Source organism: Deltaproteobacteria bacterium, from assembly GCA_019308905.1.
GTDB lineage: Bacteria > Desulfobacterota > BSN033 > WVXP01 > WVXP01 > JAFDHF01.
On sequence record JAFDHF010000024.1, the window covers coordinates 1 to 47,904 of the forward strand.

At 56.6% G+C, this 47,904-nt stretch carries 40 protein-coding genes; 31 read left to right on the forward strand and 9 right to left on the reverse strand.

What is annotated here, in order from left to right; genetic code table 11:
* Nucleotides 1-203: 203 nt before the first annotated feature.
* Nucleotides 204-1,172 carry a transposase gene (locus JRJ26_09530; protein MBW2057720.1) on the reverse strand — a complete coding sequence of 323 codons (969 nt, stop codon included), beginning with the start codon at nucleotides 1,170-1,172 and terminating at the stop codon, nucleotides 204-206.
* 279 nt (nucleotides 1,173-1,451) lie between these two features.
* Here JRJ26_09530 and JRJ26_09535 point away from each other — a divergent pair, with 279 nt between their 5' ends.
* The 7 genes from JRJ26_09535 (at nucleotide 1,452) to JRJ26_09565 (ending at nucleotide 10,900) form a co-directional block, all read left to right on the forward strand.
* Nucleotides 1,452-1,988, forward strand: a complete 537-nt coding sequence (locus JRJ26_09535) for a GNAT family N-acetyltransferase (protein ID MBW2057721.1) — start codon at nucleotides 1,452-1,454, stop codon at nucleotides 1,986-1,988.
* Entirely contained in the window at nucleotides 1,985-2,575 is a 591-nt protein-coding gene (locus JRJ26_09540) for a GNAT family N-acetyltransferase (GenBank protein MBW2057722.1), read from the forward strand. Before JRJ26_09535 ends, JRJ26_09540 begins: the two co-directional genes overlap by 4 nt.
* 100 nt (nucleotides 2,576-2,675) lie before the next feature.
* Nucleotides 2,676-6,179: a radical SAM protein gene (locus JRJ26_09545; protein ID MBW2057723.1), complete on the forward strand. Its 3,504-nt coding sequence runs from the start codon at nucleotides 2,676-2,678 to the stop codon at nucleotides 6,177-6,179.
* A 199-nt stretch (nucleotides 6,180-6,378) separates the two neighbouring features.
* Nucleotides 6,379-6,696 (forward strand): hypothetical protein, encoded by a 318-nt coding sequence (locus JRJ26_09550; protein ID MBW2057724.1) that lies wholly within the window; start codon nucleotides 6,379-6,381, stop codon nucleotides 6,694-6,696.
* Between the two features lie 174 nt (nucleotides 6,697-6,870).
* Nucleotides 6,871-7,587: a CPBP family intramembrane metalloprotease gene (locus JRJ26_09555; protein ID MBW2057725.1), complete on the forward strand. Its 717-nt coding sequence runs from the start codon at nucleotides 6,871-6,873 to the stop codon at nucleotides 7,585-7,587.
* A gap of 125 nt (nucleotides 7,588-7,712) precedes the next feature.
* The gene (locus tag JRJ26_09560) at nucleotides 7,713-9,479 is read left to right on the forward strand and encodes an ABC transporter ATP-binding protein (GenBank protein MBW2057726.1); all 1,767 of its coding nucleotides are present in this window, start codon (nucleotides 7,713-7,715) and stop codon (nucleotides 9,477-9,479) included.
* Between the two features lie 68 nt (nucleotides 9,480-9,547).
* Nucleotides 9,548-10,900 carry an HlyD family efflux transporter periplasmic adaptor subunit gene (locus JRJ26_09565; protein ID MBW2057727.1) on the forward strand — a complete coding sequence of 451 codons (1,353 nt, stop codon included), beginning with the start codon at nucleotides 9,548-9,550 and terminating at the stop codon, nucleotides 10,898-10,900.
* A gap of 37 nt (nucleotides 10,901-10,937) precedes the next feature.
* On the opposite strand, the gene JRJ26_09570 is transcribed toward JRJ26_09565, so the two are convergent.
* On the reverse strand, nucleotides 10,938-11,081 hold the full coding sequence (locus JRJ26_09570; protein ID MBW2057728.1) for a helix-turn-helix domain-containing protein: 144 nt from the start codon (nucleotides 11,079-11,081) through the stop codon (nucleotides 10,938-10,940).
* A 295-nt stretch (nucleotides 11,082-11,376) separates the two neighbouring features.
* Here JRJ26_09570 and JRJ26_09575 point away from each other — a divergent pair, with 295 nt between their 5' ends.
* The 4 genes from JRJ26_09575 (at nucleotide 11,377) to JRJ26_09590 (ending at nucleotide 15,573) form a co-directional block, all read left to right on the forward strand.
* On the forward strand, nucleotides 11,377-12,174 hold the full coding sequence (locus JRJ26_09575) for an alpha/beta fold hydrolase (GenBank protein ID MBW2057729.1): 798 nt from the start codon (nucleotides 11,377-11,379) through the stop codon (nucleotides 12,172-12,174).
* Between the two features lie 182 nt (nucleotides 12,175-12,356).
* Nucleotides 12,357-13,688, forward strand: coding sequence for a sugar ABC transporter substrate-binding protein (locus tag JRJ26_09580; protein ID MBW2057730.1), 1,332 nt, complete (start codon nucleotides 12,357-12,359; stop codon nucleotides 13,686-13,688).
* A 68-nt stretch (nucleotides 13,689-13,756) separates the two neighbouring features.
* Nucleotides 13,757-14,743 carry a sugar ABC transporter permease gene (locus tag JRJ26_09585; GenBank protein MBW2057731.1) on the forward strand — a complete coding sequence of 329 codons (987 nt, stop codon included), beginning with the start codon at nucleotides 13,757-13,759 and terminating at the stop codon, nucleotides 14,741-14,743.
* Entirely contained in the window at nucleotides 14,740-15,573 is an 834-nt protein-coding gene (locus JRJ26_09590) for a carbohydrate ABC transporter permease (GenBank protein MBW2057732.1), read from the forward strand. Before JRJ26_09585 ends, JRJ26_09590 begins: the two co-directional genes overlap by 4 nt.
* A gap of 62 nt (nucleotides 15,574-15,635) precedes the next feature.
* Here the strand turns inward: JRJ26_09590 and JRJ26_09595 are convergent, their stop codons facing one another.
* From JRJ26_09595 to JRJ26_09605, 3 genes are all read right to left on the reverse strand, one after another.
* Nucleotides 15,636-16,436 (reverse strand): hypothetical protein, encoded by an 801-nt coding sequence (locus JRJ26_09595; protein MBW2057733.1) that lies wholly within the window; start codon nucleotides 16,434-16,436, stop codon nucleotides 15,636-15,638.
* A gap of 140 nt (nucleotides 16,437-16,576) precedes the next feature.
* The gene (locus tag JRJ26_09600) at nucleotides 16,577-18,304 is read right to left on the reverse strand and encodes a hydantoinase B/oxoprolinase family protein (GenBank protein MBW2057734.1); all 1,728 of its coding nucleotides are present in this window, start codon (nucleotides 18,302-18,304) and stop codon (nucleotides 16,577-16,579) included.
* A 32-nt stretch (nucleotides 18,305-18,336) separates the two neighbouring features.
* The gene (locus JRJ26_09605) at nucleotides 18,337-20,397 is read right to left on the reverse strand and encodes a hydantoinase/oxoprolinase family protein (GenBank protein MBW2057735.1); all 2,061 of its coding nucleotides are present in this window, start codon (nucleotides 20,395-20,397) and stop codon (nucleotides 18,337-18,339) included.
* Nucleotides 20,398-20,637: 240 nt separating this feature from the next.
* On the opposite strand from JRJ26_09605, the gene JRJ26_09610 reads away from it, so the two are divergent.
* The 17 genes from JRJ26_09610 to JRJ26_09690 all read left to right on the forward strand — a co-directional run bounded on the left by JRJ26_09610 (nucleotide 20,638) and on the right by JRJ26_09690 (nucleotide 39,977).
* Entirely contained in the window at nucleotides 20,638-22,089 is a 1,452-nt protein-coding gene (locus JRJ26_09610; protein MBW2057736.1) for a trimethylamine methyltransferase family protein, read from the forward strand.
* Nucleotides 22,090-22,301: 212 nt separating this feature from the next.
* Nucleotides 22,302-22,547 (forward strand): hypothetical protein, encoded by a 246-nt coding sequence (locus JRJ26_09615; protein ID MBW2057737.1) that lies wholly within the window; start codon nucleotides 22,302-22,304, stop codon nucleotides 22,545-22,547.
* A 113-nt stretch (nucleotides 22,548-22,660) separates the two neighbouring features.
* Complete coding sequence (thpR, locus tag JRJ26_09620; protein MBW2057738.1) at nucleotides 22,661-23,233, forward strand: RNA 2',3'-cyclic phosphodiesterase; 573 nt, start codon at nucleotides 22,661-22,663, stop codon at nucleotides 23,231-23,233.
* A 2-nt stretch (nucleotides 23,234-23,235) separates the two neighbouring features.
* Nucleotides 23,236-24,255 carry a recombinase RecA gene (gene recA / locus JRJ26_09625; GenBank protein MBW2057739.1) on the forward strand — a complete coding sequence of 340 codons (1,020 nt, stop codon included), beginning with the start codon at nucleotides 23,236-23,238 and terminating at the stop codon, nucleotides 24,253-24,255.
* A 1-nt stretch (nucleotide 24,256) separates the two neighbouring features.
* Nucleotides 24,257-25,426 (forward strand): type IV pilus twitching motility protein PilT, encoded by a 1,170-nt coding sequence (locus JRJ26_09630; protein MBW2057740.1) that lies wholly within the window; start codon nucleotides 24,257-24,259, stop codon nucleotides 25,424-25,426.
* Nucleotides 25,427-25,615: 189 nt separating this feature from the next.
* Nucleotides 25,616-28,303: an alanine--tRNA ligase gene (gene alaS / locus JRJ26_09635; protein MBW2057741.1), complete on the forward strand. Its 2,688-nt coding sequence runs from the start codon at nucleotides 25,616-25,618 to the stop codon at nucleotides 28,301-28,303.
* Between the two features lie 308 nt (nucleotides 28,304-28,611).
* Entirely contained in the window at nucleotides 28,612-29,310 is a 699-nt protein-coding gene (locus tag JRJ26_09640; GenBank protein MBW2057742.1) for an acetate--CoA ligase family protein, read from the forward strand.
* A gap of 75 nt (nucleotides 29,311-29,385) precedes the next feature.
* Nucleotides 29,386-30,783, forward strand: coding sequence for a CoA-binding protein (locus JRJ26_09645; GenBank protein MBW2057743.1), 1,398 nt, complete (start codon nucleotides 29,386-29,388; stop codon nucleotides 30,781-30,783).
* A 331-nt stretch (nucleotides 30,784-31,114) separates the two neighbouring features.
* Nucleotides 31,115-32,137: a galactitol-1-phosphate 5-dehydrogenase gene (locus tag JRJ26_09650; protein ID MBW2057744.1), complete on the forward strand. Its 1,023-nt coding sequence runs from the start codon at nucleotides 31,115-31,117 to the stop codon at nucleotides 32,135-32,137.
* Nucleotides 32,138-32,169: 32 nt separating this feature from the next.
* On the forward strand, nucleotides 32,170-33,318 hold the full coding sequence (locus tag JRJ26_09655) for an iron-containing alcohol dehydrogenase (GenBank protein ID MBW2057745.1): 1,149 nt from the start codon (nucleotides 32,170-32,172) through the stop codon (nucleotides 33,316-33,318).
* Nucleotides 33,319-33,329: 11 nt separating this feature from the next.
* Nucleotides 33,330-34,121: a glucose 1-dehydrogenase gene (locus JRJ26_09660; GenBank protein MBW2057746.1), complete on the forward strand. Its 792-nt coding sequence runs from the start codon at nucleotides 33,330-33,332 to the stop codon at nucleotides 34,119-34,121.
* Between the two features lie 153 nt (nucleotides 34,122-34,274).
* Nucleotides 34,275-35,510, forward strand: a complete 1,236-nt coding sequence (locus JRJ26_09665; GenBank protein MBW2057747.1) for an ABC transporter substrate-binding protein — start codon at nucleotides 34,275-34,277, stop codon at nucleotides 35,508-35,510.
* A 64-nt stretch (nucleotides 35,511-35,574) separates the two neighbouring features.
* Nucleotides 35,575-36,435 (forward strand): branched-chain amino acid ABC transporter permease, encoded by an 861-nt coding sequence (locus tag JRJ26_09670; protein MBW2057748.1) that lies wholly within the window; start codon nucleotides 35,575-35,577, stop codon nucleotides 36,433-36,435.
* A gap of 1 nt (nucleotide 36,436) precedes the next feature.
* On the forward strand, nucleotides 36,437-37,420 hold the full coding sequence (locus JRJ26_09675) for a branched-chain amino acid ABC transporter permease (protein ID MBW2057749.1): 984 nt from the start codon (nucleotides 36,437-36,439) through the stop codon (nucleotides 37,418-37,420).
* A gap of 10 nt (nucleotides 37,421-37,430) precedes the next feature.
* Nucleotides 37,431-38,174 carry an ABC transporter ATP-binding protein gene (locus JRJ26_09680; GenBank protein ID MBW2057750.1) on the forward strand — a complete coding sequence of 248 codons (744 nt, stop codon included), beginning with the start codon at nucleotides 37,431-37,433 and terminating at the stop codon, nucleotides 38,172-38,174.
* The gene (locus JRJ26_09685) at nucleotides 38,174-38,869 is read left to right on the forward strand and encodes an ABC transporter ATP-binding protein (protein MBW2057751.1); all 696 of its coding nucleotides are present in this window, start codon (nucleotides 38,174-38,176) and stop codon (nucleotides 38,867-38,869) included. The genes JRJ26_09680 and JRJ26_09685 overlap by 1 nt, the downstream gene beginning before the upstream one ends.
* A 181-nt stretch (nucleotides 38,870-39,050) precedes the next feature.
* Nucleotides 39,051-39,977 (forward strand): 3-keto-5-aminohexanoate cleavage protein, encoded by a 927-nt coding sequence (locus JRJ26_09690; protein MBW2057752.1) that lies wholly within the window; start codon nucleotides 39,051-39,053, stop codon nucleotides 39,975-39,977.
* On the opposite strand, the gene hemG is transcribed toward JRJ26_09690, so the two are convergent.
* From hemG to lgt, 4 genes are read right to left on the reverse strand one after another with little or no spacing between them, the layout of a single operon-like run.
* Nucleotides 39,974-41,458, reverse strand: coding sequence for a protoporphyrinogen oxidase (gene hemG, locus JRJ26_09695; GenBank protein ID MBW2057753.1), 1,485 nt, complete (start codon nucleotides 41,456-41,458; stop codon nucleotides 39,974-39,976). The two genes, JRJ26_09690 and hemG, sit on opposite strands and share 4 nt — an antisense overlap.
* Nucleotides 41,455-42,435: a ferrochelatase gene (gene hemH / locus JRJ26_09700; protein ID MBW2057754.1), complete on the reverse strand. Its 981-nt coding sequence runs from the start codon at nucleotides 42,433-42,435 to the stop codon at nucleotides 41,455-41,457. The genes hemG and hemH overlap by 4 nt, the downstream gene beginning before the upstream one ends.
* Entirely contained in the window at nucleotides 42,432-43,469 is a 1,038-nt protein-coding gene (gene hemE / locus JRJ26_09705; GenBank protein ID MBW2057755.1) for a uroporphyrinogen decarboxylase, read from the reverse strand. Before hemE ends, hemH begins: the two co-directional genes overlap by 4 nt.
* 14 nt (nucleotides 43,470-43,483) lie before the next feature.
* Nucleotides 43,484-44,248: a prolipoprotein diacylglyceryl transferase gene (gene lgt / locus JRJ26_09710; protein MBW2057756.1), complete on the reverse strand. Its 765-nt coding sequence runs from the start codon at nucleotides 44,246-44,248 to the stop codon at nucleotides 43,484-43,486.
* A gap of 296 nt (nucleotides 44,249-44,544) precedes the next feature.
* On the opposite strand from lgt, the gene JRJ26_09715 reads away from it, so the two are divergent.
* The 3 genes from JRJ26_09715 to JRJ26_09725 are packed head-to-tail and all read left to right on the forward strand — an operon-like array spanning nucleotide 44,545 to nucleotide 47,765.
* A complete protein-coding gene (locus JRJ26_09715; GenBank protein MBW2057757.1) occupies nucleotides 44,545-45,069 on the forward strand; it encodes an NUDIX hydrolase in 525 nt (174 codons plus the stop codon).
* 14 nt (nucleotides 45,070-45,083) lie between these two features.
* Nucleotides 45,084-46,505, forward strand: a complete 1,422-nt coding sequence (locus tag JRJ26_09720) for a trimethylamine methyltransferase family protein (GenBank protein MBW2057758.1) — start codon at nucleotides 45,084-45,086, stop codon at nucleotides 46,503-46,505.
* A gap of 42 nt (nucleotides 46,506-46,547) precedes the next feature.
* Complete coding sequence (locus JRJ26_09725; GenBank protein MBW2057759.1) at nucleotides 46,548-47,765, forward strand: Gfo/Idh/MocA family oxidoreductase; 1,218 nt, start codon at nucleotides 46,548-46,550, stop codon at nucleotides 47,763-47,765.
* Nucleotides 47,766-47,904: the final 139 nt, after the last annotated feature.

Here is a 47,904-nt window from a genome sequence, read left to right on the forward strand (position 1 = left end):
AATGAAGCCGGAAGAAAACGGGTTTCCAAAATTGATTGATAGGAAAGGTAACGCTCCGCCACAATATGGAGTATTTGAGGAGTAGCAGCGTCTATAATATGGCATGACAAAAAATGGAGCTGACCACAAAAGCCGCAAAAGCCGAGCCGATTTTTTGGAGTAAGAGAAGAATAGGGGAGAAAGAATAGAGAAAGAATAGGGGGTCAGCCCTTGACATTGGACAGATTGGTCTTAATCGCCTTGATCCGTTTTCTCAATGGCTCGTCCCTTGCTAACTTTGTCGAGAACCTCTGGTGAACCTTGGCCACACCTGAATAACTGAGACCGCCAAGGAGCTGTCCGATTTGGCTGTTGGTCATGCCTGTCAATCTTTTCATCAAGTAGATGGCGATGTCTCTCGACTCGCCGCCAGCGGTCACGAGATCGTCCCGGGATACCTCGAAATCAGAACAGACCGCATCGATGATCTCATCAAATCCGTAAGAGGCTTGCAACACCCTTCTGTGTGAGACCTCTCGTCTCTGAAGAATCCCATCCCTTAATTTGCTCAGGGTCTCCCTGATAAATGTCTGACCGCCTAGAATCGCCCCACCATATATGTTTCCCAGCGGATTGTCAGGCTCTTGCTTGAGGGCCTTCTCGACAAAATTTCTGTACATTCTTCGGGCTTTCTTGTGGTCCTTGGAGACCATCCCCAAAACAAGATCACAATGGACAATATTATCGTTCCCACCGAAAGCGTATGACCGATAGCTACTGTGAGGGTAGTCCTCTGGCTTTGCCACGACCCCTGCCCGGACCGGATTGAGATGCACATAACGACTTAATTCAAGAAGATATCGGTCCCGATCAACAAGAATCGCCCTGTATCTGCCCTGGAAAAGATGACCACGCCGTTTTCTTTTGATGTTGAGATAGACGGTGTAGGAACCATTGATATAGTGCATCACCCTACTCAGATTGGCCATCGGGGTCTCTATGATCAGATGGTAATGATTGCTCATAAGGACATAACAGTGTAGCAGATAACCAAATTTCTGCTGTGCCTCTTGCAAATAATCCTTGAATTTTTCGTAATCGGATCTCACATGATATATTCTTCTTTGTTCATTCCCCCTAGCTGTTACATGGTAAAAAGCTCCTTCGTATTCAATCCGCAGTGGTCTGGCCATGAGACTGTTCCCCTCCGCATTAGTTGGGAAAGGATCTTACCTGCCAGAATGTCCAATGTCAAGGGCTGACCCCCAGTGTCGCTCGGGGATAAGGGCGTTCTCCAAAGATCAGCAAACCCCGGCGGTTTTTCCTTGACAACAACGGGGGTTCTGTGCTACACACGGGACCGTGATTCGCTGTCCTTTCTTCTTGGGGCCGCCGATACAGCACTGCCTGGCTTCCTGCAGTCATCGAGCTATCAATTGAAGCACCATCTAAGCTCTGGGAATACACAAGATATGCTTGCCGGCAGAAGGGTAAATCTGAGACGGATTGAAAAGGCGGATCTCTGGCAGCTCTGGAGTTGGCATGAGGAACGGGATCTGTATCTTTTTCTCAAGATCCGGCCCTTTGTCTCATACGACCAGCTGAACGAGAGATTTGCGGAGTATTTCGCCTGGAAAGGGGATTTCCTTATCGAGAACGATGCAGGCAGAGCCTTGGGTGTATGTTCGTATCAGCCTGTTGCGTGGAAAAACCGGTTCTGTGAACTGGGACTGCAAATCTGCGAAAGCGATCCTGACCAGGTCTATGCACTGGACACCCTTTCGACGCTCCTCGGGTTCTTATTCGGCGAGATGAATCTGTCTCGGGTCCAGGCCTTTGTGGCAGAATTCGCGTGTCATGAGATCTCTGCGTTCGAAAAGGCCGGGTTCCTTCTGGAAGGGAGACTACGGGAACACCTCTTTCGGGAAGGGATGTACAGAGATCTGCTGATCTACGCCATGCTCAGGGAGGATTTTGGCAATACACCGGCCGGAAGGTGGCAGGTTTGATCAAGGGACGACGGGTCAATCTGAGAAGGTTGAGGCTGAGCGATCTACCCTGTCTTCTCAAGTGGTGGGCGGATGGAGAGCTCATGCGCTACTACGATCGACTCCCCGTGAACAGTCCTGTCGAGGTAGAGGAGGAGATCAGGAGGAACATAGGCTCGCCCAACCGCCTCGATTTCATGGTTGAGACCAAGAGGGGCGAACCCGTAGGTCTCATGTATTTGCAGAAGATCGACTGGAGAAACAGGCACTGTGAACTCCACATCATGGTAGGGGAACAGGCCAGGAGAAATGGGCTTTTCGGGGTGGAAGCGGCATTCCTCCTCTCCCGGTATTCCTTCCACCAGCTTAACATGCACAAGATCTACGGCCGGGTTTTCGAGTATGCCTCCACAGTACAGACCCTGACCGAGCATCTCGGTTTTAGAAGGGAGGCCGTTCTCAGGAACTCGGTTTACCAGGGCGGACGCTATTGGGATCTTTACATATACGGGCTTCTCAAACGAGAATTTGAGGCGTATTTGAAAACCTCAAAGGGCCGGAGAGGACAGAGGTACCTGGCCGCTTCGCAGCCGGGATCCAGGGACTAGTGGAGGCGATAAGGGGGTTCCTCCCCACGGAGACAACAGGGTTATAACCTTTCGTCACCTTGCCAAACCGGATGTGACGACCGAGGACGGGTTGCCGGAGATGATCGAGGAGAAAGCTGCTCAGGCCGGGAAAGGAGGGAGGTTCACAGAAACAGCCTTCAACCAAGACCCTGTAGGCCGGAGGATCTATAGTCTCCGGCTCCAGTGCTCCAACCTCTGTAACCAACGTTGCACCTATTGTCATGTCTTCAAAGATGGAAGAGTGTCGGGCAAGAGGAGCCCCGGGCTGATGGATCTGGGGGTGGCCACCGCTGCTCTTGACGCTTTCGCACGTTTGACCAGGATCCAGGGCAACGCCCACGTGAGAATCGGCTTCTACGGCGGAGAACCGCTCTTGAATTGGAAAACGATCAGGCAGGCGTTGCGTCACGGCGAGCAGATCTTCACGGATAGGGAAAATCTACACTGGATACTCAATACCAACGGCACCCTTCTGACACCGGAAATCGTGCGGCTTCTAAAAGAATGGAACGTTGACGTGCACATCAGTCTGGACGGACCGGACGGATCGTCCAATCGTTACAGGAGATTCAAGTCCGGGCGCCCCGTCCATCACAGGGTTAGGGAATCTCTTGAGATCATTAGAGCCTTCGGGTGCCGTCTCCAATTGGATTCGTGCCTGACCGAGGCGAATCTATCCTCGTTGAAAGGACTGATTGATCTCGCATGGCAGACAGGGGCCGACAGGATCTACCTAGCCCTCATCGATAGCCCTGAAATCAATGCCATCGATCAGATGGACAGGACAGAGGTGGCCAGAACCATTGTCGAGGCTGTGGAGTACGGCCGAAAGAGGGGGGTCTCCGTGGGCGGTCCTTGGAAAAGAGCCATCGACGGCCCAGGGAGCACGGCTTTTTCCAGGGACTACCCCTTTGGTCTTGTCGTCGATCCACCGGGGCATGTCTACTTCCCCCCTTACCCTGAAAGGAGCCTCGGCCATGTGAGATGCATGGAGGAGGTACTCTCCTCGCCTCTCTACGAGGAGACTATGAGGGAGTGGGAAAGAGAGACGGAGACTTGCCGGGACTGCGACCTTGCGCCGTCGTGTAACGCCTATTTGAAGGCGATGGTGATGTACCACACGGGCGAGTCCGCCGGTTATGAAAGAGAATGTCGGTTGGCCAGAGCGATAAGAGAAGAGCTCGCCGGAAGAGAATCAGCAGGGGTGCCGCTGCCGGCCCGCCAGAGGCTTGTGGCCTCAAGACACCTGGTGCGGAAATGGGAGGGCGGGGATCAGGTCATCATTCACAGGCTGGCTGGAACCTCGGCCCAGGCCACCCCCGGTCTGCTCGAGTTACTGGATTTGTTCAGGGAACCAACGGCTCCGCAGGCCCTGTCAGAACGGTATTGCTCAGCCGACCTCGGGCAGACAGTAGCCCGCCTTGTCGAGATCCGGTTTTTGCACTCCGAGGACACAGATGAAGAAGCTGAATGGTTCGAAAAACGGGGCTGGGGAAGAGACAAGAGGGTTTTTCAGGGGGAGCACTTCACCGCCCATTACCCGCCTGGTGGAGGCTTTCTCGCCCGTCAATTCGCTGATCTGATGGAGCAGGTCCACCGGTTCTTGGTGAGCCGGGGCCTCCCTCCACTCAAGAAGAAGGTCCTGATACTGTTTTCCGAGGGCCGGGAGGAGTTAAGAGAACTCTGGGGCGATTCCCCTTTGCCTGAATGGGTCGAGGCGTTTGTTACGAACAGGCGGATCCTGGTGGTGGATTCACAGAAGATCCTTCGGAAAGATCGGGAGAGTTCCGACTTCTTCGCCGGGATGGCCCATGAGTTGGTTCATATATTTCTCGGCGAGTTGGGAGGCCCCCTCCCGGTCTGGGTGGAAGAGGGGTTGTGTGAATACTACAGCCGGCCTTACATGCCCGGTGTATTCAGGGAACTGGCGAAAGAGAAAGGGGTGTACGGCTTTCGGGAAATGGAGGCCCTCGTGAGGCATAGCCTCCTCGACCTGGATGATTCCAGGGTCAGAGAGAATCTCTGTTATCGGCAATCCCACAGCTTCGTGAGCTATCTGGCAGGTCTGGTGGGGGAGAAGAAATTGATGGCGATTGTCCAATCCACCGGAATGAGTAGGGATTTCAGGTCCGTGTTCGAACAACAGGGCGGGCGCTCCCTTGATGATGCGGAAGAGCTCTGGCTCGGGGATTTGGGGCTTGTCTCGCCTGGAAGGAAACCCTTTTACGGCAATGGCAGAAGGCTGGTTCCCTCCAAGAATCTGAGGATCATCCGGAAAGGAGAAAGCGCGCTGGCCTACAACGCCTTTTACGGGCAGGGACTGGTAACCACAGGGGACACCCTAGAGCTGCTGGATTCTCTGCAGGAGGGTAAGACCCTTCGCCAAATCGCAGACCAATACGATACCACCGGACTCGACTCCACGATTGCCGACCTGTACGAGAAGGGGCTGGTCGTTTTCAGGCACCAGGCAGAGGAAAACAGAGCCTACCGGAGATTCGACCGCGCGTATGTCGAGAGCGGGGGCCTGATCGACAAGCTGCGCCTCAATGTCAGCAACTTCTGCAACATGTCTTGCGCCTATTGCTACGTCGGAGACGGCCGGACGGGCGACGGGCTGATGGACTGGTCCACGGCAAAGAGGACCCTGGATCGTTTCTTCGAGCTCATCGAACGACACGGGCATCACCGCTCCCTGATTCGATTCTTCGGCGGTGAGCCGCTGCTCAACTGGGGACTCATTGAACGGATACTCGAACATGTGGAGACACTCGCCGGAGGGGTCGAGATCGATTACGTCCTGAATACCAACGCTACCGTTGTCACGGACAAAATGGCGGCACGGCTCTCGGAGAAGCAGGTCGGCGTGGCGGTGAGCCTGGATGGTGTCGGGGCGGTTCACGATACGTTCCGCAGGTTTCGGTCAGGGCAGGGTTCCTTCGCCGTCGTCGACCGGAACCTGGACCGGCTGCTTGCCCATGGCTGCCGTGTGGGTATAGAGGCCACTCTGGGCGATCACAATTACGATCATCTCAGGGAACTGGTCGATTATTCGGCCGGTAAGGCTGCCGACTTCGACTGCAGGATCCCACTCGCCCTCCAGAGCCTCTGCGTCGTCTCCCGCCATGGAATCGATACACAACCCCTCGATTACAAGCTCAAAAGGATCATAGAGGCCATCGAGTACGCCCACCGGCAAGGGGTCTATGTCGGGGGAGGGATGCTCAGCTTCCCCTTTCGGGTTCTTCTGGGCGAAAGGACCCCAGGGGTTTACTGCCGGGCCATGGGAGAAGAGTTGTGTGTCTATCCCAGCGGGGAGGTATACCCTTGCGGGGCATTACAGATGAAACTCGGCCATATTGAAGATCTGGAGAGGGTCTTCAAGTCCGAATCCTACGCCAACCTCGTCCAGAGGGTGGCCGGAAACATCCCCGGCTGCCGGGGATGCGACATCGAGGCTTTCTGTGCCGGGGGTTGCGCTGCCGATGCCGTAGCCTCCAAGGGGGATCTGCTTCAACCCACGGAGAACTGCCGTTTCGAAAAGGCCGTATTCAGGGCACTGGTCGAGAACTTTCTGCTCTAGCCTTTGTTTGCTGTTTTGGGGATCCGCTTTCCAAGATTTTACCCACGGAGCCGAACGGGCCTGGTCGGCTGGTCGTGCAAGACGGGAGTGGGGACATTTCGGAGCAGAATCACGGGTGGAGAAAGGGGGTGATAGACCATGCTCTGCGGAGTCTGTCCCGGAGTAGTGTGCGAACCATTATGAGAGAAAGGAGGCAGGAATGAGCAAGAAGAGACTGAGGCTTGAAACAAGAGAAGTCATCTCTGTAGTGAAAAAGAGTAGTTTTCCCACCAACGTAGCACCCGGCCCGGGTGGCCCCTGCGGTGAGGACGGCGTCGCAGGTAATGGCCATGCGTGCGGGAACTGCCACGGGATAGCCGGCCAGGGTCTGCAATCGGTGGATCACGGCATCCAGGCAGGGGTGGTCGGAGCTGGTATCGGTGGCATGATAGGAGGCCCTATAGGTGCGATTGCCGGTGGAGCCATTGCAGGAGGCATAGCCGGCTGCCAGGGGCCCGATGCCGTTCCGTGTCTGTAACACGCGGTCTTCTCACCCCGGGGCGTCGTATTCCCGGGGTGAGGATTCTTTGATGGTTCTCTCTTCAGAGGCCAGGCGAGCATTAAGAAGATCGGGAACAGGATTGCCCGCGGACATGCGGGCATGTCTTGCGGCGATTAACCCGCGTATCCAATCGTAGTAAGGAGCTTGGGCGTGAGAACCGGCAACGGCGATACCGCTTTTCCGAGCAAGAAGAATGCCAGGGTGCCCGTTCCATGGCGTGTGCAGGATGTTATATCTTTTTGTTTCGTCTTGGCATTGTATTTTCTCATGGGATTGCAATTCCGTCACGCGAGCAGGTATCTGGCCGGCAGGTACCTCTTGATCAAGCCGCTGTTCGTATATCTCCTCTTTGATATCGTATCCATATTCATATGTTTCTATATTCTGAAGAGAATGATGACAAAGTATAAAGACGGCTGGGCTTTACTATTCCGCAGTTCTCTTAATAGGAAGTATTTGATATTATCGATAGTTATCGGACTTCTTCTCGGCCTCTTCAATTCTCTGTTTTACTCATATAGGTTCCCCAATACAGCGGCGATTCCATACGAACGTGTTACTTTCTATGTATTGTTATTGTACGGGATATTGATTGCTCCAGTTACTGAAGAAGTATGGTTCAGAAGTTTTGTTTTTAGGGGCATCAGAAACAAGTATGGAGTGCTGGTAGGACTGATAGGTAGCGTTCTATTATTTCTGCTCTGGCATCTCTCGAATTTTCAGGCACTCAATGTCGTCATATTCGGATTTGTAGTCACAATATTCTATGAAACGACAGACTCATTATACGGTTGCATGGTGATTCATGCGACGAACAATTTCGTTTTTCTCATATTCAGGCAATTCTATTTTGTCTTGTTCCAATGATTACATCCAGACATGAACCTTGATGTCTTGAAATCAACTGAGAGGGAAAGTTCTCTGCTCGTGTTTTTCATTGCCGGGTTTCTCGGCCACCCTGGAGGTTGATCTCAGGGCTTCGAAAAGATCGAATGGAAGCTGCAAGCTCAGCCGGTTCGTTGAGGTTTCGCGAGAACCTGCGAAACGTCTTCAAGTTCCTGGTTCTTGTGAAACCCTATTGGAAGAACATCACCGTTTTTGTCTTCAGCGGGTTGATCTTGACGGTGCTTTCCCTTCCGTATCCGTGGCTTACCAAAGTTCTGATCGATGACGTGATGCTGCGGCAGGACGGTTCTCTGCTTCCGGTCATTCTCCTGGGTACTTTCCTCTTGACCGCTGTTCGATCCGTTCTCTCTGCACTAAGAAGATACTACATCTCCTATGTCGAACATGCTATGGCCTTTGATATCCGCTACGGGTTCTACAAGCATCTTCAGGATCTCTCCTTCTCCTTCTACGATTCCAGGGAAGTCCCAGAGATCCTGTCGAGGCTTCGTGACGCTTCCGAGTCACGCCGGTTGCTGGTAGAGATTCTCAACAAGTTGATCAACAATATGCTTTACCTCACCATCGTTCCCTTTATCGTCTTCCTCATGAACTGGAAGCTGGCCTTGCTCGCAGGATTCACCCTGCCCTGGCTGGCATTCTCTTTTTTTGTCCTCTCCAAGGTGGTCAAGAGATACGCCCGGCTGACAGCGGAAAAACGGGCTGAAATGTCGGCCAAGAACTACGAGTTCGTCTCGGGAATCAGGGAGATTCAGGCGCTGGGCATAAAGGACCGGATTATGAAGAGGATCAAGCATGTCTATCTCCAGTTCCGTAAACTCGACATGAACACGCGGGTGTTGGGCAATCTCCAGGAGTTGGTGGGATCATTGGTTGCAGCGGTAGGGACGCTTCTCTATACCTGGTATGGGGCGACCCTGGTGATAACGGGGCGGATGACCGTGGGGGAATTGATGGCCTTTACGACCTTCATAGGTTACCTCTACAACCCGCTGACCAGCCTGGTCGGCCTCATGGTCCCCATCCAGGAAATCCTGGTCTACACAAAGAGGTTCTATGAGGTCTACGATTCGAAACCGGAAGTGACGGAACCCTCACGACCCGTAAGGATCAGAGACTTTCACGGCCGTGTGGCCTACGGGGGGATCAGTTTCGGCTATCAGCCCGACAGACCGGTTCTCAAAGATATCAACATCGAGATCCCTGCTGGAACCAAGGTGGCGATAGTGGGGAAGACGGGAGCCGGCAAATCCACCCTGGTTGGCCTGCTCCCCCGTTTCTATGATCCCTGGACCGGCTCGGTCACCATCGATGGTATCGACATTCGGAACATGTCTCTCGGTTACCTCCGCTCCAAGATCGGCCTTGTCATGCAGAGTCCCTTTCTCTTCGTGGGCACGATCTACGAAAACATCACCTGCGGCCGGAAGAGTTTCACACGGGATCAGGTGGTGGAAGCGGCAAGGGCCGCCAATGCTCACGATTTTATCTCGGAGTTCCCCCTCGGGTATGATACTTGGGTGGGAGAAAACGCCGTCACCCTCTCCGGGGGCGAGCTTCAACGAATTGCAATGGCCCGGGTGTTTCTGCTTGACCGGCCGATACTGATACTGGATGAAGCAACCTCCAGTGTGGATATGAAGACGGAGGCCCTGATTCGGGAGGCCTTTGCCAGGCTGACCAAAGGTCGGACCACCTTCGTCATCGCCCACAGATTGACGACGGTTCAGGATGCAGACCTTATTCTGGTCATGGACAAAGGCCGGATAGTTGAACAAGGAGACCATCCCACTCTCATGAACCAGGGAGGGGTGTACTGGAGGCTCTTTCGGGGTGCTCCGGTGTTTCATTGACAAAGGCGGTGCAACCCCGGGGCTGGATCCGGTTCTGGGAATGGGATGCCAAAGGGGGTGAGGGATCCATGAGGTTCAAGTTGAGGTTTACTATTGTCAACCATCTCTTGAGAATGTTCCTCTTAGTGTTGATCCTTCTTATGACCATGATCTTCGCGCTGCTCTGGTTTTTCCAGATCGATGTTACAGCCCGTGGCCGGGGCTCGGTCACATGCGGTAACTGGATCGACATCAAGCCGGAGATCGAGGGGATTATTGAGAAGATGGCGGTCAGGGAGGGTGAGTGGGTTCGAGAGGGCAAGCTGCTTTTCAGCCTGGAAGAAAGGGAACGAAAACTGGAGGTAGATGCCACAGAGCTGAAGATAGCCGAAATGAGAATTACGGTCGCCAAGCTGAGGAGCCAGTTGTTCTTGACGCAGGAGAAGATAGCTGCTGCCATTGATGAGGCCAGAGCGGCTCTGGTGGCGGCCCAGGCCAACTACCGAATCAGTCTGAAGGGGCCCAAGCCCGAGGAAGTCATCCTTGCCAGACGTAAGATCCTCCGCGCCGTCAGATGCCTGGAAAAGGCAAGAAAAGACTACAAACGGATGGAGAAGGCCTATTCCCTCAAGGTGGTCCCTCGAATCGAGTTTGAGCAGGCACTGCATCAAAAGAGACTCTCCGAGGTAGATGTGACCCTGGCCCGGGACGAGTTGAAACTCTTGCGCAACAAATACGACGCTGATCAGATTGCCGCCGCCAGGGCCGAGGTAGACCGCTGCGAGGCCGTACTGGCCAGGACCATTGCGCGTAGGAATGAACTAGATATGTTGCGCCGTGGTATCGAGAGTACCCTCAAGGCCCTTGCCAGAGAAGAGAGGCAGCTCGCCGTACTGAAAGAACATCTGAACCTCACCCATGTTAGGGCTCCCATGGACGGGTATATACTCACCCATGATCCGGAACATCTCGTAGGCAAGGCGGTGGCCGAAGGGGAGGTCGTCTTGCGCCTAGGAGATAGTCGCCAGTACACAATCGATTGCAATGTGCCAGAGAGAGACTTTCCCCTGGTGGAGGTGGGCCAGGAGGCGAGAGTTCAGATAAAGCCCTTTCCAAAGGGGGAGTATAAGCTCTTCAAGGGAGTGGTGATTCAAGTGGGGGCAGATGTCAATGAAACCCGCCCTCCTGCAGAAAAGCGAACAGGAGAGAAGGTGCCCGGTCTTTTGGGCAATCAGGTCCCGGCCGAGGAAGGTTCTTTCCCGGTCGTGCTCAGCCTGGCAGAGCCATACACCATGGAAATCTTCGGAGACGTGTACGAGATAAAGCCGGGCTTCTCGGCTGAGGTGGAGATCATCACCCGCAGGGAGAGACTTGCCAATTTCTTGCTGAGAAGGGTGTTGAGGATAAAGGGAAAGCTGATCCCAGACAGAATCCATCTCTAAAGCCGGAGAACTCGGGGTCAGGTCTTGAATTATCACCTCATCCTGAACGTTGATTTACAATCTTGCTTATTGTGCTGTAATGGACTCCCAAATGTCTGGCTATTTCCGTAAGCGTAAACCCATACTCCAGGCACGCGGTCGAATCGCCCTGTTCTGTTCCACCCTGTCTCTCGCCATCAATCCAAACAGCACCTCTTCCAAGGGGGGGCTAGAGGCAAAGCGGTCTTGCCATAGTGCCTCATCCTAGTCCGTAGAATCTTATAATTCAAGACCTGACCCTACTAGGTGCCCCTAGGTGCCCCTAGGTGCCAAGGCAAGAGTTTACAAATCCCGCCAGTATGCTATACTCCCCTCTGTTCCGGGATGGCGAACGCTCAGCATATATAGCCGGGCATAACATACAGCACATCAGGAGACCTTCGGACCCGATAGGCGGCCCGGGCGGCGGGAAGCCGTTCCGGACGAGGAGGAATGACATGCCCCATGTCACGGTGCGGACAGGTATCAAGATCTATTACAAGCGCGTCGGTAAAGGACCGCCTCTCCTCCTTATCATGGGGACAGGCCTGGACCACTCCTGCTGGGATCCCCAGATCGAGGCGTACCAGGAGAGGTTTGAATGCATATGCTTTGACAACCGGGGAACAGGCAAGACCGAGGCACCTGACGGCCCACTCACAACCCGCCTCATGGCAGAGGATACCCTGGCCCTTGCGGATGCCCTCGGGGTGGAAAGGGCCCATGTTTCAGGCCTCTCCCTTGGATCGTGCATCGCCCAGGAATTGGCTCTCATGCGGCCCCAGTTCGTCCAGACCCTTCAGCTCCATGGGACCTGGGGGAGGGCACACGGCTATATTGCGCGAAAGTTCGAGGCTCAGATCCGCCTCCTGGACAGACTCGATCTGAGGTCTTTCTATGAGATGAACGTCCTCTGGTTCATAACACCCGAGTACATGGACCGGTATCCAGATCGTGTGACTGACAGGATCGACTCCATAGTCGAAAAGCTACCCTCTCCCGAGATGCTCAAGGGCCAGTACAGGGCGGATCTGAACCACGATGCCCTCCGTCGCCTCCACCAGATTCAGGCTCCCACCCTGGTGACCGTGGGAAGCTTCGACGTGGCTGTGCCTCCAATGTACGGTCGTGAAGTGGCCGAGGTGATCCCCCATGCCGAGTTCGTCATCTTTGAGGGGGGCGGCCACCTTCACAATGTCGAACATCCTGAGGAATTCAACAGGGTCACCCTCGATTTCTTGAAGAGATATGCCTAAGCGGATTCACCGCAAACAGGACGCTTCCCCATGCTCGAAACTCCTCAGGAATTCAATGTATTGCTGGACCGGTTCCTGACATCGGGTGTTTTCCCCACAGGCAAGGAAACCCCAGGAAAATAGCATTTGACAATACTTTAGCCCTGTGCTATACAGGGGGAAACGCAGAAGGAGGTGTGAAAATGAAGAAGCGACCGATCAGTTGGATGGCAGGTATCGCCGTGGGGATTGCCCTCCTGGTTTTCGCGGGAGGCAGCTTTGCCGCACAGCAGGGCAAGTTGCGGATACTCTTTACTCAGCCCTATGCACCGATGATAGAAAGGATGGAGTACCTCATCGATGAGTACGAGAAGCTGAACCCGGCAGTGGAGATCGTCATGGACAAGGTTCCCTGGGGCGGCTCTCTTGCCAAAATCACGGCCATGAAGGCGGCGGGCAGCGCGCCGGACATCATCTATGTCATCCCCGGCCAGGTCTGGACCCTTCAACGTGAGGGATGGCTCATGCCGGTTGACGACGTTATCGAGAAACTCGGCGGAGACGACTATTTTCTTCCCCTTCCAGGGTACGTCAAAGTCGACAACCACTACTGGGCCGTACCCTCCGGTTCCATGGTCATCCATCTCGAATACCGCAAGGACCTTTTCGAAAGAAAAGGCCTCAAAGAGCCTAGAACCTGGGATGATCTTCTTGCCGCGGCCAAGGCCCTGACCGAGGATCTGGATGGAGATGGAAAAATAGACCGGTACGGCATATCTCTGCCCCTCAAGAGGGAATACTGTGTGGGCGTCTTCTTCATGAGCTTCCTCTGGTCCAACGGAGGACACGTGTTGGACAAGAATGGCCGTGTGGTTTTCAACTCGCCGGAGACCGTCCAGACCTTGAAGTTCTTCAAGGAGCTTTACAAGTACGCGCCTCCGGGGGTGACCGATTACTCGTGGCTCCAACTGGTGGAGACTTACTCGCAGGATAAGGTCGCCATGACCATGTACTCCGGGATGGCTCCGTTTGCAAAGGCGATCCGCATCAACCCGACCGTGGCCAACGGGACGGCCATCGCAGCCGTTCCCACCCGCCTGTCGAGCCAGAAGCCCAAGGCCCGGTGGGTCAACGTCGAATGGGCGGTCCTGAAAGACTGCCGCAACCCGGAATTGGCAAAGGATTTCCTCTTGTTTTTCCATGAACCCAAGCGCATGACCCAGTGGTATCTGACCACGGACCAGACTTACCAGGTTCCGGGGGAAAAGCCGGTCATCGCGGACAAGGACTACTGGGCCGGTGAGCAGATCGTGAAGTACAAGCCTCTGATCGAGAAGTATATCGATCTCAGCAAGACGGCCATCGATCCGGTCATGGAACATCCGGGGATTCTCCAACCCAACACGACCATCATCAACCAGAGACTCCTGATTACGGATTGTGTTCAGGAAGTGGTGCTGGGGAAGCTCTCAGCCGAGAAAGCCGCTGCAAAGGCGGCCAAGCGGATGAAGAGGCTCGTGGCCAAGAAGAAGTAATGGCCACCCTACCGCTGGACACTCCGGACTAACAGGAAGCGGAAGGCCTGTTGTGCTTTTCCAAGGGGATGAGCGTCTACGGGCTTTCCGCTTTAGAGTTGTGGTTCTGGACCGGGATCGTTCGTGGGAGGATTTTCCTGATTCAGAGGGGGGCCTATTCTGCCCCCGCTGGACTCGCAACCATGGATTTTGCCCTCGAGAAGAGACAAAAGTTGTTCAGCTACTCCCTGCTGATCCCGCTGTTCGTCATGGTCGCCGGAATCCAGCTCTTTCCCATCATTTACGCCTTCGTGCTCAGCTTTACGGATCGGGAACTCTTCAGCACATCCTGGAATTTCACCGGCTTGCTGAACTACCGGTACCTGGTGGAAAGCGAGGAGTTCTGGGAGAGTCTGATCAACAACATCGTCTACGCTGGAAGCTGCGTCGTTTTTCAGATTACCGTGGGTCTTTCCACATCGCTTCTTCTGATCCGAAAATTCAAGGGGAATTACTATTTCCGGGCGATTGTCACCTTCCCCTATCTGGTCCCCACCATCGTCGCGGTCCTGATCTTCAAATGGATGTTCAATGATGTCTTCGGAATCGTCAACCGTGCACTCGTCTCTATGGGAATACTGGATCAAGCCGTTGGTTGGTTCGACCCTGACCGGGCCATGTTTTCGGTCGTCCTCGTCTCGGTGTGGCGGTTCTTCCCCTTTACAATCCTCCTCTTTGTTCCGGCACTCGAGGCGATTCCCGGGGAACTATATGAGGCAGCCAGGGTCGACGGTGCCTCACCGGTCCAGCAGTTCTTCCATATCACCCTGCCCGAGATCAGAGAAGTTCTCTTCGTGGTGATCATCCTCAGGGGGATCTGGATGTTCAACAACTTCAACGTCATCTGGCTGCTCACAGGCGGAGGTCCTGCTGGGGCTACCCAACACCTCCCTATCCTGAGCTACCTCCAGGCGTTTCAGGAATTCGACATCGGACTGGGATCGGCCACCTCGGTCGCCGGACTCCTGGTGCTGCTGGTGCCCATGCTCATCTACCTGAGGTCGACCAAGAAATGATCACCGCCGAGACCAGAAAGCGAATCCAGATAGTAGGAACAATCGCGACCCTGCTCCTTCCCACCACCTTCGTTGCCTTCCCCTACCTCTGGATGGCCCTCTCATCGTTCAGCCCGGACAAGGATCTGTTCAGTGACCGGATTCTCCCGGCTTCCCTTACCCTCGCCCATTACCGGGAGCTCTTTGAAAGGACCAATTTCGCCGAGCAGTTCCTCAACAGCGTCATCGTGGCTGTCATCGCCACTGCCATCTGCCTGACGATTTCGACCCTGGCGGGGTACAGCCTCTCCAGGTTCCGCCACCGATGGAGCTTCGAACGGGTCATGCTGATCATCTATACGATTCCGCCGGTTCTGCTGGTGATCCCCATTCTTCTGGTTTTCAGCCGGATTCGATTGACCAGTACGTACGTCGGCTTGGCCCTGGGGCACTCGACCTTTATGCTGCCCTTTGCCACCCTGATTCTGTCAGCCTATTTCAACAACATACCCACCACCCTCGACGAAGCAGCTCTGGTGGATGGGACGGGCCGCCTGGGAGCACTTCTCCGGATCGTTCTGCCGCTGGCATTGCCCGGGATCGCCGCGACGGGTATCGTCATCTTCGCCTTTTCATGGAATGACTACGTCTTCGCCTTCACCCTGATCGCGGTCAAGAAGATGCAGACCCTTCCGCTGGGGGTACAGGAACTGGCAGAGGGGCAGACCCTCCAGTGGGGTATGCTCATGTCTTCGGCCGTACTGATCACAGCCCCCATGTTGCTCTTCTTCCTCCTCATCCAGAGAAAGCTTCTGGCAGGTTTCATCTTCGCCGTGACAGGGGAGAAGTAAAAGTAAGGAGCCTTTGCCGAGGGGCAGGCCGTGCTTCCCGGAAGATCAACCTCGAGCCCCTCTCAATGGTAGTGCTGCTCGGGCGAAGGGTTTTCCTTCATGAACCTGCGGAGTTCCGTCGTCTCCCCTGCCGGGGGTTTTCTCCAGAGCCCCGCCCGGCTGACCGCCGGATATCCTGCCAGCTTGCAGAGGTCAACCATCATTTCAGCCTGCTTGAAGGCCACCACCATGGGGTCGATCACGGGAACCCCGATGACCTCGACCGGATCCTTCTTGAAGACCTTGGTAAAGATCGACCCGATGATCGTACAGCCCGGAATTATCACTTCGGCCTGGTCCTGCTCCACGCACTGCCGGCTGACCTCGACCACCCGCCTTGCGATCTCATCAGACGGCGTGATCTCAGGGTAGAGATCGCATGCCGTGATACCGATCCACCGCAAGGAGGCCACCTTGGACCGGACGCCGTAGAGGTCTACGAGGCGCATGTCGATGCCGCCCACGGTCATCGGATCGGTCGAGACCACGCTGAACCGCTTTCCCATCATGCAGGCCAGATGCGCCGAAGATTCAAACGTGGCCGTTACGGGAATATCCACGATCGACCGTGACTCCAGCAAGCCGGGGTCCAGCATGCAGGAGAGGACCACCGCATCATAGCCCTGCTGCTCGGCCTTGATCACCCTCTCCACCGCTCCATTGATGCACTTCAGGGTGTTGTAGAGGTAAGTATTGTAGTTCAGGGGGAAAACAGCCTCCAGGCACTCAAAGTCGAATTCCGTATCGGATCGGGCGACTCTTTCCAGGTTCTCCCGGCCAAAAGGCTCTGTCTTGCCGAATGGGGACAATACCAGGATCTTCATAGGCCACCTCCCTAACATGGTTTGGCTGACCGGCTTCTGAATTTCCAGCCGGTGATAAAGAGGGCCCCCAGGCTAGGCGCGGGCCCTCTGGCACGCCCTGTCCGATCCGACAAGAGCCGGATCGCAACAACGCCGTGACTTCAGCGAAGCTCTCTCTTTCGCCCTTTGGAATCTTTCCCTTTGGATCTGAGAGCGACCGTTGCCGCCTCGTCGAGGGAGCCCCTTTTGCCCTCGAAGACCACCCCGTATTCGGCCTCGGCCCGGTCCGCACCGATCAGCCCCTCCTCAACGTCACGGACCACCCTTGCCGGATCCCTCTCCAGAGGATCGCCGAATCCGCCGCCCCCTGCGGTTCTCAGGACGATGCGAGTCCCTGGTTCCACCTGGATCGTCACCTTGCTCGGAAGCTGCCTCTTCTGTCCACTAGGTGACACGATCCAACAATCCGAACTCCCCCCACCCTTGCCTCCCATAAGCCCCCAGGGGCGGATATTGCGCCTCTCGGTTCCGAGGGTGATCATGGCCTTGTGGTCGAGAACCGTGATCTCCCTGGTCATCCCCAGTCCTCCCCGCGATCTTCCGGGCCCCTCTGAATCAGGGACAAGACCGTACCGCTCGACCCGGAGAGGGTAGGCTATCTCTATCACCTCGGCAGGGGCGTTCCGCGTATTGGTCATATTGGTGTGTACACCATCCATCCCGTCCTGGTCCTCCATGGCACCCTGGCCTCCGCCGTATGTCTCGACGTAGGAATAGTACTCCCCGGTTCTCGGATCCACACCCCCGATCGTAAAGATACTCATGCTCCCCGTCGAGGCGGCAGGCACCTGACCGGGAATGGCCTTGGACAGGGCCCCCAGCACAACATCCGCTATGCGCTGGGAGGTATTGATGTTGGCGTTGGAGACCGGGGCCGGAAACTCGGGATTGACGAGGGTTCCCGGAGGAGTGACCACTTCCACGGGGCGCGACGCCCCTTCACTCGAAGGGAGGTCTGGATCGATGGCGGATTTCAAGGCAAAATAGACACAGGCCAGGGTGACGGCCCGGGTCGAATTGACCGAGCCCCGAGCCTGCCGGTCGGTTCCGGTGAAATCGACCAAGATCCGGTCGTCCTCGATGGTGAGAGTCACGGCGATCTTGAGCAGGCCCTCAGAAAGCCCGTCTCCTTCGAGGAAATCCTCGAAGCAAAAGACCCCCTTGGGGAGTTCCCGGATCCGGGCCCGCATCCTCCGCTCCGAGTAGTTGATGATCTCCTCCATGTAGAAGCCGACCATGGGCTCTCCATACCTGGATATGATCTCCCTGAGCCGCCTTTCCCCCACGTTGTTTGCCGCGAGCTGGGCCTGAAAGTCTCCATAGGTTTCGTAGCTCGTTCTCACGTTGTTCATGATCAAGGCCATGATCTGGTCATCGATCTCTCCCCCTTTCCGGAGCCTTACAGGTGGAATCCGAAGCCCTTCCTGAAAGATCTCGGTCGAAATAGTGGGCATCCCTCCGGGTGAGATCCCGCCGATATCCACGTGGTGAGCCAGGTTTGCCAGCAGGGCCACACACCGCCCCTCGACAAAGACCGGCGTGATCATGCAGATATCAGGCAGGTGAGATCCGCTGATATAGGGATCGTTGGTGATGATGGCGTCGCCTGGATTGAGACGCTCGACGGGGAATCGTTCCAGGGTCTTCTTCACGACCGATACCATCAGACCCAGATGTAGCGGAATGTGTTCGGCCTGCGCCACAAGATCTCCCCGATCCGTATAGATGGCCGTGGAACAGTCTCTCCGGTCTTTGATGTTGGTCGAGAGAGCCGTCCTGATCAAAGCCGCACCCATCTCCTCGGCCACCGACTGGAAGGCGTTTCTCATGACCTCAAGGGTAACCGGATCTGATTTGAGCTTCACTTGTCGCCTCGCATTCTTATGGAGAGGTTGCCGTAACGATCTGCCACGGCCTGGTACTGCGGCGGTACGAGGATTGTGGAATCCATCTGTTCGATAACCGCAGGACCTGAGATCTCCTGCCCCTGGACGAGGTCGTCCCGGAGGTAGACAGGCGTCTCCACCGCCGCCCCTTCGAAAAAGACATCCCGCCGGTCAACAGGGGCGGCCGTCTCTCGCAGAGGCGGTGTTCTCTCGGTCAGGCAGAGCTCGGGGAGTTTGCCCAGTGCCACGACTCTCAGGTTCACAAACTCGACCGACTCCCTCCTCCGGGCGTACCCGTAGGCTTTTTCATGGAGGCCGTGAAACCTCTCCACCACCCTTGAAACGTCACGCGGACCAAGGGACCCGCCCTTTACGGGCACCGAGAGTTCGTAGGCTTGGCGGACATACCTCATATCGGCCGATCGCATCAAGAGGACCGACGAGCCCGAGAATCCCTCCCGCTTCAGTTGCTCCAGAGCCCGACCCTCCATCTCCTTGAAAATCGAAACAAGGAGGCCCACGTCCACGGCTTCGGTTCTGCAGATATGGGTCTGCACGAAATCATGGCGCACATCTGCCGAAAGCATGCCGAAGGCCGAGGCGATGCCCGGATAAGCCGGAATCACCACCTCCTTCATGTTCAGGGCACGGGCGAGTTCCACGCCGTGCATCGGGCCCGCCCCGCCAAAGGGCACCAGGGTGAATTCTCTCGGGTCATAGCCCTTTTCCACCGAGACCCGGCGGATACCCCGGATCATATTGGCATTGACAACCGAGATGATCCCCTCTGCCGCCTCCTGGAGCCCCATACCCAGAGGCCGGGCTATCTTCTCTTCCAGAACCTCCCTCGCTTCATCCAGATGGAGCTCCATCTCTCCCCCGAGGAGATAGGACGGGTTGATCCTGCCCAGGACGGCATTGGCATCGGTCACGGTGGGCTCCATCCCCCCGCGCCCGTAACAGACCGGCCCAGGGTCGGCCCCTGCACTCCGGGGTCCCACCTGGAGGCCGCCTCCCGCATCGATCCAGGCGATGCTACCTCCACCGGCCCCGATGGTGTTGATATCGATCATGGGGAGCTTGATGGGGTAACCGCCGATGTCGCTCTCCGTGGTCAGTCGTGGTCTCCCCCCCTCGATGAGACAGATGTCCGAACTCGTCCCGCCCATGTCTATGGTGATCACCTTCGGCCTCCCCACCGAACGGGAGATGAAGACCCCTGTCAGGGCACCGCCAGCCGGACCGGAAAGAACCGTTCTCGCACTCATCCGGCGTGCGGTCTTTGCCGTGATAACTCCCCCGTTGGACTGCATGATGTAGAGATCCGAGGCGATATCCATTCTCCTCAACTGTCTCTCCAGGTCGGCCACATAGTCGTTCACCTTCGGCATCACATAGGCATTGATGCAGATCGTGCTCGTTCTCTCGTATTCGCGGAATTCAGGAAGCACCTCGGCAGAAACCGTCACGTAGGCTTCCGGGAAATGCCTCGCAATGATCGACTTGATCGTGTTTTCATGGATAGGGTTGGCATAGGAGTGGATCAATGAGACGGCCACCGACTCGACCCCCTTCTCTTTGATCTCCTTGACGGTTGCAGCCGCCCCTGATTCATCGAGAGGCCTCAGCACTTCCCCGGTATAGAGGATTCTTTCGGCCACCCCGTACCGGAGGTTTCTCGGTACGATCGGCTCGGGTCGTCTGGCCCGGAAGTCATAGAGCTTGGGCCTGTTCTGCCGTCCGATATGGAGCACGTCCTCAAAGCCCTCCGTAGTTATCAGGGCGGTCTTGGCGCCCTTGTGCTCCAGTAGGGCATTGGTGGCGACGGTGGTTCCATGGATGAGGAATCGGGTTCTCTGGGGGAGTATGCCTTCCGATTGGATGAGCTTCTTTATTCCTGCAATCACGGCCAGGGCCGGATTGGAAGGGGTGGAGGGGACCTTGGTCACGGCCAGACGGCCGGACGATTCGTCAAGAACACAGAGATCGGTGAATGTCCCTCCCGTATCGACTCCCATGCGATAGGTATTCTCCATGATTCATACGGACCTTTCTGCTCTCCGGCTATTCACGATCTCACCCCGCAGTAGCCGGGGAGACCTTCAAAGGGGTCAAGAACGGATATAATAGTGGTATATTGGATCGGGCCTGTCAAGGCCGTACCAGAGACGGCCGCCTCCAAGGGGAGACATGGAGAGGCTGAAAGATCTGCCGGGGATCTCCCATGGGAGGCACTGCTGCCGTCGATGGAACCTCACCAATCAGGAGGAGACGGTATGTTCAAGAGAGGGAGACTCGGGGGACTCGAAGGCGGCCTCTACCGCCCGCTGTGTGAATCGGACATGAGGCATATCCACCAGACGGTAATGCGTATCTTTGACGAGGTGGGTATTCAGGTATCCACCAGGAGGGGGTTTGACCTCTTCAAGGGGAAAGGGGCAAGGGTCTCAGAGGAAAAGGGAATAGTCTTCATCCCGCCTGCCATGTTCGAAGACCTCATCGACCTCGCCCCATCAGAGATCGTGCTTTACGGAAGGGAGGAGAAGAACAATATCTATCTCGCAGGGAGGCGTGTTCATTTCGGCAGCGGGGGAACCGCCCTCAACATTCTGGATCTGGAGACAGGGGAGAAGCGACCCTCGACCCTCGAGGATGTTCGGAACGTCTCGAGACTGCTCGACAGACTCGAGAACGTCCACTTCGAGGTGATCCCTGTCTATCCCAACGACCTTCCCACCGAACAGGTGGATGTCAACCGGTTCTTTGCCGCCCTTCAGAACACGACCAAGCATGTCATGGGAGGGACGTATACCCTGGAAGGAACGAGAAAGGTGATCCGCATGGGCGAGATCCTTGCCGGGAGCGCCGAAAAACTGCGACGGGAGCCTTTTGTTTCGCTCATCACGTGCGTGGTGAGCCCCCTGAGGATCGACGAAACCTACGGGGACTTCCTGATGACGGTTGCCGAGGCGGGAATTCCCCTGGCGATTCCCGCCGAGCCCATTGCAGGGGCCACGGCTCCGGTGACCATCGCGGGAACCGTGACCAATCTGTGCTGTGAGACCCTGGCAGGGATCTTCCTCGCCCAACTGGTCAGGCCCGGCACACCCTGCCTCTTCGGTTCGGTGGGCACAGGGGCGGACATGAAGTCCATGGGCTACGTGTCCGGTTCCGTGGAAGAGGGGCTGATCAACGCGGCGGCTGCTCAGATGGCCCAGTTCTACGGACTGCCCTTTTATGCCACGGCAGGTCAATCCGACTCCAAGTGCCTCGACACCCAGGCAGGATGGGAAGGCGCCATTACAAACCTGCTGGTCGCCATGGCGGGTGCCAACTTCATCCACGATGCCGTGGGACTTCTCGAGTTCTGCATGACAGCCTCCTATGAAAAATACGTCGTGGATAACGAGATCCTCGGTGAGGTCATGAGGGTGCTCAAGGGGATCGAGGTGACTCCGGAGACACTCGCCTTTGAGGTGACCCGGGCCGTGGGCCCGGGAGGGAATTATCTCAGCGAGGACCACACCTGCCAGTACATGCGGCAGGAGCACTTCCTTCCCTCGGTGGCCGATCGCAACGACAGAGACACCTGGATAAAGACGGGAAGAAAAGACACGTTTCGGCGAGCCCATGAGCTCGCCACGGAGATTCTCAGAACCCATCACGCCGAGCCACTCGACTCCAGGAAGGTCGAGATGATAAGAGAAACCTTCAAGGAGGTGGTATAGGGAGATCCTCCGGCCCTGGGAGGCACGGCACATGCGGGCCGGTCCCCTATTGAACCGGTTCGAGCCTTTCAGGGAACCCATTCGAGTTGGATCGACCCTGTGGAACACGGCGCTCCCGATCAAGGCCCCAACTGGTCTCGTGCAGGAATTGATATGATGCGGTGTAGGGGAATGGATCGGTTGCAAGCCCCATATGAGGAGGTGAGGGAGCAATGGGAAGGTACGGCAGGGATACGGGTCTCGCACCAGAGGAAGTCCTCCGCCAGGCGGCCGAATTTTTCGGGCCTGACGGGCTCGGTCTGAAGGTCGTGGAGCAGAACGACTGCTGCGTGAGCTTCGAGGGGGGAGGGGGCCACGTGATGGTGTCGGCGGCCTCATCCGAGTCGGGCAGGACCGATGTCGAGCTTGAGACGAGGGAGTGGGACTTTCAGGTGAGGAGCTTCATGGAGAGGCTGTGAAGAGCGGTCTATCCCAAAAGGCCTGAATTTGACTTTTGAACCGATTATGATAGCATCCTTTTTACGGGATAGGGCGCAGCATCGGCTTGTGATCCTGCCAGGAAACAGGGGAAATGGCAAAAATCCGTGCCTTTTTGGCCGCCGAGCTTCCGCGGGCCATGGTTTCGAGAATCGCGAGTCTCCAGGAACGCCTTCGTTCCTGCGGTGCCGACGTGCGATGGGTAAAGCCCGAACGGATCCATCTTACCTTGAAGTTCTTCGGCAACATAGAGGAGGAGCAGAGAGAGGTTATTGCCGCTATCATGGAAGAAGCCGCTTCTCGAATAGGCGCTTTCTCGCTCTCCGTCAGAGATCTCGGAGCCTTTCCGTCGCCCAGGAACCCAAGGGTAATCTGGCTCGGACTCCACGGGTGGGAAGAGAACCTCCTTCCCCTCCAGCGGGATATCGAGTCGAGGCTTCAGAGTGCCGGCTTTCCCCCTGAGGACAGGCCCTACAGACCTCATCTCACCCTCGGCAGGGTCAAATCGCTAAAGGGAAAGGAGGGTTTGGTCGATCTTATGGAGAGAGAACGGGAGGTCAATTTAGGCCCCATGGTTATTGACCGGATCGTCCTCTTCAGAAGCGATCTGAGACCCACTGGCCCCGTATATACCCCCCTTACAGTCAGGGAATTTTCGGGAGGCTAGCAATGGAAGAGACAAAGAGGGAAAAGGCCGTTGATCTGGCCGTTTCTCAGATCGAAAGGCAGTACGGAAAAGGGGCCATCATGAAACTCGGAGGCGAAGCCCCTCTGCCCGATGTCCAGACTATTTCGACGGGATCTCTCGCACTGGACATGGCCCTAGGGGTGGGCGGCCTCCCCCGGGGAAGGGTGGTCGAAATCTACGGCCCGGAAGCCTCGGGAAAGACGACCCTTGCCCTTCACGCTGTCGCAGAGGCACAGAAAGCCGGTGGGATAGCGGCTTTTATCGACGCCGAGCACGCCCTGGATGTTCACTACGCAAAACGACTGGGCGTCAAAACCGACGACCTCCTTATCTCGCAACCCGATACCGGTGAGCAGGCCCTGGAAATCACCGATATCCTGGTCCGCAGCGGGGCCATCGACATGATCGTCATCGACTCGGTTGCGGCTCTGGTTCCTCGAGCCGAAATCGAGGGAGAAATGGGAGACAGCCACATGGGGCTCCAGGCGAGGCTCATGTCCCAGGCCCTCCGGAAACTCACGGCCACAATAAGCAAGTCCATGACGATCGTGATCTTTATCAATCAGATCCGTATGAAGATCGGGGTAATGTTCGGCAATCCGGAAACCACGACAGGGGGGAATGCCCTCAAGTTCTATTCCTCAGTGCGCCTGGACATCCGCCGCATAGCCTCGATCAAGCAGGGCCAGGAGGTGATCGGCAGCCGGACCCGTGTGAGGGTCGTGAAAAACAAGGTGGCACCGCCTTTCAAGGAGGTCGAGTTCGACATCATTTACGGGCATGGAATCTCACGGGAGGGCGACGTCCTGGACCTCGCCGTGGATGCGGGAATCGTGGAAAAAACCGGAACGTGGTACTCTTTCAAGGATCAGAGAATCGGCCAAGGCCGGGAGAATACCAAGGCCTTCCTCCGGGAGAACACCGACATCCTGAGGAGCATAGAGGAGGAGGTCCTCCGGCGGTTCGGCCAGAAAAGAGAGGGAGAGACAGAGGAGTCGTGACATGGATTTGAACCAGATTCTAATGGAAGCCCTCAATGTGAGTGCTTCCGACGTCCATATCAAGGTCGGCCTTCCTCCGATTTTCAGAGTCAACGGCTCGCTCCGTTTTGTGAGAGACGTAAAGCCTTTTGACCAGAACCAGGTCAGCAAGATGGCTCTCGGTATCATGAACGAATGGCAGAAGGACCGGTTCATCAAGAACAAAGAAGTCGACATGGGCTATGAGATCTACGGGCTGGGCCGGTTTCGAATCAACATCTTCCAGCAGAGAGGTAAGATCCGGATCGCCCTTCGGATCGTTCCATACAAGATCAAGACCCTTGCAGAACTGAACCTCCCCCAGGTGATCGAGAAGATCGCCCTGGAACCCCGCGGCTTGGTCCTTGTCACAGGAACAACAGGAAGCGGGAAATCCACAACCCTAGCCTCCATGATCGATGTGATCAATTCACGGAGGACCTGTCATATCCTCACCATCGAAGACCCTATCGAGTTTGTCCACGAGGATAGGAAATCCGTAATAGACCAGCGGGAGGTGGGCTCGGACACCAGCACCTTTGCCGACGCTTTGAGAAGCGCGCTCCGGCAGGATCCGGATGTCATCCTTGTCGGTGAGATGCGCGATTTTGAAACAATCGAGACGGCCCTGACGGCTGCAGAGACGGGCCATCTCGTCATGAGCACCCTCCATACCGTGGACGCCACAGAGACCATAAACCGGATCATCTCCGCCTTCCCTCCTTACCACCAGCGGCAGGTGCGACTCCAACTCGCCGCTATTCTCAAGGGGATCATCGCCCAGAGACTCGTGCCAAAGGCCGACGGCCTCGGCCGGGTTCCGGCCGTGGAGGTGATGGTCTCAACCGCCAGGGTCCGGGAGTGTATCGTGGAAAAGGACAAGACCCCTGAAATCAAGGACGCCATCCTCAAGGGGTACACCACCTATGGGATGCAGTCCTTTGATCAGTCCCTGATGCTGCTGCTGAAGCGAGGACTCATTACTTACGAGGAGGCTCTCCGTCAAAGCAGCAACCCCGAAGACTTCGCCCTCAGGGTCAAAGGGATCATGTCGGGTGGCGACACCTCTTGGGACCATTTCGAAAAGAGCACCCAGGCAGAAGAGGGCGGCGAAGAGGAGAGACTCGCCGCTCAGGATATCCAGAGATACTGAGGAGCCCCGCCCCGTGCTCCGGCACCTGCGCCAGACCGTATGTCTTGCTCCTTGTCCTCCCTGCCGCCCGTCGAAAGATTGCATCCGCCTTTAACATGCGCCCTGATTGGTGTACAATAGGATGAACCGAATTCCTGGGATCTCAGGAAGACCTGCTTCCGGAGAGAGACGGTGGGACGGGAATCTCCAATGACCAGTAATGAGATCAGAAACGCCTTCTTGAAATACTTCGAACAAAGGGGCCATCAGATCGTTCCAAGCTCATCGCTGGTTCCCCATGATGATCCGACACTGCTCTTCACCAATGCCGGCATGGTGCAGTTCAAGCGGGTTTTTCTTCAGGAGGAGAGACGCCCCTATGTCCGTGCCGTATCCTCTCAGAAGTGCGTTCGGGCCGGGGGCAAACACAACGACCTCGAAAACGTGGGGCATACGGCTCGCCATCACACCTTCTTTGAGATGCTTGGAAACTTCTCCTTTGGCGACTACTTCAAGGAAGGCGCCATCGAGATGGGTTGGGATTTCTTGACTCGTGTACTGGGGCTCCCAAAAGACCGCCTCTGGATCACTATCCACGAGGGCGACCGAGAGATGGGCCTCGGGCCCGACGAGGAGGCCAGGCAGATCTGGCAGAACTTCGTGCCCGAAGAGAGAATCCGTGCCTTCTCCACGAAGGACAACTTCTGGAGCATGGGAGACACCGGTCCTTGCGGCCCCTGTTCCGAGATCACCATCGATCAGGGCGAGAACGTGGGCTGCGGGCGGCCTGACTGCGGGCTTGGTTGCGATTGCGACCGGTTTCTGGAGCTCTGGAACCTGGTTTTCATGCAGTACAATCGCGATGCCAGCGGCAGGCTTGTGCCTCTGCCAAAGCCGAGCATCGATACGGGGCTCGGCCTGGAGCGGATTGCAGCCGTGGTCCAAGGCGTGACGAGCAACTACGACACTGATCTGTTCCGCCCCATCATAGCCCATGTGGAGGACGTGGCTTCAAGAGAGTACGGCGTTCACGAGAAGGATGACATCTCCATCAGGGTGATTGCCGATCACGCAAGGGCCTCGGCCTTCCTCATCGGCGACGGTGTGCTCCCAGAGAAGGAGGGCCGGGGATATGTCCTTCGGAGAATCATGAGGCGGGCTCTCCGGCATGGCCGGAAACTCGGTGTGGAAGGGGCGTTTTTCTCGGATGTGGTCGATTTGGTCATCGACCTCATGGGCGAGGCCTATCCTGATCTGAAAGAACACAGGAATTTCATCCGACGGGTAGTCTCCAGGGAAGAGGAGAGTTTCTCAGACACTCTCAACCGCGGGCTCGATCTCCTCCGCGAAGAGGTCGGCCTCGTGAAAAAGAGAGGCATGAGCACCCTGCCCGGTTTCGTAGTCTTCAGGCTTTACGATACTTACGGATTCCCCGTCGACCTCGTCGAGGACATCGTCAGGGAAGAGGGGATTGGAATCGACCTGGATGCCTTTGACCGGGCTATGGCGACTCAGAGGCAGAAGGCCAGACAGGCCTGGAAAGGATCAGGAGAAGAAGACCTCAGGGACGAGTTCAAAAGGCTGCTGGCCGACGGCGTCGAAACCGCTTTTGTGGGCTACCAACGTCTCAAACACCGTTCCAGGGTTGTTCGCATCATCCGGCACGGCACCTTCGTAGACCGCGCTAGTGAGGGAGAGGACATCGAGATCCTGACCGAGGAGAGCCCCTTTTACGGCGAAACCGGAGGCCAGGTCGGCGACAGAGGCACGATAACGTCGCCGGAAGGCCTGGAAATCGAGATCTCCGATACCCTGAGGCCTGTGCCGCAACTTCTGGTCCATGTGGGGCATGTGAAAAGGGGCTCGGTGGAGCTCGGCACCGAGGTCCTACTCTCTGTTGATCCGGAAGCGAGGGGAGCCACCGCTTTGAATCACACGGGGACCCATCTCCTCCATGCCGCTCTGAGGGATGTGCTGGGCGACCACGTCAAACAAGCGGGCTCGCTCGTCGCCCCCCATCGGCTCCGGTTCGATTTCACCCATTTCTCCGCCCTCACCCCGGAGGAGCTCGACCGCATCGAAGACGTCGTGAACCAGAGGATCCGAGAGAACGTCCCTGTCCGAACCAGGGTCATGGCCACGGAAGAGGCGAAGAAGAGCGGTGCCACGGCTCTCTTCGGGGAGAAGTACGGGGACAGGGCCAGGGTGGTGGCCATCGGGAGAATCAGCAAGGAGCTCTGCGGCGGAACGCATACCAGGAGGACCGGCGACCTGGGTCTCTTCAAGATCATCTCAGAATCAGCGGTGGCCGCAGGGGTGAGACGCATCGAGGCTCTCACCGGTGCCGATGCCCTCCACCATGTCAGGCAACAGGAAAAGACCCTTATGAAGGCCTCGGCAATCGTTAAGAGCTCTCCTGAGCAGCTCGATGGGAAACTCGAAAAGGTGGTGACCCAGCTCAGAAGGCTTGAGCGTGAGGTGGAATCCCTAAAGACCCGCATTGCCACGGGTGGCTCGGACCACCTCGAGCAGGTTCGCGAGATCGGTGGAATCCGGGTGCTCGCCGTCAAGCCGGGTGTCGGAGATCCACGGAGTCTCAGGGAGATCGGGGACCGCTTCAAGGAGAAGATCGGTTCGGGCATCGTCTTCCTTGCCGGAGAGCACAGGGGCAAGGCGGCCATGGTCCTCACGGTGACCAGGGATCTTCTCGATCGATTCAATGCCGGCAGTATGATCAGGGAGCTTGCCCGCAAGGTCGGTGGAACCGGTGGAGGCCGGCCCGACATGGCCCAGGGAGGCGGCCCCCATCCGGAGAGGATAGACGAGGTTATCGAGGAGCTTTACCTCACGGTCGAAAAATCGGGGGCCGGAACCAATCAAGAAAGAGAAGCAGGCTAGTCAAGGGCTATCCTGAAGTTCTGGACGCCCTCTGCTCTCTCGGTAATGATGAGAATTTTCGAGGAGGGGGACACTATGCCTTCAATCAAGTCCCTGGGTTTCGGGGGCTCCCCCCCTTTTTTGGGGTATGTCTCAGAACCATTTGATTCCTAAGGATATTTCTCGATTTCCAAGGGGAAACTCCTCGTTCCTTCGCTCGCAAGCTCTCACGGTGACCCTGTGGGGACTCGGAGGTTGGCAATCTTTGTCCCTTCCCCGGTCTGAAGAGAGGGTTTTCTCCTGTTCCCAGAAGACCTGAAGACTGCAAAATGAACGGTCCCCTCGATCTCATCGGAGAAGCTCGAGCCAGAGGCCGAAAGGCACTATCCGAGTATGATTCGAAACGGTTCCTTTCGTTTCTGGGCATACCGGTTGTCCCCGAGGCTTTCGCTCCTGATGGCGACTCTGCCGCCCTCGAGGCGGCAAGAATCGGTTTTCCCGTCGTTCTAAAGGCATACGGCGAGAATCTCTTTCACAAGACCGAAGTGGGAGGCGTGGTCCTGAATCTCAGGAGTCAGGACGAGGTGAGGGAAGAGGGGAACCGCCTCTTGAAGATCCGAGGCTGTGAGGGGCTGCTGGTCCAGCAGATGGCAGAGGGGCGGCGGGAACTGGCGTGCGGTTTGACGAGGGACCCGGTTTTTGGGCCGTGTGTCATGTTCGGCCTCGGGGGAATCCTCACAGAGCTCCTGGGGGATGTTGTATTCCGAATCGCACCCCTGAGTCTCGCGGATGCCCAAGAAATGATGGGGCAGATCAGGGGCAGAAAGGTCATGGAGAGTTTCAGGGGCGAACCTCCGGCCGACAGGCACGGACTGGCCCGGGTGCTGGTAGCCCTCGGTGAAATCGGACTCCGTTACGAGGAAGTGGCCGAAGTCGATATCAACCCTTTAAGGATTCGATCAGACGGTAGACCCGTCGCGCTGGACGCCCTGGTTGTCCTCAGACCCGGAGGCACAGTCCACGGGTAGCCCGGGCTGCCTTCCCTCTTGACAATGCGGCTCCCTGTCTCCTGATTCTTTCGAACCTCATAAGGAGAACCCATCGTGCATGGAGGATTGGCCCCCTTTTTCGAGCCCAGGAGTGTAGCTATCATCGGAGCCTCTTCTGTTCCCGGTAAACCGGGACACGAGATAGTCCGCAATATCCTCGTGAATGGATATGAGGGCAGGCTCCACCTGGTCAACCCGAAGGGCGGGAAAATACTCGGCGTACCCGTTAGTCGATCCATCGCTGATCTACCGGCCGGAATAGACCTGGCCATAATAGTCCTCCCTGCCGAGACATGCCCCAGTGCCGTACGGGACTGCGTGCAAAAGGGGATCAGGAATTTTGTCCTCTCTGCTGGTGGCTTTGCCGAGGTGGACCAGCAGAGGGCACGGATTCAACAAGACCTCGAAGAGATCGTCAGGGAGCAAGGGATCCGAGTGCTTGGGCCGAATACCTCGGGTCATATCTCCACCCCCTCCCTTTTCACATCCTCCTTCTTCCCTCTGGGCAAGATCCGCCGGGGCAGGGTCTCCTATATCGCACAGACAGGGAATTTCGCTACCCACACGATGAAATACATCCTCTCATCGGAGAATTTCGGCGTTTGCCGGGTGATCGGCCTTGGCAACAAGGTCGACATAGACGAGACCGAGGCTCTCGAGTACTTGGCGGAGGACCCCGAGACGGGGGCAATCGTCATGTATCTTGAAAGCTTCAAACGGCCGAGACGTTTCCTGGAGGTGGCTCGAGAGACAACCCGTCGCAAGCCCATCGTCATGCTGAAAGGCGGATCCACCCAAGGGGGCAGCCAGGCGGCCATAGCCCACACCGCCGCTATGGCGGCCGAGGACCGTCTCGTAGACGGCATGCTCAGACAGGCTGGCATCGTCAGGATCTGGGATTACACCCATCTTGTCCTTGCAGCCAAGGGGCTCTCCATGCTACCCCTGCCAAGGGGAAATCGGGTAGGCTTCCTCGCCCCCTCCGGGGCAATGCTGGTGGTCCTTACCGATCTCTGCACCCGCCTCGGCCTTCTGGTTCCGCAATTTCAGGAGAGCACCATCAAAAGACTCCAGGAGTTCAGCCCTTCATACATCCGTATGAGAAACCCCGTCGATATTTGGGCTGCAGTCTCGGCAAAGGGCATCGAATTCGCTTACAGGGAGGGCGCCGAAACGGTGCTCAAGGACCCGAACATCGATTCCGTGGTTGCGGTTCTCATGCTCACGGAGGAAACGGGCATCCCCTCCTTCGAATTCCTCATCGACCTCGCAAGAAGATACCCCCAAAAACCCCTCCTTGTTACCTTTAGCGGCGAGAGCAAGTGGATGGATGTGTGCAAGGGGTCCGTCGAACCCGCAGGTATCCCGACCTTTCCAGAGATAGAGAAACCCTTCGAAGTCCTCTCTATCCTGGTCCGGTGCCGGCAGGCCATGGACAGGCCCCTTGATTAAAGAACTACCGAAGGCCGAGACCTCCCTTGCCTGGAAGCATAGAGAGGGCGCCCAAAACCATTCCCCCCTTTTTCGGCGCCCGCTCACCCTTGACGGGTACCCCACCGCTTCCGCGGTGTCGCACGTGAACAAGGGCGTTCTCCAAGAGTGGCGAGACCCCAGGCGCCATTTTAACTTTCTAGATTCAGATTCCCATTTCATTTCGTGTCATTAGAAAACAGCGCAATGCAAACGTCAGGAAACTCCAGAAACAAAAAGCTTGACAAACTCATTGGTTCATTCTAGTGTTACCGGTAACACGGCATCCAAATCTCGCCTCTTAGGGGGCGTCATGAAAGCCGCCTTGCTCACAGCTCCCTATCAGATCGAGCTTCAAGAGGTGGCCGAACCACCGGTAGGTCCCAGTGATGTCCTCATAAAGGTCCGATGGGTCGGCATTTGCGGTTCTGATCTCCACACTTACAAAGGCAACCACCCCTTTCGAAAACCCCCGGTGATCCTGGGTCATGAAATGGCAGGAGAGGTTGTGGGGACGGGGAAGGATGTCACCCTCTTCCAGGAGGGCGACCGGGTTACCGTGGAACCTCAAACTTACTGCCACCACTGCTCCAACTGCGACAGGGGAAACTACAATCTCTGCAACAACAAGAGGGTACTGGGGACCACTGCCTGGCCCGGTGCTTTTGCCGAATACGTGGCCGTGCCGGAAGACAAGGTCTATCTCCTCCCAGAGGGGCTGAGCCTCGAACAAGGCGCCCTTGTCGAGCCCCTTGCCGTCGGGGTTCATGCGGCCGGCATGGCGGCGGTCGGTTTGGGCGATTCGGTCCTCATCGTGGGATCAGGCACGATCGGCTTGGCAAGCCTGGTTGCCTTGAGAGAGGCCGGGGCTACCCGTATAATCGCGACTGACGTGGAAGACTTCAACCTCGCCAAGGCACGGGAGCTGGGGGCTTGGGCCACGGTCAACGCGAGAAGGGAACCTCTGGCCGACAGGATCAGGGAATGGACAGAGGGGGAAGGGGCCGATGCGGTGGTCATTGCTGTTGGGCTACCTTCCTTGATCGACGACTCCCTGGATCTCCTCCGTAAAAGGGGAAGGATGGTTCTGGTAGCCATATTTGACGAGGAAGCCACCTTCGATTCCTTCAAGATCGTCTTTACGGAGGTCGATCTGGTTGGTAGCTGGACGTACAGTGGAAGAGAATTTCACGCGGCAATAGACCTCATGGGCCAAAAAAGAATCGACATGGGTTCATTCATTACCCACCGCTGGCCCATCGAAAGGGTGAAAGAGGGCTTCGATCTGGTGGACAAGAGGGGAGAAGGTGTAATAAAAGTGATCTTGCATTTCTGAGTCCGGAAGGAGGGACGGCAGTGGGCAACAGGATCATCAGTTTCAGGGTTCCGAATCTCATATTGGCAGGGGTGGGGTCTCTGGAAAGGCTGGGAGAAGAGGCGAGGAATCTGGAGGCAAAAAAGGCTCTCGTAGTGACCGACAAGGGGGTGGTGGCCTCGGGTATTGCCGGAAAGGTCCGAGGACTTCTGGAGAAAGAGGGAATCCCAAGCGATCTGTTCGATGGTGTGATCTCCGACCCGGATATCGCCTGCGCCGACACGTGTGTCGAGACGGCGAAAAGAGGCGATTACGACCTGATCCTTGGGGTGGGCGGCGGCAGTTCCATGGACATCGCCTCGGTGGCCTCGGTCATGTGCACCAACCCGGGGAAGATACAGGACTATCTCGGAGTCAACCTGGTGAAGAAGCCGGGCATTCCCACAATCCTGATACCCACTACGGCAGGAACAGGAGCAGAGGCCACACCGAACGCCATACTTACCGATTCCGAGGCGAAACTCAAGAAGGCCATCGTCAGTCCTTACATCCTTCCCCGGGTCGCCATCGTGGATCCCCTTCTGAGCCTCTCCATGCCTCCCCCGGTGACTTCTTCTACAGGCATCGACGCCCTTACCCATGCCATCGAAACCTATACGTCCAACAATGCCACCATACTGAGCGACCTGTTCGCCAGGGAGGCAATAGTGCTCATCGGCCGGAGCCTGAGGACCGCCGTGGCGAACGGCAGCAACCTGGAGGCCAGATCCGACATGTCCATTGGGAGCCTCTATGCCGGGATCGCAATAACAAACGCAGGCGTCACAGCCGTGCATGCCCTGGCCTACCCTCTGGGCGGCCATTTCAACGTGGCCCATGGGATAGCCAACGGCCTTCTCCTTCCTTATGTAATGGAATTCAACGTCCTGGGGAACATTCCGAAATTTGCGCGGATCGCAGGGTTTCTGGGAGAAAAGGTGGAACACCTCTCCCTCCTGGAACAGGCTTACCACGCGGCCAGGACCGTAAAGGCCATTTACAGGGATCTCGAGATCCCCCAGTCCCTGACCGAGTTGGGAGTCCCCAATGAGGCGATCCCCGATATGGCCGAGGCGGCCATGAATGTAACCAGATTGATGACCAACAACCCCAGGGAGATGAGGGTCGAGGATGTAGAAAGGATCTATGAGAAGGCCCTGTGATAGGAACAACCATGAAAGAGGGAGAAAAGCCCAAATCAATAGTCCCCGCCGAGTTCGACCTGTCTGGAAAGGTGGCCATCGTCACCGGTGCTGGGAGGGGGATGGGCTATCACATCGCCCTGGCCCTGGGCAGATACGGAGCCGATCTGGTTGTGTGCAGCAGGACCGCTTCTGAACTTGACAGGGTCGGCCGTGAGATCCGAGAGCTAGGCCGGCGGGTCTTGATCCATCAGATGGACGTTCGAAAGATCCCGGACGTCCATGCCATGGTCAAGGAGACGGTAGCAGCCTTCGGCCATATCGATATCCTGGTCAACAACGCGGGGATCAACATCCCCCAGTGGGCGGTGGACGTAACCGAGGAGGCCTGGGACAGCATCATGGAGACCAATCTCAAGGGCCTCTTCTTCTGCGCCCAAGCGGTAGGAAAGGTGATGATCGAACAGAAGAGGGGAAAGATCATCAATGTCTCGTCTCAGGCGGGAAGCGTGGGTCTTTTACAGAGGGCGGCTTACTGTTCAAGCAAGGGGGGAGTCAACCTGCTCACAAAGGTGCTGGCAATCGAATGGGCCCAATACGGTATCAACGTCAACGCCATCGGCCCTACATTCATCCAAACCCCTTTCACCGAGCCCATGTTCGAAAAGGAGGGGTTTCGTGAATATGTCTTGGGAAACATTCCCTTGGGTCGTGTGGGAAAACCCGAGGACGTTGTAGGGGCCGTGATCTATCTCGCATCCGATTCGTCCGATCTGGTGACAGGGCATGTCCTTCTCGTTGATGGGGGTTGGACGGCGAAGTGAGGCACCGGAGGCCTGTAACCAACGGATCGCATCGAGGACGGAGCCCTCAGGCCTGCGGCCTATTCTCAGAGAAAGGAGGTGAGGAATTGAGCTTGGAGGAGGGAAAACGGTTGGTACTGCCCAACCCAGCATTGTTTGGAAAGGAGGAGAGCCATGAAAAAGCTCGTGATCGTTCTCTCTGTTGTGGGCTTGTTCGGTCTGCTGTTGAGCCAATCCTCACCCGCCGAGGAGTTCATCAAGATCGGGGTTGTGAGCCCTGCCAGTGGTAACTACGCGGATCACGGCGCCCTCGAACGGAGAGGGATGCAGATGGCGGTGGAGGAGATCAACAAAGCCGGAGGAGTCCTGGGGAAGAAGCTGAAGCTGGTTGTGGAGGATTCGGAGACCAATCCCCAGGTGGCAGCCAGAAAGGCGAGGCGGCTCATCGAAGGGGAGAAGGTCAAGTACCTCATGGGCGGAGTCAGCAGCTCCGTGGCTATTGCCGTAGGAGAGGTTGCCCAGCGATACGGGGTCATCTTCTTTGCGACCAATCAGAACTCCGATACCGTGACGGGTAAGTATGCCCATCGTTGTGTCTTCCGCGTTCCTCCCAACATGGCCATGGCGCTTCGTGCCCTGGGCCCGTACATCCTCGAAAAGGTCGGCAACAGGTGGTACTTCCTCACCCATGATTACTCCTGGGGATGGTCCGGCACGAGGTGGGCAAGAAGGGTCCTCAAGGCACACGACGGTGTCGAAGTGGGTGAATCAAAGGTCCCGCTGGGCACGCGCGATTTCAGCTCTTTCCTGATCAAGGCTAGAGCGGCCAAACCCGATGCCCTGGTCATCACCGTGGGCGGTGTCGACCGGGCTGCCCTCATGGAACAGATCTATGAATTCGGGATCTACAAGGACATGACCATAGTCCACACCCTTTACGACTACGAAGACGCCTGGGCAGCCGGGCCGAAAAAGAACGTCGGCATTCATGGTACGGAATGGTACTATGACATCGACAAGCCCGATGTAAGGGAATTCGTCCGGAAGTACAAGAAGCGGTGGCTCGGCGTGGCCATCCCCGTTCCCACTCAGGATACGGTGAACGGCTACCTGGCAACCCGCGAGCTGGGCCGGGCGATTAAGAGAGCCGGAACGGAACACGTGGCCGATGTCATCAAGGCCCTGGAGGGCCACGTGATCCCCGAGAGCGAATCCCTGCGAGACGGCCCGATCACCATCCGTGACTGGGATCACCAGTTCATCTGTTCTTACTACGTGGTGCGCTCGAGAAAACCCTCGGAGATGCGCGATCGAGCCGATCTGTGTGAAATCGTAAAGTCCGTGCCGGGGGATAAGATCGCAAGAACCAAGGCAGAAAATCCGGTTAAACTGGAACCGTACCCAGACTGAGGCTGAGACAGCGGGGTTCCTCTAGGGGAACCCCGCTGTCTCTTCTGTCAAGGCAGGAGACGCCATGGAGCTCTTCCTAAGCTACCTCGTCAATGGTATCGTCAACGGCCTGGTCTATGCCGTTATCGCTCTCGGATTCACCTTGATTCTCGGGGTGATGCAGGTAATCAATTTCGCCCACGGGATCCTCTTTGCCTTCGGGGCATATTTCTTTTTCTCCCTCAACAGGTACGTGGGATTCTGGCTCGCTCTTGTGATCTCCTCTTTTCTTGTGGGGGTCATGGGGATATTGATCGAGCGTCTCGCCATCCGGAGGGTCTACACCAAGAATCCCCTCTTCGGGCTCTTGCTCACCTTCGGGATCGCCATGGCCCTGGAGGAGATGATCCGGATGGTTTGGGGTAAGCCGGGCCATTCCGTTACAGCCCCGGATTTCATCTCAGGGGTCGTGGACCTGGGGATCATGTACTATTCCAAGTACCGTCTCTTTCTGGCAGGGCTTTCCGCGCTGCTCATCGTCCTTGTCTGGTTGTTCCTGGAGAAAACCCCTCACGGAGCCATCATCAAGGCGGGCGCACAGGACAGTGAAATGGTCATGGCCCTCGGCAAGAACCTCCCCAGGGTGCGCACCCTGGTGTTTGGACTGGGCGCGGCACTGGCCGGCGTAGCAGGGGTAATTGCAGCCCCCATACACAGTATCCGGCCGGTCATGGGAACCTATGTATTAATGCCTGCCTTCGTCATAGTTGTGGTAGGAGGTATCGGCAGCTTCTGGGGAAGCATCATCGGTGGTTTGATCTTCGGTATATCGACCAGTCTCTACCCCGGCCGATTTACGGACATCATCCCCTACTTCCTGATGACCCTGATTCTGCTGTGGAGGCCGAGAGGCTTGATGGGGGAGAAAAGCATCTTGGAGGTCTAGCATGGATGTCGCGGTCCGACCCCGTTACAGGGAAATCCTGGTCAATCCCATGTTTCTGATCACCGCTCTTTTTGCCGTCTTTCCCTTTGTTCCCTACATCGGGAAGTTCATCTCCATGGGTACTGCGGTAATCATATGGTGCCTCTTTGCCATGGGCTTCAATATACTTCTGGGATACACGGGCCTGCCTTCATTCGGCCACGGGGCTTATTTCGGAATCGGCGCCTACGCCCTGGGCATTACCTTCAAGCACCTGATCCACGGGCTCTGGATCCCTCTGATTCTGGGAGTCCTGGTAGGCACCCTTATTACGGCCGGTGTGGGCCTGCTGCTCGCAAAGAAGAGGGGAATCTACTTCGCCCTGCTGACCATCGCCTTCAGCCAGATGTTCTACTTCATCGCCTTCAGGTGGGACGAGGTAACCGGTGGGGAGACCGGCCTCTCGGGAATCGACAGGATGGCCATAGGTATTCCCGGCCTATTCTCCATCGATCTTTCGGTCGGCATCAATTACTACTACTTCGTGCTGGTCGTCTTTGTCGTTTCCATGTGGGTCATCTGGAGGATAGTCCACTCACCCTTCGGGCGGGTCCTCCAGGCTATTCGTGAAAACGAGGTGAGGACACAATACGTCGGATACAACACCGCTGCATACAAATGGGCCTCCTTCACCCTCTCGGGCCTGTTTGCAAGCCTGGCCGGCTGCCTGCACGTTCTCTTGCAGAACGCCGCCTTCCCCGAAGTTCTCGAATGGACGAAGTCGGGCGATGTAGTTATGATGACCCTGTTGGGGGGGGGACTGGTGAACTTTTACGGGTCCATTCTGGGGGCCAGTATCTTCATCATCTTCCGTGACCTTCTCAGCAGCTTTTGGGAGAACTGGCTGCTCCTTTACGGCTCTCTCTTTGTCCTGATCATCCTCTTCGTACCCACCGGGATCCTTGGTATTCTCACCCAGAAAAAGGGACGGGCCGTGTTGAAGTGAGGTGATGGTCATGGCAATCTTGGAAACCAGAGATCTGACCAAGAGCTTCGGCGGATTGACCGCTGTGGATCACGTAACACTCGCCTTTGAACCTGACTGTATCACCTCGATCATCGGACCCAATGGGGCTGGAAAGACAACGTTTTTCAATCTCATCGGTGGAAGTCTCAAACCCGACTTTGGGAGCATCTCCTTTGATGGAGAGGATATTACCAACCTCCCCATACATAAGATCGTAAGCAAGGGTATTTCAAGGTCTTTTCAGATACTTAATCTCTACGACGAGTTGAGTGTCGAGGAGAATATCTGGATCGGCGTCCAATCTCATCACGGCCATGGCACAGAGTTCTTCTCACCTCTCAGCGGGTTTCCCGCAGTCAGGGAAAAGACACTCGAAATCATCCAGCTCATCGGCCTTGCCGGCAAAGAGGATGAAACCGTCAAATTCCTTCCTTACGGGGAACGCCGTCTCCTGGAGATCGGGCTTTCACTGACATTGGAACCGAAGTTGTTGCTCTTGGATGAACCCATGAGCGGCCTGGGAGTGGACGAGCGGCCCCGAATCCTTCGGTTCATCAAGAATCTCGCCGACAAGTTGAGCATAATTCTCGTGGAGCACGACATGGAAGCGGTCATGTCGGTCTCAGGGCGTATCGCAGTGATGCACCAGGGAAGGCTCCTGGCCCAGGGAACCCCTGATGAAATCAAGGGCAATGCGGAAGTCCAGGACGCCTATCTCGGGGAGTTGAGGTAATGCTGACCTTAGAAAAGGTAAACACCTTCTACGGAGAAGCCCATATCCTCTTTGACATCTCTCTTCAGATCGGCCAGGGCGAGACCGTCTGCCTGCTCGGCCGCAATGGGGCGGGAAAGACGACCCTGGTCCGCAGCATCATGGGGTTGACTCCGGCCAGGTCGGGCTCCATCGTCTTCAAGGGAGAGGACATCACCCGCCTGCCCCCTTACGAAATTGCAAAAAGAGGGATCGGCTTTGTCCCTGACACCCGGCGGATCTTCCCGAACCTCTCTGTACGGAGGAATCTGGAGGTGGGAAGAAAAGAAGGAGGACTCAACCACTGGAGCCTGGAGACGGTCTACGGGCACTTCCCCCAACTCAGGGCACTGGAAGGACAGTACGGGGAGTATCTGAGCGGCGGCGAGCAACAGATGCTCGCCATTGCTCGAACCCTCATGGGAAATCCCGAGCTGATCCTTCTCGATGAACCCTCTGAGGGACTCGCCCCCAAGATGGTGATGGAAGTCATGAAGATCATCCGGGAACTCAAGGAGACCGGTATGAGCATTCTCCTGGTGGAACAGTATTCGACTCTGGCCCTGGGGATGGCCGACAGGAGCTACGTCCTGGACAAGGGACACCTGATCCATGAAGGTGACGCCCGGGAGCTCTTTGAGAACCTCGACTTGAGAAAAAAACTGCTGGGTATTTGAGGCTTGTGGAAGAGGCCTGTTTCCGGCCCTCTGACTTTGTCACGATCGACTGCTCTCCGCCGAATCGAGACTCCCAGCGGCCTTTGGGTATCTCTCCGGTTCGATCCACACAGGGAACCTGTTCCACCGAGGGCTTCTCCAGCTCCCTAGTGGTCACCGCACAAAGTCCGTTGGAGGGGAAATGAAGGAAAAGATCATCATCAATTGTGCGGTTACCGGTTCCATTCACATCCCAAGCATGACCCCCTATCTGCCTATCACCCCCGAACAGATCGCCCAGGAGGCCATCGATGCATGCAGTGCTGGCGCCAGCACGGTTCACCTCCACGCCAGGGACCCCAGGACCGGCCAGCCCACCATGAATCTCGACCTCTTCGGCCGGTTCTGCCGGGAGATCACCGGGAAGAGCGACGTAATAATATGCATCACCACAGGCGGTGCTCCCAATATGAGTCCGGAAGAACGCATGGCAGCCGTCGAAAGGTTCAAGCCGGAACTGGCCTCTATCAACATGGGATCGATGAATTTCGGCCTCTTTCCCTTGATGGAGAGGATCAAGAAATACAAGTGGGAATGGGAGAAGGAGTACCTGGAGGGTTCAAAGGATCTCGTCTTCAAGAACACCTTCCACGACCAGGAAAGAATCCTCACAATCATGCATGATAACGGCACCAAACCCGAACTCGAGTGCTACGACATGGCCCACCTCTACAACGCGGCCTACTGGGCGGACAAGGGCGTTCTCCATCCCCCTTTCTGGCTGCAGTTTATCCTGGGAATCATGGGAGGCATACAGCCCTCTGTTGAAAACCTGGTCTTCATGAAAAACACGGCAGACAGACTCTTCGGCAAAGATTATGTCTGGTCAGCCTTACCAGTGGGCCGTCACGAATTCAATCTCTGCACCGTGGCGGCCATAATGGGGGGCAATGTGCGGGTCGGCCTGGAAGACAACATCTATTTGAGCAGGGGAACCCTCGCCCGAAGCAACACGGAAATGGTGGAAAAGATGGTGCGTATCCTCGGAGAGCTGGGGATGAAACCCGCATCAGCCGAAGAGACACGGAGTATACTGAAACTTAAGGGCAAGCAAGAAACGAGCTACTAGAGATGCCTCTCCATGTTACCGCGGGAGGCTGGTAGGTTAGTTTCTGAGCCTCTCTGCCTATCGCCGAGGTAATCCAAGATCCTTTCCGCTGCCTGTTCCCCTTCGTGGATGCAGTCGCTGATACCCACTCCCCGGTAGGCACACCCCGTCAGGAATATCCCCGGATGACGCGAGATCAGCTCTTGGATCCGGGCCACCCGCTCCAGGTGTCCCAGAGTGTACTGCGGCATGGATCTCTCCCACCGATAGACCCTTGTGAATAGGGGCTCGGCTTCTATTCCCATGATCTGCCTCAACTCCTCCCTGCACATGGCCACCATCTCATGATCATCGAGGCCGAGGGCAGTCCGGTTTTTTGCCCCACCCACAAAGACCCTGAGAAGGACATGGCCGTCAGGAACACGGTGCGCGAATTTGACCGAAGTCCACGTGGAGGCCATGATGCTTCTCTTCTCTCTCCGGGGAACCACAAACCCGAATCCATCCAGAGGATGGCTGATCTGGGATCTTCTGTATGCCAGGTGGACGATAGCCGAAGAGACGTAGGGAATGGTTTGGAGAATGTCGGCCAGGGGCCTGTCTAGGGTCCCCAGGAGGCGGCCGCTCACAAAGGCGGGAGTGGCCAAGACCAGGGCCTCGGCTTCGAATTTCTCGCCCCCCTCTGTCTCGATGAAGTAATGAGGCGAGCCCTCCGGCCCTCTCCGCCCCAGGGCGGCCACCTCTTTCCCCAGGAGGACCGAGCCGGAGTTCAGCCTGGCGAGGATAGCCTCCACCAGATCACCCATCCCTTTCTTCAACGTCACAAACATGGTCCTCTCTGGCCCTTTCCTGTTCTTGACGTACCGGGCGAACTTCTTCCGTCGCACGAGCATGCCGCGGATAAGACTGCCGTACTCTTGCTCCAGCTCGAGGAACCTGGGAAATGTCGCCTTGAGGCTCATAGTCTCCGGAACCGATGCATGGATTCCCGCCACCAGAGGTTCGGCGATCTTCTCGAGTGCCTCCCTGCCGAGACGGCGGGAGACAAAGTCCGCCAGGCTCTCTTCCCCGTCGCTCTTCCTGGCAGGAATAAAGAGGTCCATTGCCATCCGGATCTTTCCAAAGGGGCTGACAAGACTGCTCATAACAAAGGGCATGAAGCTCGTCGGGACCAGAAGCATGAACCCCTCTGGAAGAGCATGGAGTCTGCCCCGCCAGAGGATAAAGGTCCGGCGGTTCTCGCTGGTATTCAGGAGCTCGTCTTCCATGCCCAGCCGCTCGCATAGTCTCAGGGCCCATGGCTTCTCCGACAGGAAGCAGTCGGGCCCCCCCTCGAGAATGAAATCCCCCATCCTCTCGGTAAGAATCGATCCACCCGGATGAGCCTCTTTCTCGATGAGAAAGACCTCGATGGGCGCTCGCCTCTCTCTTATTCTCTCCTGGAGGAAAAAAGCCGTTGAAAGCCCGGATATCCCCCCACCCACAACCACGACGCGTCTCAAAGGGATTTCTCCATCTTCTCACCAATTCCAGGGCCGTTAGCTCCTGCCTCCTTTTCAAGCCGTTCCAACACTACCTCGGCAAGGGCCCGAATAAACGTGGAGGAATCGTTCAGCGAGGGTGATCTCTCGTACTCCATGCCAAGGGCCTCTGCATGATTCCTGTACTCTATGTCGAGATCATAGAGTGTCTCCAGATGGTCGGAGACGAAGCCCACGGGAACCACCAAAACACTGGACCGTCCTTTTGCAGAGAGATCGGTCATAACCTCCGCCACGTCCGGTCCCAACCAGGGTCCCGGCCCTGGTGCCTTACTCTGAAAGGCCAGATGCCATCTCACCTGACCGATCCGTTCTGAGACGCCCCGGATTGTTTCAAGGATCTCTTCGACATAGGGATCACCGGCCACGGACATCTCCGGAAGGCTGTGAGCGCTGAAGATGATCTCAACCCTCTCCCTGGAATCATGGGCAAAGAGAGAAAGCCCTTCGTTGATCCTCTCTTCCAGGGCTTGGAGAAACAGAGGATGCGTGTGCCATCCCGCAACGGGCAGCACTTCGAAGCCGGCCTTCCTCTGCTCGACCGCCTCCTTGAGAGCGGTAAAATAGGGTCCCGTGCTGAGTCTCGATCTATGAGGGGTCAGGGGTAAGGCCGCCAACTTTCGGATACCCCACCCTGCCAGGCGCCCCACCGCATGCTCGACCGAGGGCTCTGAAAAACGCATACCCACGGCTACTCTGATGTTGCAGCCCCTTCCGGCGAGTTCCGACTCGATAGCCTCTGCCTGTCGCCGTGTGATCTCCGCAAGAGGAGACCCCCCTCCGATGAGCCGGTATTTCTCCTTGATGGCCGCGACTCTCTCCTCCGGGAGAGGCCTCTTGCCCAGGAATCTTTCAAGAAAATCCTCCACCTCCTCCATCCGTGATGGCCCGCCAAAAGACATGACAAGAACCGCGGCATCCGGGCAAAGGTTGCTCATCGCTGGCTTATCTCGTGGACCGAATCGACCATGATTCTCACGTGATCAACAGGGGTATCGGGAAGGACGCCGTGGCCCAGATTGAAAATATGGCCAGGGCGGTTCCCGGCGGCGGCCAGAATCGACCGAACCGCCTCTCTGATCTTCTGAGGAGGAGCAAGAAGCACAGCAGGATCGAGGTTCCCCTGGACACCCACATTGTGGCCGATCTCGTTCCACGCCTTTCCAAGATCGATCCGCCAATCCAAACCGATCACGTCCCCTCCGGCCTCCCTCATGAGGCCCAGGATCCCCGATGTGTTGGTGGCAAAGTGAATCAACGGGACATCCAGGCCGAGCCCCTGAAAGACCTGCCGCAAATAGGGGAGGACGAATGCCTCGTAGTCTGCAGGGCCGAGGGAGCCCACCCAGGTGTCAAAGACCTGGATGGCCTGAGCTCCCGCCTCGACTTGGCTCCTCACATACCGGGTCGTCACACGGGTGAGCGTCTCCATGAGCCTGTGCCAGGCAGCGGGGTTCTGGTACATGAGCGTCTTGGTGCGGACGAAACTCCGTGAGCGGCCGCCCTCGACCAGATAACTCGCCAGGGTGAAAGGGGCTGCTGAGAACCCGATCAGCGGCACCCGGCCCTCCAGTTCCTTACGAACCTGGCCGATAGCATCCAGTACGAAGGGAACGTCTTCATGGGGTTCGAAAACCCGGAGTCTCTCGATGTCCTCCTCGCTCCGCACCGGGGTATCGACCACAGGTCCCTCCCCCTCGGAAAACCTGAGCTCGATTCCCATGCCCTCCAGGGGGAGCAGGATGTCGGCAAAGATGATCGCCGCATCGACTCCGAACTGATCGACAGGCATCAAGGTGATCCGGGCGGCCAGTTCCGGGGTCTTGCACATTTCGAGAAAAGAGTACTTCTCCCGGAAGGCCCGATACTCCTTCATATATCGCCCCGCTTGACGCATCAGCCAGACCGGGGTAAAAGGAACTCTCTCCCGGCGGCAGGCGGCAAGAAAGGGGTAGGGGGTCTCTGCTGGCATCCGGAATCAGCCCTTCATTCGCTCCAGAGCCTCTCCTTGAAGAGAAAGAAGGTCGCAATGGCCACGATCACGACGCTTATCAGGTGAGCGGCCCGAACCCCCCCGACCATCAGGCTGTCGGCCCTGTAGAAGCTCACAACAAATCTGCCCACAGAGTAGAAGATCAGATAGAGGCAGATGATGAATCCGTCTTTGGCCGGCCGCTTTCGAATCTGCCACAGGAAAAAGAAGATTGCCAGGTTGATCGCCATTTCATACAGCATGGTGGGATGAAGAGGGAGGTGTGGAAACTGATCGCCGGCGATGCTTCCGGGGGGAAAGACTATCCCCCAAGGCATCTTGGTCGGCACTCCATGGGCATCGCCGTTCATGAAGTTGCCGAATCGTCCAAAAGCCTGTCCGAGAATCAGGCACGGGGCCACGGCATCGGCTGTGCGGAGGAAAGAAAGACCCTTCCTTCTCGTGTAGAAAAGCCCGGCCACCAATCCGCCGAGAATCCCCCCGTGAATCGCAAGTCCTCCATGCCAGATAGCGGGAATCTCTTTCCAATCCGGCCAGTAGTACTCCCAATTAAAGGCCACATAGTAGATCCTCGCGCCGAGAAGCCCGCCAAGAACAACCCAGAAAATCAGATTCATAACGTCGTCCGGTGACAGGCCCATTCCCTTTCGCCTCACTTCACTCTTCAACAGAAAGTAGCCCACCACGATGGCCAGAACGTACATGAGGCCATAGAATCTGATCTGCACCGGACCGATGGTAATGAGTACAGGATGCATAAACGACCCGATCTAGCCACTCTTGGGAGTATCCAGATCTCTATTTTACTGTTTCCTCGCCGGATATTCAAACCGAAGATCGGCGGGGTGTCAAGCGCCACAGGTTCAAGGAGGGGAGTGGGATTCATCGCTTCCCTGGATCCCTCAGAACAACGGGATTGCCGAAGGGAAAACTCCCGGGTCTTTCTGGGGAGTCCCTTGTGTGGCGGCCCCTTCCCTTTGCATGGAATTTATGATATCAAGCTGTTGCCTGTGATTGGTCCGCCCCTTGAACGCTGATCCGAAAGGAAGACAGAATGGGTACTGGCTCGGAAAAGGTTGAAACGATCTATCGGGCAAGGGTCTTCCGCCTATGCAGGGAGACGGTCTCCCTGCCCAATGGAGTAACGACTGCCTACGATGTCATCCATCATCCCGGTTCTTCCGCCATAGTCCCCCTTTTGCCCGACGATCGGGTCGTGATGATCAGACAGTACCGCCCCTCTTTGAGAAGGTTTCTCTGGGAGATACCGGCAGGCACCCTCAACCCTGGTGAGGATTTTCTCCAGTGTGCCAGGCGGGAGCTGATAGAGGAGGCGGGCTATCAGGCAGATCATTTTGAAAAATTGACAGAGATTCTCCCGGCTCCCGGGTACTCAGACGAGGTTATCCAGATCTTTCTTGCCAGGGGTCTTGAACCGGTGGCTCAGAATCTCGATCAGGATGAGGTCCTGGAGGTGGCGCCTCTGCCTCTGGCCGAGACGCTCGTCATGATCAGGGACGGAAGGATCCAGGACGCCATGACGATTGTCGGCCTCTATCTGGCTTCCATGGGCAGATAGCATAGGAGCCATGGATGCATATTCTCTCGCAAGAGGAGAAACAGAGGGTTAATGAGATTGCCCTCTCAATTTTGGATGATGTCGGCGTAAGAATCGATCACCCCGAGATTTTCGAGGTCCTCTGCCAAATGGGCGGCAAGGGGGACAGGGCAGCGTCGGTCGTCCGTATGAGCGAGGAGATGGTGACAAGGGCCATTGCCTGGTGTCCCAAGAAGGTGGCCTTTGCGGATCTTGAAGGCCGCATCACCGAGGTTTACAATGGCGCTCAACCTCTCTTCTGGGGTGGCAATGCCCTCTATTTTGCCCGGGGCAGGAAACGGGAGGTGATGACCGAAACACGCTTTGTTGAAATGGTCCGGCTCTACGACACCCTCGAGAATGTCCATGCTGTCGTGGGAACAAGCATCGGTGATTTTCCTCCAAAGACGAGAGATTTTGTTGGCCTGAGGCGGCTGGCCGAGAACGGCGGCAAACACATGCGGCCGGTCATATTCACCCCGACCGGTGCTGAGGTGATCATTGAGATGTGCCAGGCCATACTGGAGATGGAACGGTACCGGGGGGCAAGTCTCGCCCAGTTGCCTATCGTGAGTTTCGGGTTCACCATCGTCAGTCCCCTGCACTGGACGAGTCTGGCCCTTGAGGTTTTTCAGAAGACCTCAGGTTTTGGAATACCCGTTATGGTCAACTCAGAAGTCGTCGCTGGGACGACGGCGCCCGTTACCCTGCCGGGAGCCCTCTGCCTTGCCGTCGCCGAAGTGATGAGCGGAATCGTGGTTGTTCAGGCTTTGGAGAAGGGACGACCGGTTGTGTTCAATGCTGGATTCTCCCACGTTTTTGATATGCAGACCGCCGAAACCCTGACCGGCTGTTCGGAAAATGGATTACTCCAGGGGGCAGGAGACCAGATGGCCGCCCATTATGGACTCCCTTCGGCATCATGGATGAGTACGGAATCGATGGTTCCTGACGGCCAGGCCTCTGCCGAAAAAGTGCTCACAGGACTCCAACACGCTCACAGCGGGGCAAACCTGATCTGGGGCATAGGGAACCTTGAATCGACACTGACGATCTGTCTGGAACAGGCGGTGATTGACAACGAGATCGCGGCCTCGATCCTCAGATCCATGAAGGGCCTCGGCTTCACGGAAGACAGACTCGCCTCTGGTTTGATAAAGGAGATGGGACACCGATCAGACTATCTGTCAGCCGACCACACCTTCAGGTACTACAGAGATGAAATCCTATTCTCCGATCTCTGGTACCGAGAGCGCCGTGAGAATTGGGAACAAAAGGGGGAGCCGGATTTGGCCGAAAGAGCTTCCAGGATTGTGCAGGAGCGGTTGTCCCGAAGGTGCCGCTCTCTCCTCGACGAGACGACGCGGAAAAGACTTGAGGCCATGGAGAAAAAATGGGTCCAGAAGCTTGGGTCATGATCAAGCACTCACTGGTATATCCTGCCAGGAAGGAGACCGGGTATGGAAAAGGTAAGACTGGGGGTTTTGGGTTCGAGGTTTGTTGCGCATCTTCACCTTTCGAATTACAAGGATCTCATCGGAAAAACGATGGAGGTTGTGGCGGTCGCTGCGCGAACAGAACAGAGCGCCCGCAACTTCGCCATGACTTTCGACATTCCTAAGATCTATACGGACTACAGAAAGCTGGTCGAAGACCCAGAGGTCGACGTGGTCGATGTCTGTCTTCCTACGGATCTCCATAAAGAGGCGATTATCGCGGCAGCACAGGCAGGCAAGCACGTGATTTGCGAAAAGCCCCTGACCGGGTATTTCGGAAAGGAGCTGGAGGAGGAGCGGGTTGGGGACAGGGTTCCGCGGGAAACCATGCTCCAGGAGGCTATGAAAAACTGCAGAGACGTCAGAACAGCGGTTGAGGCAAACAGAATAAGATTCTGTTATGCCGAGGATTGGGTGTATGCCCCTGCCTTTACCAAGCTTAAGAGGCTCGTTGAGGTCAGCGGAGGCCTTGTGATGGACATCCGGGCAGAAGAGAGCCATTCCGGCTCACACGCGGCATACTCCAGGAGATGGAAGACATCAGGGGGCGGTTCGCTGGCCCGGCTTGGCTCCCATCCAATCGGGGCGGTCCTTCATCTGAAGCACTTTGAAGGGCAGATTCGAGACGGCAGACCGATCCGGGCCCGCAGCGTGACCGCTGAGGTCGGGCGCCACACGCAGATTCCCTCCTACCAGAGCATGTCGAGAAAGTGGCTGGTCTCAGACTGGCAGGACGTTGAAGACTGGAGCTGTCTGATTATCGAATTCGAGGATTCGACCAAGGCCGTCATCTTTGCTTCGGACGGTGTTCTCGGAGGAACCCGCAATACCATGCAGGTCTACCTCTCCAACGCCGTGGTCTATGCGAACATGAATCCAAACAGAGCCCTTGAGGTCTATGCCCCTGATGCAGCCGTCTTCGGCGATGAATACCTGGTGGAGAAGCTGGAGACCAAGGCGGGTTGGAGTTTCCCCAGCCCACAGGAGGATTGGGATAGGGGATACCCGCAGGAGCTTGAGGATTTTATCGAGGCGATCCGTAACGACCGGGATCCCTTGTCGGGTTTGGATCTGGCCGAAGAGGTTGTAGATGTTATCTATTCGGGGTATCTCTCGGCTGAAAAAGGCCAACGGGTGGAGGTGACTCCACTGCTTGGGCGAGAGGCAAAGGGTCCTGAATGACCTTCTAAAAGTGCGCTACTGCCTTGATGGAGGCAAAGGTGGAGATACAGGTCTATGATACCAAGGAAGCGTGTGGCGCAGCAGCAGCAGACAGGGCGGCTGCGACTCTCAGAAATGCTATTGAGGCAAAGGGCCATGC

Coding starts and splice junctions, on each gene's coding strand:
- JRJ26_09640 (MBW2057742.1), top strand. CDS start 28,612: ATGAACGGTCCCCTCGATCTCATCGGAGAAGCTCGAGCCAGAGGCCGA.
- JRJ26_09665 (MBW2057747.1), top strand. CDS start 34,275: ATGAAAAAGCTCGTGATCGTTCTCTCTGTTGTGGGCTTGTTCGGTCTG.
- JRJ26_09595 (MBW2057733.1), bottom strand. CDS start 16,436: ATGAAGATCCTGGTATTGTCCCCATTCGGCAAGACAGAGCCTTTTGGC.
- JRJ26_09530 (MBW2057720.1), bottom strand. CDS start 1,172: ATGGCCAGACCACTGCGGATTGAATACGAAGGAGCTTTTTACCATGTA.
- JRJ26_09585 (MBW2057731.1), top strand. CDS start 13,757: ATGAGCGTCTACGGGCTTTCCGCTTTAGAGTTGTGGTTCTGGACCGGG.
- JRJ26_09550 (MBW2057724.1), top strand. CDS start 6,379: ATGAGCAAGAAGAGACTGAGGCTTGAAACAAGAGAAGTCATCTCTGTA.
- JRJ26_09715 (MBW2057757.1), top strand. CDS start 44,545: ATGGGTACTGGCTCGGAAAAGGTTGAAACGATCTATCGGGCAAGGGTC.
- JRJ26_09600 (MBW2057734.1), bottom strand. CDS start 18,304: ATGAGAAACGCCTTCCAGTCGGTGGCCGAGGAGATGGGTGCGGCTTTG.
- JRJ26_09545 (MBW2057723.1), top strand. CDS start 2,676: ATGATCGAGGAGAAAGCTGCTCAGGCCGGGAAAGGAGGGAGGTTCACA.
- JRJ26_09590 (MBW2057732.1), top strand. CDS start 14,740: ATGATCACCGCCGAGACCAGAAAGCGAATCCAGATAGTAGGAACAATC.
- JRJ26_09610 (MBW2057736.1), top strand. CDS start 20,638: ATGTTCAAGAGAGGGAGACTCGGGGGACTCGAAGGCGGCCTCTACCGC.
- lgt (MBW2057756.1), bottom strand. CDS start 44,248: ATGCATCCTGTACTCATTACCATCGGTCCGGTGCAGATCAGATTCTAT.
- JRJ26_09650 (MBW2057744.1), top strand. CDS start 31,115: ATGAAAGCCGCCTTGCTCACAGCTCCCTATCAGATCGAGCTTCAAGAG.
- JRJ26_09720 (MBW2057758.1), top strand. CDS start 45,084: ATGCATATTCTCTCGCAAGAGGAGAAACAGAGGGTTAATGAGATTGCC.
- JRJ26_09660 (MBW2057746.1), top strand. CDS start 33,330: ATGAAAGAGGGAGAAAAGCCCAAATCAATAGTCCCCGCCGAGTTCGAC.
- JRJ26_09575 (MBW2057729.1), top strand. CDS start 11,377: ATGCCCCATGTCACGGTGCGGACAGGTATCAAGATCTATTACAAGCGC.
- JRJ26_09690 (MBW2057752.1), top strand. CDS start 39,051: ATGAAGGAAAAGATCATCATCAATTGTGCGGTTACCGGTTCCATTCAC.
- JRJ26_09565 (MBW2057727.1), top strand. CDS start 9,548: ATGAGGTTCAAGTTGAGGTTTACTATTGTCAACCATCTCTTGAGAATG.
- JRJ26_09670 (MBW2057748.1), top strand. CDS start 35,575: ATGGAGCTCTTCCTAAGCTACCTCGTCAATGGTATCGTCAACGGCCTG.
- JRJ26_09605 (MBW2057735.1), bottom strand. CDS start 20,397: ATGGAGAATACCTATCGCATGGGAGTCGATACGGGAGGGACATTCACC.
- thpR (MBW2057738.1), top strand. CDS start 22,661: ATGGCAAAAATCCGTGCCTTTTTGGCCGCCGAGCTTCCGCGGGCCATG.
- JRJ26_09725 (MBW2057759.1), top strand. CDS start 46,548: ATGGAAAAGGTAAGACTGGGGGTTTTGGGTTCGAGGTTTGTTGCGCAT.
- JRJ26_09560 (MBW2057726.1), top strand. CDS start 7,713: ATGGAAGCTGCAAGCTCAGCCGGTTCGTTGAGGTTTCGCGAGAACCTG.
- JRJ26_09630 (MBW2057740.1), top strand. CDS start 24,257: ATGGATTTGAACCAGATTCTAATGGAAGCCCTCAATGTGAGTGCTTCC.
- JRJ26_09680 (MBW2057750.1), top strand. CDS start 37,431: ATGGCAATCTTGGAAACCAGAGATCTGACCAAGAGCTTCGGCGGATTG.
- hemH (MBW2057754.1), bottom strand. CDS start 42,435: ATGAGCAACCTTTGCCCGGATGCCGCGGTTCTTGTCATGTCTTTTGGC.
- JRJ26_09685 (MBW2057751.1), top strand. CDS start 38,174: ATGCTGACCTTAGAAAAGGTAAACACCTTCTACGGAGAAGCCCATATC.
- alaS (MBW2057741.1), top strand. CDS start 25,616: ATGACCAGTAATGAGATCAGAAACGCCTTCTTGAAATACTTCGAACAA.
- recA (MBW2057739.1), top strand. CDS start 23,236: ATGGAAGAGACAAAGAGGGAAAAGGCCGTTGATCTGGCCGTTTCTCAG.
- hemE (MBW2057755.1), bottom strand. CDS start 43,469: ATGCCAGCAGAGACCCCCTACCCCTTTCTTGCCGCCTGCCGCCGGGAG.
- JRJ26_09580 (MBW2057730.1), top strand. CDS start 12,357: ATGAAGAAGCGACCGATCAGTTGGATGGCAGGTATCGCCGTGGGGATT.
- JRJ26_09675 (MBW2057749.1), top strand. CDS start 36,437: ATGGATGTCGCGGTCCGACCCCGTTACAGGGAAATCCTGGTCAATCCC.
- JRJ26_09535 (MBW2057721.1), top strand. CDS start 1,452: ATGCTTGCCGGCAGAAGGGTAAATCTGAGACGGATTGAAAAGGCGGAT.
- JRJ26_09615 (MBW2057737.1), top strand. CDS start 22,302: ATGGGAAGGTACGGCAGGGATACGGGTCTCGCACCAGAGGAAGTCCTC.